Raw genomic sequence first — 41,627 nt, forward strand, 5'->3', positions numbered from 1 at the left:
GGATTGAAACATATTCCTTAGTAAATCTTCGTATTGTCCTAGTTCATGTTTTTACCTACCCTTTCAGGGATTGAAACATATTCCTTAGTAAATCTTCGTATTGTTCTAGTTCATGTTTTTACCTACCCTTTCAGGGATTGAAACTCCTCCAAAAGCCAAAAAGATAGAAAAAATAAATGAAGTTTTTACCTACCCTTTCAGGGATTGAAACATACTCTCTTTGGATTTTTGATTTTAAGTAGGTCTCTCAATTATCATAAAGTCATGGAGGTTTGATTATGAAAGTTAAAGATGTAATACCTTATTTATCTGTAGCATTGGTTTCTTTAGGTTTAGGAGTTGGTTTAACTCTTATAGTCTCCAATCTTCTTATTGCTAAACCACAATCGTCGTCTCACATGCTTAACATGTTTGGATTGACACAGACAAAACCACAATCCTATATCCTAAGAGTAGGAGATTACTATCTATCAACAGCAGATTTTGATAAGGAGTATATGTTTGTAGTTGAAACATTGTCAGGAGGAGACCCTAATAAAAAAAGTTTATATCTAAACGACTTATCAACGAAAAGGAACTATTTGGATACTCTAGTTAATGAGATTGTATTAGTGATTGATGCCTACAATCAAGGGTATTTATCATCACCAGATTGGAATATCATATCAAGGGTTTCATTGAGAAAATCCGTTGTTGATGGTTTCCTACTAAAGAAAATAGATGTAAGCAAGATACAAGTATCGGATAAGGAAGTTGAGGACTTGTACAACAAGAATAGAGACTATTTTAGACAAAACAACATCCCTGCTGAGAGAGCAGAGGAACTGCTAAGAGCGCAACTTAGAAGTCAGAAATTACAGCAAGAGGTAGCAAAGTATATACAAGGAGTAAGAGATAAACTAAATATTGAGAAAGTAGAAGAAAATATAAAATAAATCTGGGGGGGATATGCTTTCAGTCTTGAGTGAAAAACATATCAATAGAACGAAAATAATTGCTAGTCTAGGTCCTTCTTCAAGGAAAAGAGAAGTGGTTGAACCTATGACAGAGATAGGTGTAGATGTTTTTAGGATGAACTTCTCTCATGGAACTTACGACGACCATAAACTCAGTGTTACTCTAGTCAGAGAGGCGGAGAAGAAATATAACAAGGTTTCTGCCCTTATGGGAGATATCCAAGGACCTAAGATAAGGGTAGGACAAGGACTTCAGATAGAGGTATCCGATGGAGAAGAGGTGCTTATAACGAATAAGTCTAACTTTGATAGAGTCTCAAAAAACCTACCGAAGTCTATATGGGTTGATTATGACCCTATTGTCAAGGAGATCAAGAAGGGGGATAAGGTCTTAATAGACGATGGAATGATAGAATTAGAAGTTTCTGATGTGAATGACTCTTACTTTGTTTGTAAAACCATACATGGTGGAATAATTAAAGAGAGAAAGGGGGTTAACTTACCTTACACTACTTTGAGTATCTCTTCAATAACGGAGAAGGATGCAAATGATATAAAGTTTTGTGTAGAACATGATGTTGATCTTCTTGCTCTATCATTCGTCAGGTCATCAAAAGATGTCAAAGCAGCAAGAGATATATTAATAAAACATAAAAAGGTTATACCAGTGATAGCAAAGATAGAGATGGTTGAAGCCATAAGGAACCTGGATGATATAATAGATGCTTCAGACGCTATAATAGTCGCCAGAGGAGACTTAGGAGTAGAATTCGGTTTGAATGAAGTTACACTAGTTCAAAAATTAGTTGTTGAGAAAACTAGACTTGCTGGAAAGCCCGTTATAGTAGCAACACAGATGCTTGAATCAATGACTAAAAACATCAAACCAACACGAGCAGAAGTTGCTGACATAACAAACGCTATACTTGATGGTGTAGATGGACTTATGGTAACTGGGGAGACTGCGGCAGGAGATTATCCAGTTGAGGTTGTTAGAACTCTCAAGAATATAATAACAACTGTTGAAACAAGTGAATTTTACAAGAGCTCATACAAGAATTATGACTATCCTCAAACAAACGACCTAACAGAGTCAATAGCATTCGCAGCAAGTCAGATATCTAGAAAACTTAACACGAAATTTATTGTGAATTTTACTCAGACAGGAGCATCCTCAAAACAAATATCAAAGTTTAGACCATCCTGTGTGATAGTATCACTAAGTCCAGAAGAACAAACATTGAGAAAGCTTAAGCATGTGTGGGGTATCGTTCCTAGTCTAGTTAAAACGGCGAAATCAACAGATGAAATGCTTGAAATGGCTAGAAACCTAGTTAAAGATTATGTGTCTAAGGGCGATAGCATTGTTGTGACATCTGGAGTCCCTGTTGGTGTTTCTGGTAGCACCAATATGCTAAAAGTTATTGAGTTTGAATAATTTTTGGATTGTAAGACACTATTTTCTCAACAATCCTTTTAAAGGTAGGTGCTGATGATGCACCTCCTTGCTTTAGTCTTTGTGGATTTACTAATATAACAACACCAATAAGCTGTGTATTGTTGTATGGAACTAAACCTAGAAACACAGCGTTATACTGGTCTTTGTAGTATCCACCTTGAGGGTTGTATATCTGTCCTGTGCCTGTCTTACCTCCAACTTCTAGTCCAGGAATATTCGCTAATTTTCCTGTTCCGTAAACAACACTATCTCTTGCATACATCTTAACTTTCCGAATAACCTCATAAGGTATTACCGAAGTGCTACTAAACTTACCTACTTCCTTTACACTTCCATCAGGTAGAATAACCTCTTTGACTAGTCTAGGATCAACAACCTTACCATCATTAGCAATAGTGAGACCTAATCTCAGTAGTTGTAGTCCAGTTACTCCTATTTCTTGACCTATAGATAACATATACTTTGATAAGCCACTCCACTCATTAAAGGGTCTCAATATACCTCTCTCCTCACCAGGTAGTCCGACTGATGTCTTATCTCCAAAACCCATCTTTCTGAGAAAGAAATACAACTTCTCATCATCAAGTCTCTCAACAATTTTTAGCATACCGACATTACAAGAGTACGCTATTATCTCCGACAAACTCACATCACCATGAGATTGCTCTCTTATCGTGTGACCAAAAACTGTTATACTACCACCACAGTTGTAAATATTCTTTGATATTTCTGGAAACTCCATAAGAGCGATAGAAACAGTTGATAGTTTCATAACAGAACCCGGCTCTATTATATAACTCGCAACTCTTGAATTGAACGGTATAACCTTAAGATTATTTGGATCAAATGAAGGATAATCAACGATAGATAATATCTCCCCATTCCTCTTTGAGAAAACAGCCATACCTAGTTCTGCTTCAAAATCCCTTACACTTTTGGCAAGTTCTAGATAGGTTATCTCTTGGATATACTTATCTATAGTGAGATAAACTTTTCCATAGCCTCCATTTTTCTCAATCAAAACATCGTCAAGACTATACTCAAAGCCTGAAATACCCCTATTATCAAGATTAACAGCCCCAACAACGGTGCTACTCTTCTCATAAAGAGGATATCTTCTAATGTATTCTTCAGTGATCCTGATACCTTTCTTACCAAACTTTGTCTCAAATTCATTTGTTATCTTTACAACAATCTTTGCTTTATCTTCAGAAACTTTCCTAGCAAGCCATACAAATCTAGAGTTTTTACTCAATCTGTCCATCAGAGATTTTTTATCAACTCCTAGATATTCTGAGACTAGAGATGAGATAAACTTCTTTTCGTAGTCTGATAGAATACTAGCATCTGCCCATAAAGAGAAGGTTTTATAACTTATTGCTAACACATTACCGTTTCTGTCGTAGATAGGACCTCTGTTACCAGTAAAATCAGATTCAGATTTTTCAGCACTAGAACTAACAACAAGAGATGTTATCCTAATTATTACAATTATTACAACAACCATGAATATTCCAAAAACAAACCACGCTCTTGTCTTCATCTTTAAATTCTAGAACTTTTGAGATCTAACCTGAACCAAATTCACTTCCACCTTATAATCCCTTGATATCTTTTCACCATCCCTTTGAGCTTCCAAAAGGACTTTGTAGGGACCTATGTAAATCTTACCATCTAACTCTCTCACTTTGAAATTCTTTGATTCAATAGAACTCCTAACAACAGAGTTATATTTTGATATTATCAAGTAATAACCTTCTTCTAACGAAGCCATAGGATCATTACTTTCATTAGCATTATCTTGCTTCCTAGACGATAACAAAACCTTACCCCAGAAAGTATTTTGATAGTTTGACGTTATATCACTGGATAGGACTCTAGCATCTTCCTCCCTACCAAGGTTCTTAAGTATCAAAGACTCAATGAATTTTGACTTAAGTTGATAAAATTCATCTTTCGTGCTGATAACTAAAGTATCTCTATAGTTTGACATAGAGAAGTATAGTTTGATTGAAAAGTCTATATTCATCCTTCCCGTATTGCTAGCATTGACAAGAGATTTATAAACCTTTCTTTCATCTTTTGTGTTGATGATATCAATCAAGTTTGTAGTATCATATCCTGAATATGCTAGCAGAAATGACAATAACTCTCTCGCTTCAGGTAGATTTGAGTTTGATAATATTTTTATTGCTTCACTTATGTTGGTAAAAAAGGAAAGCCTGTAATTCAGAACATTGGTTTCGTATCCAGAAAGTTTAGTTTGAGACAGTGTAGCATATACACCTAGAGATTTGAGATACTCTCCTGACAGGAATAATTCCTCCCCTATATAAAACCTCTCTCTATCATCCGCGTAAGCATAACCTAACAATACCACTAACAAAAAACAAACTCTTAATAATTTCATACACTTACGAAAAATTATAACCAACATACTTCCACTTATTCACCTTAATTACCTCTTTTTGAAACGTTGCTAAAGAAAAGCACATTTGGATAGTAAGACAAGAACTCCGTGTTTTCAAGCACAACAGTGCCCGATGTTGAGTTAGTATCAATGCTTACTCGTATAGTTGTAAGTTTAGGAATATTTCTTGATATTGTTCTTATCTTCACTTCGTTTGGAAATACATAGTAGTACGGTGAGTTTGCAACCTCAACAGATAGATTTGTCTCAACTAGTTTATCAATATCTACCAAAATCTCCTTTGGAGATGTATATAGTTCTAAGTTTTTCATCTCATCGGGTAGAACAAGCTTTACTTCATATATACTATTAGGACGTTGAACTGATAGATCTACGTAGGCGTATATTGAATGACGGGGTAGCTCAAGTATCTTTGATAACTTCTCCTTACTTCCTGTTATCTTAACTAGGACATAATTAGGAATGTTATTATGATTTACGATAGTAGCGTCAGGGGGCAGCCCGCGATAGTTAATAGGTATGTAGAATTCATAGCTATCTGTTGTAATGTTTTTCAAGTAGAACCATACTATGAACGCAAGCACGAGTGATAACAACTTCAGTGGTAGGTTATGTGTTATCTTATCTAGCGAAGTTCTCAAAATAGTTCTTAAGGACATCTTCAACAACCTCTAGATCAACATCATAGTTAAAGTAAAAATCCATTGCTATTGATATTTTACCTGTTTCTTCTGAGATTATCAAAGCAATAGCATCAGTCTCTCTTGATATTCCATATCCTGCTCTGTGTCTCGTTCCGAGTTTCTTGAATACTTTGTCGGAAGGCAAGCCCGGTGGTAGAGGCCCTATTGGTAGTATGCACGCCGCCGCAACTATTTTAAGACCTCTTACTATTGTTGCTCCATCATGGAATGAGGAACTTTTGTTAAAGATACTGAGTAGTCTGTCTTTGGATATAGTAGCGTTCATCGTAACACCTGTGTTTATATAGTCCCCGAGTGGAACTCTCCTTTCAAAAACCAGAATGGCACCAATCCTTTCTTTTGACATTGTATCAATAGCTTCTAGGATTTCTTTGAGTTCATGTGCGTATGGCTTCGGCTTTGACTCAGCCCTACTCAAAATCCTGAGAGACCCTATATGTAGCAGGATGTCTCTTATCTCTTCCCTGAAGATAAGTATTAAGATTAGTATTGAGTAAGTAACAACGCTATCAAAAAACCAGTTCAGGACCTCAAAGTTTAGCAATCTTGAAACTATACCTATTAGAACGAATATAAGTATTCCATTTATTATCGTTCCTGCTTTGGTTTTTTTTAGGAAGTCAAAAGTTTTGTAGATTACAAACCATATAATTGAAATTTCTATCGCACCGATTATGTATGGCCTTACAAAGCTAATAAATTCCATAGACACGAATCTCTTCAAGATAAAATTGTTTTTTCTACCATCTATGCAAGTACTCCTATCCTGTTTATCCGTTCGTCTGTAGATAATTTGTATAATACGAGTAGTGAAATTTTAATCGTAAGTATCCTTAAAATTCTAGTTGTTTGGCACGATATGTTAATGTTGATTAAAATTAACTTTCTTGGAAAATGGTTATCTCTAACAAATTACTAATCCTGTAATCTCTTGTAATCTTTTGAAATCATTGCTTAGTTCAACTTGGAATGTCATAATCTTATCAAACCTTGGATGTGGGAAGGTAATTTTCCTTGCAACCAGTGGTATAAAGCCATCAGGGAGATTGAAGGCTTTGATGTGTTGTTTGTAACTACTACTGTAAAGTGTATCACCAACTATTGGATGTCCTACGCTCTTGAGATGAACTCTTATCTGGTGTGTTCTCCCTGTTATTGGTCTTGCTATGACTAATGAGAAGTTTTCGCTTGTTTTCACTACTTCAAACTCAGTTATTGCTTCTCTACCTTCTGGTATTATATCCATCTTAAGTCTGTTGTAAGGATTTCTTCCTATCGGCTTATTTACTACGAATTCCTTTTCACTTATTCTTCCATTAACTATAGCCCAGTATTCTTTATGAACTAACCTATTTTTGAAGAAGGATGAAAGTCTGTAATGTGCTTTATCATTTAAAGCGATTACCATCACGCCAGATGTTTCTTTGTCAAGACGATGAACTATGCCAGGTCTTATGTATCCACCTGCCGTTGAAAGTTTGTCCTTAAGGTTGTGTAGTAAAGCGTTAACTAATGTGCCACTCCAGTGTCCTGGAGCAGGATGAACAACCATATTATGAGGCTTATTTATTACTGCTATATCATCATCTTGGTATATTATCTCAAGGTCAAGCGGCTCTGGTAGAACATCAGTCTTCTCCGGTTCAATATCATCAAAAGTTATAACATCACCTTCTTTAACCTTGTATCCAAAATTCCTGACCTTGTCATTCACATAGACTACATTCACCTTACTCTTTACTTGACTTCTAGTGTAAGGTACATACTTTGATATTACAACATCCACTCTATGTCCTTCATCATCTTTTGAGCAAACTATACGCATAGTTTGTATATGCTAAATAGTGTGAGTAATTTTAATAAACTTCTAAAACGAAAGTGAAAATTCTTTACTTAAAGAACCTTAGAAGACTTCATTATAGTCTTGGTAGAGTGCGGAGTCCAAAAAAGTAGTTTTACTTCTTTGAAACATAATCTTGTATCTTCTTAAGTTCTATCTCGTTAGGATATAAGTCAAGTCCTTTTTGAACCACCTCTCTTGCTTTCTTGAAGTTTTCCTCGCTAAATGCAAGATGTCTAGCCCATCCTATATATATGTTTCTTCTTATATTATCAAGCTGCTTTGAATAGTTTAACTCCAAAGCTCTATTTATAAACGACATAGAATTTTCAAAATCTTTCTTGTCAAAAGATATTTGTGAAAGTTTAGCATATGCTATTGAGCAGTTCTGTTTGAGGACATTATCTCTTGGTAGGTCCTTTATACCCTCTTCAAATACTCTTACCGACTCTTCCAGTTTTCCCCCGTTCATAAGTTCTACTCCCCAAACATTGTAGTAATATCCAAGGTTTTGCTCTGCTTCCTTACCTTCAGGAAAGATTCTAATGAACTCTTTATGATAATTAACTGCCTTCTCGTACTCCTTTCTACCAACAAAGATTTTTGAAACCTCAACAAGAAGATTGATCCCCGCATTGTATGTTCTCTTCCTATCAAGGTCCAAACCTTGAGATATTACCTTAAATATATTATCGTAGTTTCCTTTTTGGATTTCACTTTTACCCCAGCTTAGAACGAGATAGTCTGTCAAATCCACAAGCTCATCGTAGTATTCAGGTCTGTTTTTCTTCACATAGTTTATGAACTGGATAGACTTTGCATAATCGCGAGTATTTATAAGGTGAAGTGCATAGTTGTAATAGGTTGCTCTCAAGAATTCTAGTATTTCCTTGTCATTCCTAAAGATTGTAAGAGATTCTTCTGCAAATTCTATTGCTTTTTCATAGTTATTCTTCTTTGAGTAATCGGTGAATAGTCCTATGTAGGCACTCCTCAAGTTTGTGTATGCTAGAAAAAGGTTTGTTTCAAGTATAAGTGCTTTTATTGATGCCTTGAGTATTTCAGCGTAATTACCTACATCTTTATAAACAAGAACCTGATTGGCATACATTGACGCAAGGAGTCCATCATCACCAACTTCAACCCTCTTACCTTTACCTTCAGGAACATAAACATAGGATGTTCTTTCTTTTAGTTCCTTTATAGCATCTGGATTTCTTACAACATCAAACCCCTTCCTCGCAGTAGTTTCAACCTCTACTCTATAGTTATCTAGATAAAAAACGGAAAATATGTGATCTGGTAGTTGTATAACTCTAGGTTCAAATCCAAACTTTTTCAAGATCAGGTTGTAGATCGCTGTAGAATTTACACAGTTATAGTATCCAGTGTCAAAAAGCTGATCAATGTCCGTTGATTGCTCAAGGTAAGACTTAAAGATATTTTGGTGAAGGTAGTCAAAGATAAACTTCGCGGTATCGTATCTTGATAGTTTTCTATCCTTTAGAGAATTACTAATGTCAGTAGATATCCTATCAATCATCTGCTTATAGTATGCTATTTTTGAAGTGTCATAAACACCAGAAGCCATTATCATCCAAGTATCCATATCCTGTATCTTACCAGTCCTTGCGTAGTCTTCAAAAAACTTCCTTTCCAGTTCGCTATTGTAAATACTACCTACTGAAGACTTGAAGTCATTAAAGTTCAAACCAAGTGATACAGATGAAAGTAGAACTAGAAGAACTATAGATAGCAGTCTAACCATAGTTATTCTCCGTACAAACTAACTAAAATATAAGAAAGTCTATTTATCGTTTCAAATACTTTTTGAATCAGACTTTTTTAAACTTGTATAATTGAGGCTCTTATGAATAGCACTTATGTATCACTTGCCATTTTTCTATTCGTTTATATCGTAATATCTGCTAGACAGACAAGGATACTTAACTTGAACAGTGCTTCTGTCGTTTTAGTTGGGTCTGTGTTGATGGTTCTGTTTGGTATTATGACACTAGAGGAGGCGTTCAGGTCAATTGACCCAAACACAATTATACTCTTACTCGGAACTATGATATTCTCTGCTTATCTTGAACGAACGAAGTTTTTTGAATCCACCTCTCTTTGGTTTATAAGGAAAGCAAATACTCCAAGCCTAATACTATTAGTTATAATATTGGTTTCTGCATTCTCATCTGCGTTTTTTGTAAATGATACCATATGTCTTCTAATGACACCACTTGTTATAGCAGTAGTTAGAAGAGCAAATCTAAATCCTGTTCCTTTTCTTCTCGCATTGGTTATGTCTTCTAATATTGGAAGTGCTATGACACTTATAGGAAACCCTCAAAATATGATAATAGCAGTTCATTCTGGTCTTTCATTTTCAAAATACTTTGTATACACTTTGCCTCTAGTAGTTTTGTCTCTAGTGATTGTTTATATCTTTATATACCTTGTTTTCTTCAAAGATATGAGAAGTTATGAATTTACGAAGGATTTCCCAATTTACAGAATACCACAGCCCTACATCAAGATACTTTATAGACTGGGAATTCTTTTTATTGTTTTCGTATTGTTACTCTTCCTACCGATAGAGGAATATTTGAATATAGATAGAAAGACAAAGTTACCTTTGGTTGCAATAACAGTAGGTGCTATATCTATTATGATAGGTAGGTTTAGACCTGATGAGACACTCAAGATGGTAGATTGGACACTAATATTGTTCTTTTCTGGATTATTTGTGGTTGTAGAAGGCGTCAGGGAGAGTAGCACTTTAGAAAAGGTTTATTCACTTCTATCACCTTACTTTGGTGAGACACAGTTTCAACAATATCTATCCTTCTCACTTCTTACACTTTTAGGTTCTAACCTAGTGTCAAATGTTCCATATGTTGTTATTGCTAAATCTTGGGTTTCAAATTTCATCTCCCCCGAGAAGGTTTGGGTTTTACTAGCAGTCATAAGCACATTTGCAGGTAATCTAACGGTAATAGGTTCGGTTGCTAACATAATCGTTCTTGAGAAATCAAAGAAGATTTGTAATATATCATTTTGGACATACTCAAAAGTGGGGATTCCTATAACTGTAATAACATCTCTTATTGCGTTACTCTACATTTTGATAATACCTTTCTGATATCTATCGGTGATGTAAAATCTTTTATACAGACTTTGCAGTTTTTGAGAAAATTTTGTATTTGACAAATCGTAATTAGAATGTTTAACATTATATTTGCTGTTTTGGTTGTGGAGAGATACCCAAGCGGCCAACGGGGGTAGACTGTAAATCTACTGGCTTTACGCCTTCGGAGGTTCAAATCCTCCTCTCTCCACAGTGGGGAGGTAGCTCAGGCGGTAGAGCGAGGGCCTGAAAAGCCCTGCGTCGTCGGTTCGACTCCGACCCTTCCCATACTGGGGCCTGTAGCTCAGCCGGTTAGAGCAGCTGACTCATAATCAGCGGGTCGCAGGTTCGAGTCCTGCCGGGCCCAAATCAAGGTGGTAGAATGAAAATCAAAGAAATCACTTCACAAGAAGTTCTCAATATAATCTCAACTCTCATAGAAGTTCAAAACATCTACTTTGACATAACGCAGCACAAAAAAAACCTTGAAGAGAAATATAAGAAGATAGAAGGATACAAAAGGGAATTAAACAGACTCCAAAGGAATTTACAGAAATATGAGAGTAAGAAAAAGGAGTTATTGGTTCAGAAACAAATAGTTAGCGAGAATCTCTCCTCAAACAAGGAAAGACTTCAGGAGTTAATGCAGAGAGAAGAAGAGATCGCAAGAAACCAGAGAAGTATTGAGTCTTTCAATATAGAAATTACAACAATAAGAGCCACTATAAGCACAATATCAGAAGAATTGAGAGATATTGATGAACAAATAAACGACATTGACGATAGGTATGCTCAAACCAAAGCCAAATATGAAAATATCAAGATAGAGTTTCAAGCGGAAGAGAAGGTTCTAGAAGAAGAAACAAAAGAAGTTGCGAAAGAGATAAAATCACTTGAACAGATCAAGAAAGATAAGTTATCAAAAGTTCCTCTTCACATAGCACAGCACTTCTCAAACATACTTCAAAAAAAGAGTGGTGTTGCTATAGTTCCTATAGACAAACTCGGTGAAACAAAGAAATACAAGGAGGAATATTACTACTGCACAGGATGTAATATTGTCCTACCGTATGTAGTGATTGAAAAAATAAAACACAAGGCAGATATAGTTCAGTGTCCATCGTGCTTTAGATATCTATACGAACCATCTTGGTTTGATACATAGTAAAACTAAGTGATAGTTGAATAGGTGTTTATATCTATACTTATCTCTTTTCTCCCTTCTTTGTTATACTTATCTTTGAATGTGTTTGGGTCTATAACTTTTTCTAGAATTGCTATTGAGACATTCATAGCACTCTCTATCAGGATTCTATTTTCAAACGATAGCATCCTAATCTCTGATATTATGTTTGTTATTTCATCTTTTAGTGCTGTAAGTCTATCCTTGTTTGACGCAAAGAGTACCACTCTTGATAGGTTAATTTCACCTTCTATATTGAACTTTTGAGATATCCTCTTAACTATATCGTTTCTTGTGAATTCATACTTCTCTATCTCTCTAAACAATTTCTCTTCTTCTGCGTTTATCTCTAACAGTCTATCCAAATCTCTACATAAAAGACACTCTTTCTTCTGTTTTTCTTTTTCAACGATATCTAAAAGTATCCTTTTCTCATCCTCAAGAATATCAATTAAATCCTTCTCCCACATACAAACACCTCTGCTAGCACACCACTAAAATTTTCGGAATATTTGAAAACCCGTGAAGTATATATTCCAATCTTAAACACTAGGATTACATCACATTGATTTGTAACCACCTTTTCGCAATAGGAGTATAATCAACGAATACTCAAAAACATCTACTAACAGCCTAACAAAAAATCTGTAAAGTCAGAACTCTCTAGTGTAGAACTACTTTTTTAGGTTCTTTACTCCTCAACCTCATTAACCATCTTCCTATATCTATTTATCAATTCAAGATATTTTTTCCTAATGTGGGAGTCTTTAATATTCACATTCACTCTTGTATCAACGATGTTTGTAACATTGATTGGTTTATACTCTTTAGGTTTCTCGGCTTCTCTCCTCTCCGAAATACCTCTCTCAAACATACCTTTTTCATACTCAAGGATATTGAATTCAACTCTTTGTGTCTTATCGTAAGCAACTTGAAGTTTTCGTTCTTTTACCTTATTCAGTATATCTTCAAGTTCTTCTCTTATTTTGCTTGCTTGCGAGCCTCCAGCACTCTTGTTTTCAAGCTCTCTGGCTTTTCTTATCGCTTCTTCTAGCATCTTCTCAAGTTGTCTTACCTCTTCTTCTCCAAATCCTTCCTCAACCATCTCCTTGAGCATTTTGGATATCTGCCTATACATTTCCATTAACTCACTCGCACTAACACCAGAAGGAGATAAATTAAAACTATCATTAAGTTCATCATAAAGTTCAAGCAGTTTCGCAAGAGTAAATGAAGTTTTATCAATCATATTCAAAACACTCAATGACACCGACATAATCGCACCACTTGATATAGCATCTGTGAATAGATTAAAGTCCTTCTCTATCTCTCTGAAAGCATACTCAATCTCTGAATAAACACCTGCTGTAGAAGGATTGACTGAAAATGTGTCAAGAAAGTCTCTAACAACAAGCCTAAAATCTTTCAACGCTTGTGAAACATTACCAAAGTCTTCCCTCAAAAATTCAGTGTTTATTTTGTTCTCTCTCAATCCAAGTTTGTCAATGTTCTTCCTAGATACCGAAAGCCTGTATTGAGAAGATAAAATACCAAAATAAGTCTCCCAAAACCTATCATTCTGTCTTCTAGTCATCTCAGAGTAGTTCCTCATAATCTCTCTAAACATCTCAAAGTCAATATCTTTAAAGAAATTAGATATTTCACTTTCACTCATCATTTTACGTTCCTTAAGAGATCTCTCAAGTTGCTTTACTTTATCAAGAAAACTGGTCTTGAATTCACTACTCATTCTTGAGAATTCTTCACTCTTTAGAAATTCTTTGAGTTTCTCATCAAACTCGCTTAAATCACGATTCCTAACGCCTTCCTTCAAACTTTCTTCTAACTCTCTCAAGTCAGAAATTGATTTCAAGACATCCCTAAACTCAAGTATCCTGTTTATCTCCATCTCAAGTTCATTAAGTGCTTTTGTAATATCCTCAAGTTTCTTTGAAACTTGCGATGGCTCAAATGTTTTGTCTCTTGACAACTTATCCACAATCTCTCTAAACTCTTTATCATTTAGCAATCTTTCTAACTTCGTGGATATCTGTTCAAGTCTTTCAAACTCCTCCTTAAGCCCACCAGTCCTGTCAAGTTGTTGGTAAATGTCCTTTACATTCCTTGAAAACTCAACGAGATTAGTTGAAAGACTTTTGAGAGACTGTAATTTTTCAGAAATTTTTGATTGAGACACATTCCTCCTACTTAGCTGATACCTAGTGTTTAAAGTATCATCCTTTTGTTTTGATACCTCGTCTTTCAGATCCTGTAGTCCTTGATTTAGCATCCTAGCAATCTGTGAGAAGGTAGGTATGTAAATACTCCTTTTACCAACACCTACTGCACCGAACAAGTCCTTCGCATACACATAAACACTTATGTAATCACCAGGTAGGAACCCAGAGGAATTTAAAGAGAACTTGAAGTTCCCATCGTAGGAGAATGAAATATTTTTGTTGTTTGTATTAAATCGTTTTTCAAGACCTGTAAGTGAGTTACTTACAATTACTTCCATCCAACTTGAGACAATCCGATCACTATCGGTTATCTCACCATATCCATCTAGAACAAACCTTGGTATCAGAGTAAGGTCTCTGTCTGGATACTTTATCTCAACAATAGGTATATCGTTGTCTCTCACTAAAAATGTTACATTCTCAATCTTAAATTGCCTACCAAATACATCGGTAATATTTATGTTCATAACCGAATTAGATTTAGCAACAAACGGTATGATTATTTTATTACTCTTATCGCCATACTTCCATACAGAACCTTTCCCAGAACTAACTTTTGAGACATCGTAAGAGAATTCAAAATTCATAACCACTCTGCTACCTCTCACTACTTCAGTAGAGGGAATATAGTCGTAAGATGCTATTGGTATGTCTCTGTAAAAAATATCAATCCTCTGATTGAGGAGTGTGAATTCTGATAAGTATTTAGGAGTTAGCGTTCTTATATGTCTAATAAGCCCGTATTTTCTTACGAATAGTTGAATATTCGTTGAAGTCGTTGTCATCTCTCCGATGAAGGTGTTATTTGATCTCTCTAATGCTATCGTTCTCTCCGCTGATACGAAGAATTCTCCTGAATAGTTTGGTATGACTTCTACTCTAAATGGTATGGATAGAGATACGAATTTACTATACTCAACCTTAGGATCAGCGAAAGTAAAGTTCAAAAACTCCTTCAGACCTCTGTTTTCAATTAGTAGCAGATTTGATACGAGGATTGTAGCAATTAGAAGACCTATGAAGGTTAGAGTTTGGTTTTTGAGTATCCTAGTTAGGGATAAGTCTAAAGAACTAACTTCACTATTGTTTAAAAGATTAAAACCTTTTTTGTGTGCTTCTACGAGCGAGTCAATTAGAAATCTTCTCCTTGAGAAGATGAGTGTCTCTATCTTTGAGTAAGATAGAAGAAAGAAACTAGAAAGTCTGATTATGACAAATACGAGAGATGATGTTATCAAGATAACTATAAGGAATACAAATACCAGGGTAGGAATAAAGTAGTTGAAGTCAAATATGAGTAGGGTTATTGAGGTTGAAAGAGTTAGTAAAACCAAAGAGAGTATAATTACAACTACAAAATTTACCAAGCCTAAAAGTTGTATTACTCTTATCTTATTGGTTAGTTCCATAAACCTAACTGAATTTTAATATTAATACTCAATGCTTTTGTAAAATAAGCAAAAAATTAGAAACAAGCAAATGAAGGTTCATAGCACTTCTAGGGGGATTAACACCTTTACGATTGAAACCCTGGTGAGAGCATAAGTTTGTGTAGTTAGGGTTTGATATTTTATTTTTTACTTTACCTTTGTAGTATTTTAAAATTGTTTTTATGAAAAAGTTTTCGTTGGAAGATGTAAAATCGCTATCGTCTCTTGAAGAGATATTTTCTTACATTCATAGGAACAACCTGTATCTATCTGACAAGGATGTTAGGGAGTTAGAAGACATAGTTTTGAAGATGGATCAAAGGGGGAAATGGTGTATTCTTCTTGCTGAGAAGTTTCCTGATAAGGTTAATATAAGAAGGATAGAAGATGCCGTTATAAAGAAGGATAAAACTGGTCAATTCTGTTATATACTCGCAAAGAATGTTCCAAATGTTAATATAGATAAAATGAGAGAGGCAGTGTATAAGAAAGATACTAGTGGTATATGGAGGATGAAATTTGATGAGAATGTAAAGAAGTAAATATGGCTAAACCAAAGACTGTTTTTGTCTGTCAAGTCTGTGGGCAAGAAACATCAAAATGGATGGGGAGGTGTCCATCTTGCGGCGAGTGGAACACATTTGCTGAAGAAGAAAAAGATGAAACACCGAGAGGCAAAACTGTAATAATATCTGAAAAAATCTATCCAAAAAGTATAGTTGATATTGAGTTCTCTGATACAAAAAGGATACCTACAAACCTTAAGCAATTTGATAATATTCTTAACGGTGGGCTAGTAGAAGGACAGGTATCTCTGATAGCAGGAGAGCCAGGAATTGGTAAATCTACTCTTGTCTTACAGATAGCAGATAATCTAGCAAAGGTTGGTAAAGTTTTGTATGTGAATAGTGAGGAATCAAACGAGCAGATAAAAATTCGGAGTACGAGACTAAAAATAGATAACCCAAACATCTTCCTGTTTCCTGAAACTAAACTTGAGAACATTGTTGATTTTATCCTTTCTGGAAACTACCGTTTTCTGATTGTTGATTCAATACAGAATATATACTCGGATAGGTTTTTATCATCACCCGGAAGCATAACACAGGTTAGGGAGACAACAGCAAGGATAACCGAAATAGCGAAGTATAAAAACATAACTACCTTCATAATTGGACATATAAACAAAGAGGGAATGATAGCAGGTCCTAAAGCAATTGAACATATTGTGGATACTATTATACTCATAGACAAGGATAGCAAAGGTAGTTATAGGATATTGAGAACTGTGAAGAATAGGTTTGGTCCTACAAACAGCGTGGCTTTGTATAATCTTTCAAGTAGTGGGCTTGAGGATGTTCCAGATTTTACATTCTTTTCAACATATACTCCTTCTTTGGTTGGGAGTGTTTTGTGTTGTGTTGTTGAGGGAGTTAGAGGTATAGTAGTAGAAGTCCAGTCTCTTGTTAATGCTACACAGTTTGGTTTTGCGAAAAGAACAGCGGATGGTATAGACACAAACAGACTATATATGCTATCTGCGATACTTGACAAGTATCTGAATACAAAATTATCAACTTATGACATTTATCTAAACATAACATCTGGTTTTGAAGTAAAGGAAACAGGTACAGACCTTGCGGTAGCACTGTCAATACTTTCAAGTCTTAAAAACAAGGAAGTTCCAAGGGATCTATCTGCGTTTGGTGAGATAGGTCTAGCTGGAGAGGTTAGACCTGTTCCTTACTTTGACATAAGGATACCAGAGCTCAAGCGAGTAGGTGTCAGGAAAGTAATAGTTCCGAAGAATAACAAGCCCAAGAGTTTTCAAGAAGGTATAGATCTGGTTGAAGTTGAAAATATTTACGACTTACTGTCAATTCTTTAGGAATTCTAAAAGAATATCCGAAAATTGTTGAAAAAGGTATGCCAAACTTTGTTGATATAACAAACAGAGTTGACAAAAAGTCTCAGAAGAAATACTCACTGACAGTCGCCTATATAGGAAAGAAGAGCCTATACGCCTTTAAAAACCGTGTTGATGATATAGTCTCTTTCTTCGGAAGTATATCAAACATTGAGATTATGTATGTTGATACTTCAAAGACTGATATAACTGATGTTGGAGATATTCTTGATAAAGCGAGGATTATTATACCTGATGAGGATATAACCATATCAGAAGCTGTTAGCACTGCTATTTCGCTTGCAAGTTCCCAGCTTGTTTTGGTTATGACGGTTAATTACAGACCTTCACTTCTAAACACAAAGAGCATAAGAGACATCTTCAGTGCCGAACCAACTCTTCTATGTATCACACCGACGGTAATATATCAAGCTAAGAGGATAACGGAGACCGTTAAGATCGGAATAAGTGGTAATAAACTTGATTGGGTTGTCTTGGATAATGCTAAAAATCCCGCAAGCTTGACACCAAATAACTTTCTTGGTATCTACAACAGAAACTTATTCACATCCATAGGAGGTTATCTGAAGGAACTTCCAACGAATTTGTCCTTGATTGAGTTTGGAATAAGAGTATGGAGTGGTGGATGTATAATCATCTCAACGAAAGATTTTCTTATTGATAAAATTGCTGACTTTGACGTCCCAACTAGCGTTCTTGAGAAAGACGAAAAATCACCATCATTCAAACACTTTCTGTCAAAGAGACCTTTTATATCAATACTTGAAGATATTCTATCAATACCTATCCTATTGATAACTTTAAGATTTAAGGACATTTCCAAAAACATTAGAGAGTTAGTTGTTTATCTTAAGAATAAGGACAAAATTTCTATTTTCACACCTGACGTTGAGAAGATCGCGTCAATAATAAGCTATTACGAGGAGAGATAAATTCTAATGCTGACTTGAAAATTTTATTCTTGGGTCAGCGATCACATAGAGAATATCAGCTATCAGTAGGCTTACTAGAGTGAGTAATGCTGATATCGCACTTAATCCCATCACTATCGGATAATCTCTTGAAAACACCGCGTTGTAAAAGAGTTGTCCTATCCCGGGAAGAGAGAATATCTTTTCAATTATTATACTTCCTGCTATTAGTGCTGGTAAGACAGTACTGAATATCGTTATCACTGGTATCAGGCTATTTCTTAAGATATAGTGAAATCTAACTTTTCTTTCCAAGATACCTAGAGACCTAGCGAACTTAACATACTCCTGATTTGATACTTCAATTATTGATGTTCTTACTACTTTTGCTACGAATGCTATTCCAGCGTAAGATAGAACTATGACTGGTAGAGTAACGTGGTATGCTACATCCATAAGTTTTTCAAAGAAATTCATCTCGTCAAAGTTTATAGATGTAAAACCACCGATTGGAAAGATACCAAGCCAGATTGCAAGTATAAGAAGCAACATTAGTGCAACCCATGGCTCAAAGAGAGAGTATAATCCAAATAGGACAACACTAGATGTTTTGTCAAACAACTTACCTCTGTGTATTCCAGCTAGGACACCTATCGTTATACCAAATATGAGTATTATGAGTTGGGATAGAATGTTTATCGTTATCGTTACAGGTAATCTTTCAAGTATGAGTTCTGAAACTTTCTTTCCGTATTGAAAAGAATTACCAAAGTCAAACAATATAAAGTTTCTAAACCATATTAGGTATCTCTCAAGTATAGGTTTGTCAAGACCGTAGGAGCGCTTGAAGTTTTCATAAGCTTCTGGGGAGAGTTTATTGCTTAACTCGCCAATCATTCCTTTTATCGGATCTCCAGGAGCGAGATGAACGACTAGGAATATTACTATAGTTATTCCTATAAAGGTTGGGATTATGAGTAGAATTCTTTTGACGATATATAAAAACATATTATCTTTTGGATCTTCTATACATAAACCTATTTATGTATGCGTTGAGGATGAAGACTATACCTATTCCAAGAATGAAAGTGAAAACGAGAAAAGAAAGGTAAGCGATAGGCCAGGAAATACCTAGACTTTCTGTCATCATCGTATATTCGGACATACCACCTATACTCGCTATCAGATTGAGTGGTAGCATAACTACATTTATGATAGTAAGGTTTTTTATAAGGATATTCATATTATTATTCACTATGCTTGCTCTTGCATCCATTACTTCAGCTAAAACCATAGACAGTATCCTTGCCTGCTTGTAACACTGTCTATTATCTATTATGAGGTCTTTAAGCTTTTCAAAGGATTGCTTACTGAAACCTATCTTATCCCTATACTCTTTGATCTTTATCAGAACACCAAGATTTGAGTTTAATGCGTTAAGATAATACACAAGACTTTCACTCAAACTGAACATTTGAAGAAGGTATTTGTTATCAAGAGATGTATTAATTTTTGTTTCTATCTCTGATGAAACAATTTTTATACCTCTAAGATGTCCGTAGAAATGGTTTATAGTAGTTTGAAGAAATGCCAGAAGAATATCTTGTATGCTATTTATGTTTCTAAAGTACTTTGACTCAAATATTCCCATTTCGTCTGGCAAGATGAATACAATTTTATTATTGTCAAAGAATATACCAACCGACGAGACATTGAAAACTAACTGCCCTCCATAAGAGTAATTCTTTGGTATCTTCCAAACAATAAATACACCACCATCGTCGTATATTTCAATACGAGCTATCTCCTCAATGTCAAACGATGATGTTATATCATGTTCGCTTATACCTAGTTGCTTGAGTGTTTCTAACTCATCGTCACTTGGTTCAACGAAAACGATAACTGGAGATTGCTGATCATTAGAAACCCTTGCTATACCATTCATTATCTGGTAATATTTTACCATCTCTTACTCCATGCATTAAGAAATTTTAAACTATTGAAAATTTTGATAACAATTTTTAAGCAAGAGAGGTTGTGAAGAGAAGATTGGTGATAGACATCCACACCTCAAACATACACTACCGTTTGAAGAGATTGGGAGAGTTGATGGATGTGATTAATGAGAAGATACTTGAGATAGGGATGAGTTTTTTGAGGGAGGCTGGTGTGAGGGGAATAGATGTTGATGGAACTGGTGTTGGGGGAATTGGGATTAGGGAAGTCAATAGACATTAAGGTTGTTGTGATAGTGGGGCATAGTAGAGAGGTAAGGCAAGAGTTGTTGGATGTTTGATGGGGATACTCTTGAAGATGGTTCTGGGTGGTAGGTTTTTTGATGAGGGGGTGTTGAATAGGAGAGGATATAGGTGAGAATATGGGGGAGTGTTAAGTTGACAGAGTTTGTGAAAGGTATGGGAGGATGATATGTTCTGTTGCAGAATATACATTTTTTGAAAACCATCAGAAAAAATCTTGATATTATCAAAAGTTATTGTTAATAATTTTTTACTATGTAAAATTTTGAACTCTTGGAGGTCTGGATGGAAAATATATGTAGGCTTAGGAGAATATTCTCTTTGGTTTATAGGCTTGAGAGGAGTATAAAGAAAAGGTTTGGTATAACTGCTAATGAGATAATGGTTTTGTGTCTTCTGAACGTAACAAAATTATCTGCTGGCGAACTTTCAAGGGAGATGGGGATATCGGAATCTAGGATGTCAAAGATAATTGACTCCCTTGAAAAGAATAAATACATTGTTAGGGAAGTAGGTCTCAACGACAAGAGAAAAATGATGTTTTCAATAACTGAAAAGGGTATTGATAAAGTTAGGGAATTTGCAGAGTCTGACTTTGAAGTTCCTGATATTGATATTGATAAACTCTCTAGTTTAATATGCTAGGTTATGGTTAAGGTTAGTTTTTCTATTGAAGAGATTAGATTTGATGATAAAGGGCTTGTGCCTGCTATAATTCAGGATGTATCTAGTGGTGAAGTTTTGATGCTTGGGTATATGAATAGAGATGCCCTTGAAAAAACCATTGAGACTGGTAAAACTTGGTTCTGGAGTAGGTCAAGAGGGAAGTTATGGAACAAGGGTGAGACTTCAGGTAATTACCACGAGGTAGAGAGTATTACTATTGACTGTGATAACGACACTTTGCTTGTTAAAGTTTATCCTAAAGGCCCTACCTGTCATACAGGTAATTATTCTTGCTTCTACAGAGGTGATGACAATTCCGTTTTCTCTTCTAGTGTGATAGACGAAGTTTATCAAGTCATACTGGAAAGAAAGAAAACTATGCCAGAGGGTTCCTATGTTGCTAAAAAGATGAAGGAAGGGATTGATAGGATTCTTAAGAAAGTTTCAGAGGAAGCAGGAGAGTTTGTGATAGCATCAAAAAATGGTGATGAAAAGGAAATTATACACGAACTTGCTGACTTAGTTTTTCACTCGCTCCTGGTTTTAGGTTATCTGGATATTCCTGTTGTAAGGTTATATGAAGAACTTGGTTCAAGAAGAAAATAGTTTATCATTTCCGTCTAAAATACACAAGATAAGGAATTTGAGAGACTTTAGGAAGTTGGTAGAGAGGGGTAGAAAGATAGAATTTAAGTTTGGTTTTGTAAGGGTGTGTTATAATGACATGGATGTTTTAAGAGTTGCTGTATCCGTCTCTAAAAAGTTCAGTAAGAAATCGGTAGTTAGGAATAGAGTGAAAAGAATTATCACTGAAATTCTAAGAAATAAGAAGCATCAACTTAAGAGTTTTGATCTGTGGATACACATAAAGTCATTCGTAGAACCTGAGTTGATAAAGGAAGATATTCTTGTTTTTACCTCTTCGTTAAGAGTAAGAGAGAGTGATTACTAGTGTTATGAAGACTAAGATAATAAGGGTATCTCCTGAAAGTATTGAGACAGATTACGAGGTTTTAATAGAACCTGCCACTGCTTTGAGGAATGGTGAATTAGTCGCTTTTCCAACTGAAACGGTATATGGTATCGGCGCAAATTCACTTCTAGATAATTCTGTCAGAAAGATATTTGAAGTCAAGGGAAGACCACAAGATAATCCTCTAATAGTTCATCTACACTCAAAAGATGTTATAAGAAAATATGCTATTATATCAAACGAAGTTGAAGAAGGTATAATTAGCAAGTTTATGCCAGGACCTATAACTGTTGTTCTTAAGAGTTGTGGTGTTGTGTCTTCAGTTGTAACCGCTGGACTCGATACCGTTGGAATAAGGATACCTTACAACATTATCGCTCAAAAACTTTTAGAACTTGCGTGTGTTCCAGTTTCAGCTCCGAGTGCTAACCTGTCGGGTAAGCCAAGTGCTACCGATCCAGTTTCCGTTATTGAAGAGTTCAGAGGGAAAATACCATATATAATAGATGGCGGTAGGACTCATATAGGAATTGAGTCAACAGTTGTATTGGTTAAGGAAGAGAGTGATAGGTTTAAGATACTTATACTAAGACCTGGTTTCATTACGAAGGAAGACCTTGAGGGTTTTGTCAGTGAAAATAAGTTTTCAAAACCAGTTTTTGTTGAGTATTCTGAGAACTTTTCATCTGAAAGACCAATCTCTCCGGGACAGAAGTATAAACACTACTCTCCAAAGTCAAAAGTAGTTCTTTTGAATGATAAGAGTAAGTTGGATGAATTCTTTAAGGTTGTTGGAAATGGTAGAATAGGAATTTTAGGAAAGTTTGATTTTATAAATGACTTGGAACTTTATCTTATAAATTTGGGTTTTAAGGATATTCTTAAGGTGGAATGGTGCGGGAACGATTTACTTGAGTGCGCTAGAAATCTCTTTCTATACTATAGGTTTTTTGACAGAGAAGGTGTTGAATTCCTATTTGTTGAAAACCTCGGTAATAGTGGGATAGCATATTCAATTATGAATAGGGTGAAAAAGTCTGCTAGTTATGTTCTTTAGACTTTTGTCGTCTTTTTCTTTGGTATGTTTCTTGTTCTACTCTTTTATGTTCTGTAATTGTAATCTTTGAGTTTATAATTGATATTATTTTGTTTGAGTATTCCATCACATCCTGACGGTGTGTTATAAAAACCACTCCAACATTCTGCTCCTGATTTATCTTCTCTAGCAGTGATATTATCTCAAGTGAGTTCTTTTCATCAAGGTTAGCAGTAGGTTCGTCTGCGAATATGTATTTAGGAGACCTTATTAGTGCTCTTGCTAGAGAAATTCTCTGTTTTTGACCACCAGACAAGATCCTAACATCACTGTTTATATACTCTTCCATTCCTACATATCTTAAGATTTCTTTCGCTTTATCAACATACTTACTTTTAGACTCACCTGATATGTATATAGGAAGAAGGATGTTGTCAAGGACAGAAACCTGTTCAACGAGCTCAAATGTTTGGAATACAAAACCAATGTTTTTGCCGCGATAGTTTGAGATGAATAGATCCTTAAAGACTCTAGGCACAACTCCATCATAAACTATATATCCTGAAGATGGTGGTTCAACTCCTGCTATGATCTTAAGAAGTGTTGTTTTACCACAGCCAGACTCACCTGTCAGAGATATGAAATCACCTTCTCTTATCTCAAAGGAGACATTTTCAAAAATGACCTTCTTCTTTTTGTCAACGAAGAAGTGTTTTGACAGGTTTACAACCTCTATCATTACTTCCTTATACCAAGTTCTTTCTCTCTTATGAGGGTTTTTATCAATGCTATTAATCTTCTAGTTCTTCTAATTTTCATCGGGTTATCAGGTTGTTTGGTTGATTTGCTTATGATCATTGATGTATACTCTGATGTAAATTTCTCAAGCTCTTTTTTGAGTTCGTCTATTTTCATATTTTGGTAAAGTTGTTTTGTCTTTTTTGTAAAGGACATTGTTATCCTCCTAGAGTATTTCGCTTCTTTTGATTAATTTAACATTGATACCTATTTTTGCGGAGATTTTTTTTGCAATCTTTTTTGAAAACTCTTCATCTACACCAGACCATTCAAATATCACCTTACCTCTTACTACTGCTGCTTCCCAGTGATCAATATCTGACTTACCTTTACCCATTCTTGTCTCAAGAGGTCTTTTCGTGCGAGACCTGTCGGGGAAAACCCTCAACCAGAATTTACCACCTTTTGGCATCTGTCTTGACAAAAGGACGCGGACTGTTTCTATCTGCTTATCTGTTATGAATGTAGGCTCAAGTGCAATCACACCGTACTCTCCGAAAGCAAGATGTGTATCAGTAGCAACTCCGTTTAACTTTGCGGTGTGTGGCTTTCTCCATTTTGGGTTAGCGGGACTTAACAAAGGCATAACCTACCTCCTATTCATATATCCAGACTTTTACACCGACTATTCCTACGGTGCTGTTTGCTTCAGCAAAGCCGTATTTTACCTTTGCTGTTAATGTACTTAATGGAATAGTTCCAAACTTAAGCTCTTCTGATCTAGCAACATCAACACCACCCAATCTCCCAGAGCATCTTATTCTTATACCTTTTACTCCTAAATCAACTGCTTTCTGTAATGCTCTTCTCATCGCTCGCTTGTAAGGTATCCTCATCTCAATCTGTTTTGCTATGTTTTCTGCAACTATCTGTGCGTCCGTGTCAGGTCTCTTTATCTCAATAACTGATACATTAAGTTCTTTATCTGAACTTTTTAGGACATTATTTCTTATCTCTTCCTCAAGTAGCTTAATTTCCGTTCCTTTTCTACCTATTATCACGCCAGGTTGTGAAGTGTAAATAATTACATCAATCCTAGAAGCAAACCTAGATATTTCAATCTTTGAGATACCTGATAGTCTATACCTTGATGTTATGAATTTTCTTATATTGTTGTCTTCAACTACATTATTAACTTGTTCTTCTCTGCTTGAAGCAATCCAGTTTGAAATCCATTTTTCAGATATTCCTACTCTCAATCCGAATGGATGAACTTTCTGACCCATATACTATGCCTCCTTTTTCTGAATTTCATCTGATACAAGAACATATACACTAGAAAACCTTCTTCTTATTATGTCTGCACTACCTCTTGATCTCGGTATAACTCTTTTTAGTGAGATTGACTGATTTACCTTAATGTCTTTCACATAAACATCCTTCATTTCCGATTTAGAACCTTTGTGTTTCAAGTTCGCATAAGCGGATTTCAAAGCCTTTGAAAGGAGTTTTGCTCCTTTGTGCGGTAGGATGTCTAGATAGGATAATACAACATCCAGTCTTCTTCCTTTTACTACATTAACAAACCTTACCATCTTTTTTTGAGATATTTTCAGATACTTTGCTCTACAAACTGCTTCCATAGCCCCTCCTTACTTCTGTGGTGTTACTTCTGCTTTTTTACCACCGTGTGCTCTGAATATCCTTGTCGGAGCAAATTCACCAAGCTTGTGCCCTATCATCTGATCTGTTATGTATACGGGTATGAATGTTTTGCCGTTATACACTGATATTGTTAATCCTACCATTTCGGGTATTATAGTAGATCTTCTGGACCAAGTTTTTATTGGTGTCTTCTCTTTTCTTTCAGACATTTCCAATACCTTTTCGTATAAGTGCTTATCAATAAACGGACCTTTCTTTACCGACCTAGGCATAACTTTCTCCAAAACTCCGACTAATTCTAAACATTGGTGTAAAATGATTTCAAATTTTTGAAACCGGAGTTTGGATAGCGTAATGTTGAGAATTAACCTAATTTAGAAGTATATAGACAATTTCCAGTAAGGACCTATTTGAACATTTTGAAATCCTATAAACGATGTGCTTAACCCTATATCAAGTTTAGCGAACCCAATCTCTCCTCCTACACCTATTGCTAAACCGAGAGACCTAGATATTTGATTGTTATAATAACTTAAATAGATTTTTGATAAACCTGAAAGTGAGAATATATCTGCACTCCAAAAGTTGTATCTACCACCTACTTCAGTAGAGAATTTTGTAAGAATCGTATCATCTATCGGTAGGATACTTGTACCTACTGCAAATTCACCAATAACTTCTCTTGAAAATTTGTATAATATCCCTATAGATATCATACCAAGACTTCCACTGCCAACCTCAAAGAATAATCTCCTACCGATAAGTTCATCGGCTCCTAGTATTTTTACTTCCTTTGAGTTGTGTATAACTAATGATTTAGTGTTTTCTCTTTCTATACTAACTAATCCGCTTGCTAAACTTTCCTTGGTATCACTGTCGGATATCTTTATATTATAGTCCATTCCACTTATTACTGGAATGCTACCTCTGAATCCATTTCCTACTTTACTATAAACCATCTGATCGTTGAGATGAATATCAACTAGTCTTTCGTTTGTTCCAGTTATCTCAATTGATATCTTACTGAAACCTACTTCTTTGTTCATAAGGATGCTAGAGTATTTCAATGATATGGTATCTGCCACTTCAAACAATGTTTCTTCAATATTATCGTTATCTAAAACTTTCTCAAGTTTGTAAGACCAGATTATATTCCCTTGATTATTATGTATATTGATTGTGTATGATAGTAAGCCTTTGTTTATAGAATATGTACTTGTTAGGTATAGGTCAGCATTTTTGTTGTTATTAACCATTTCAGTGTAGCTATTATAATTGAAGTTAGGGGCTATAGGTTCTGATATACTATAACCTTTAAGAAATCTCATAGTGTTGTAAGAAGACATCAAAACGCCATAGGAATATTTATTCCTTTCGTAAGTATAGTTTGTTTTTTCTTCCTTGAAAGAACTAAAGATAATTACCTTCTTGGTAGGGGTAAAACATCCAAGTAGAATTATTGTTGTAAAAATCCATACTAAAGTTATCCATTTTATATTCACAGGAATATTATAATAAGACCTTCAATACATTTCAAGATTCAATGAGGGTGTTCGAAAAATTGCTGTATGTCTTTAGAGATAGGGTAGGAAGAAGAATGGGTTTGTGAAAGTATATTGAAATCATGTCTCTCGGAGATAGGGTATGGTGTTCTTCTTGTTGGAAGGTATTGAGCAAATACACAGCAAGATAGAAAGAATAATTTGCAAAGCCTATTACAAAGACAGATGCATAAGGAAGAAACACAAGGATACTATGATTGTCATGATGGATGTTCTTATGACCCTGGGGAGGCTTTCATATAGGCAAGCAAGAGGGTTGTGAAGAGAAAACTAGGGGTAGACATACACATCTCAAACATACACTAACCGTTTGAAGAGGTTAGGAGAGTTGAGGAATGTAATTAATGAGAAGATGCTGGAGGTGGATATGAGTTTTTTGAAGAAGGCTGGTGTTAGAGGGATAGTTATTGATGAGAATGGTGTTTAGGGAAGAAAGATTAGGAATGTCAAGGGACACATTAAGGTTGTTGTAATAGTGGGGATTAGCAAGAGGGAAGCAATGGTTATTTGGTTTTTGACGGAGTCGGTATACTCTAATGAGGTAGGGATGGTTTTGGGCGGTAGGGATTTTGTTGAGAAGGTGTTGAAGGAGAGTTAGTTTGACAATAAATAATTCATCACCGTTACTGCCCTAACTAGTTGGAAGTGAAAGGTTCAACCTTCTTATGCTAAATGTTTTACCACTTGTCACATCTACATCTGCTATAACACCATTTATCTGGAATTCTCCCTCTGTTGATGGGTCAAGTCTTTCAGGAACACCTAAAACTATCCTTTTCATAGACTCATCAATCTTGCTGCCTATTACTGATTTTTGAAAGCCACACATACCAATATCTGTTATGTATCCTGTGCCATTTGGTAGTATTTTCTCATCAGCAGTTTGAATATGTGTATGAGTTCCAAAGACGAGAGAAACTTTACCGTCCAAAAACCATCCCATCAAAACCTTTTCAGCAGTAGCTTCTGCGTGAAAATCTACTACAATCAAGTTGGTTTCTTCTCTTAATTTACTTACTTCGTTTTCAACAGAATAGAATGGTGAGACAAATGGTGCATCCATAATAACACTGCCGATCACATTCACAACAGCAACTTTTAAGTTATTTACACTTACAATAGTAGTACCTCTTCCTGGTAATGAAGGATGATAATTTATTGGCCTCAATAATCTATCTGACTCGTTTATGAACTTATAAACATCTTTTTTGTTCCATATATGATTACCAGTAGTTATAACATCAACTCCAGAAGATATGAGAAGTTTGTATTCCTTTTCGGTTATTCCTATACCTCTATCACTTGAATTCTCTCCATTGACAATGATGATATCAGGATGTAGTGTTTCCCTGAGTGTAAGAATATACTTTGAAAGTATCTCAACAGCCCTAGTTCCAACAACATCTCCAAGAGCAAGTATCCTAATACTCTTCATCTACCAATTCCTCTCTTGTCTTTCTACCTTTTATCCTCTGGAGTTGGAATATTACCTCTCTATCCCTGTCTTCAAGAGAGTCAACAATGAACTTAATATCCTCTAATATCTCTGGTATTATAACATTATCAAGTGCATTAACCCTTCGCTGGGTTTTCTTTAGATCCTTTATTAAATTCCACAGCACTGTCTCCTTTTCCGAAACCTCTATCATTTTTTTCAAGAATATTTCAAACTTACCTTTTAGTGATTCTAACCTGTATGAAGAGAAGAACACCGAGTTATTCACAGAAGTATTCATCTTAACATTCATTGACTTGACAACTGGAACGATAACACCTATCACATTCTTGTATATTATATCAAACTCAACCTCTCGTATGTTAGCACATTTAAGTTCGTTATAGATAAACTCATCACCGAGTATGGACTTTATGTATATGAATTCATTGTAGATTTCCCTAGTAAGTTGGTCAAACTCCGCTCTTACCTTCTTAAGTTCCTTAATGACTGAAAGTATGTTAGTTATTAGGATCTCTTTTTTTTCGTCAAGTAGGTTTCTTCCATCTCTTGCAAGCTTCAAGAATTCTCTTGCGTTTATTAGGTTCAACTTTGTAGGAACAACCCTAGCCATGTATTCTACCTATTACTCAAAGATTATATACATACCTCTTAAAACTTTTCAAAATAACCTAAATTCCTCGTTTTTTATTGAAAAACAACTTTTTTACATTTAGGATATAATTTTAGGAGGTAATGGATATGGAGGTCCTGATAGAGGGCAAAGGGTTTGTGATAACCGACGATGTTAGGGAACACATAAACAATAAATTATCAAAAATATCTTTTGCAGAGGATAAGGTCACCAAAATACACTTCTTCATCTCCACAACTCCGACTACTTCAGTACTGTGTGAAATGGATGTATTCGTTGACCATACGAAGGTTTTCGCAAAATATGAGCATACCGATTGGAAGATAGCAATCACTGACACAATAAACATGGCTCATGACCTAATAATAAAGGAGAGAAAGAAGAAGAAAACAACCAGAATGAGAGAGGCAAGAAAGAAGAGACAATGACTGTAGAGGATTTTGTAGAGATCGCCCTTAGAGAGTATAACCTGAACTTAGAAATAATAGGGGGCAAAGAAAACGCTAAGGTAAAAGAAATAACCTCTGTTGTTACAAACAGACCCGGTCTGTCATTAGTTGGTTTTTTTGATAATTTTGCATACGACAGGGTTCAAATAATAGGAAGAGGTGAGCAATCCTATATACACAAAGTCTATCTTGATAGGAATACTGAAGGTATAAAAAACTTTGAGAAGTTTCTATCTTTTGACATACCTTGCTGTATTATATCTGACGGTAAGGAGTTGCCAGAAGACTTTCTTGACCTTGCAGATTCCAAAGGTATTCCAATGATAACTAGTAATATTGATACCTATCAACTTACCTTTTCAGTTGAACTCATCCTAAACAACGAGTTAGCTCCTAGGGTTGTTGTTAATGGGGGGATGTTTGACATCTTCGGATATGGAGTTTTGATTATCGGTAGGAGTGGTATTGGAAAAAGTGAGGTTGGGCTAGAATTACTAAGTAGGAGACATAGGTTTGTTGCCGATGATGTTGTGCTTATAAAGAAAATACGCTATCCTGAAGGATACAGAGCAGTTGCATTCCCATACAACCAGAATCTTTCAAACCTTATTGAAGTGAGAGGTATAGGTATCATAAATGTTGAACAAATGTTCGGAACAGGTTTTACTATCCCTAAGAAAGAAATAGACATCGTAATAGAACTAGTTGATTGGGATAATTCAATGGTTATAGACAGAATAGGTAATAATGTTGAAATCTATGAGATTTTAGAAATAAAATTACCAAAGAAAACGATACCTGTAAGTCCTGGTAGAAATATTTCGTTCTTGATAGAAACTGCTATAATGAATGAAAGAATAAAGAGAAGAAGGTAAAACAATGATAAGAAAAAAATTTACTATAACAGGTAAATATGGTGTCCATCTCAGACCAGCAGTTAGAATTTATGAAACAGTGAAAGATTTTAAGTCAAGAGTTGAGATAAAAAAAGATGATAATGTTGTTGATGCACGAAGCACTCTTGGTATCATCGTTCTTAATATCCTACCAGGTGATACAATTGAAGTAATTGCTAATGGTGTAGATGAAGAGGAAGTTATTCAGAAACTAACTGAATTAATTGAACATAAAAGGCTAGAAGAAGACAAAGATGATTAGAAATCAAATGTAGGATAATATATCATCAACTTTAGTCAATCTTATTAAGTCTCTACCCATAACTATGTAGTCAGCACCACTGGCGAATGCTTCTCTAGGGGTCGTTATCCGTTTTTGGTCGTCAACATTTGAACTTATCCTCACCCCCGGTGTAATTACCGTTATGCCATCAAACCTATTCTTTAAAATCTTAACCTCCATCGGAGAGCAAACAAAATGTGTGATACCACATCCAATACCTAACTCAACTAGTCTCAAAACTTCATCAACAATACTATTACATATACCAATTTCTCTGATAGTATCATCAGTGAAACTCGTTAGCACTGAAACACCAACTGGTATTGTGTTACACTCTTTGGAGACTTCAGCGGCAACCCTAATTGTATCTCTACCCGAGAGTAAGTGAATAGTTATCATATCTGAAAATCTTGACACTACCCTTATGTGTTTCTCCACCGTAGCAGGAATGTCAAAAAACTTAAGGTCAAGAAATATCTTCTTTCCATTTTCCTTCAACTCATCACAAACCCTACTATGTTCCGAAAGAAATATTGAATGTATCTTATACCATGAGAAAAGTTCCCTAGTCCTAGAAAAAACTTTCTCAAATTCTGCGTAATCTACAACATCAACGGCTACTATTACCCTTTCAAGATAACTACTCATCTTTCATACCTCAACTTTTTAATCTCTTCCTCTATGGGGATGTTCTTTATTGGCATTTTCTCAAGAACATCAAAGTAGAATGTATTACCCTTTAAGAGCATATCCAAGTTTTCGCTAGTTATAGGGAAAAACCTAAACCTACCGAAGATACTTGCAAAGAATCTGACTAATGGGACAGGTAGATGAACCTTTGTGTAATTCCTCTTTCCTATGGCGGATGCAAATGTGTCTATAAACTCTTTGTAAGTGTATTCTTTAGGTCCTACTAAATTGAATTCCTTTTTGTTAATAGAAGGTTCGGTAATCAAATATGATATGAAATTTGACAAAGTTGTGATTGATATAGGTCTTATAACATAACTGCCATCTCCTATTATTGGAACTATACCAATTCTAACCATTGAGTAAATAAGTCTTGTGAATTCTCCGTCAGGACCTATTATTATTGAAGGTCTTAAAACTATCCAATTCTCAAACGATTCTATAACATACTTTTCTGCTTTGTATTTAGTAAGGTAATATTGTGATTTTGTTGTCCCAGAAGCACCTAAAGCACTCATCTGTATGAACCTTTTTACACCATATTTTAATGAATTATCTACCAAATTCTTAGTTGCCTCGTAATGATACTTCCAGAATGTTATACCTCTCTTTGGAAACTCTCTTATTATGCCGACAAGATTGAGAACCACATCAACATCTTTGAGGTAATGTGAATAACTTTCGGGAAGAGTTATATCACCGTTTATTATCTCTACATTCTTAAGGTAAGATTTATTAGGAAAACTCTTGAATATCTTTTCTAACTTACGATAATCTCTTATCAAAACCTTTACATTAACATTTTTCTGGAGTATTTTTTCAAGAACATTTCTACCTACAAAACCCGTAGCACCTGTTATAAATACATTCATAACAGTCAAATTTTAATCAAAAAAACCACAGAAAATCCAAGAAATTTTTAATATCTTGGTTTGATTAAGTGAAAGATAGTGTAAAGAGTGATATAAGAACATCTATCAGGACAATTAGAGTATCCTCCTGCCTCTTTCTTCTGCCTCTGTTCTCACACCGATTATCCTTTCTATTTTGCTTAATATTCGTTTGATACCTTCTAACAAGAAGAGCTTCATACTCTACCTTTGAGAGACATAATTACAACATACCACAAACTTACTCCTCTTCCTGCATAAGACATACGGCAAATTTTTTGAATGCTATCTTAATAAAAGTTGACAGATTCACAAAATTTTGATAAATTTTTATTCAAAATATCCATATGGGGAGGATAGGGATATGAGAAGGATAATATTTTCAACTATAGTGCTACTGTGTCTGGTAGCAATTGCTGAGGGACATGGCATCGCGAGAGACATCACTGAAGGTTTCTCGTTTGACATTGGATATATGATAGGCTTCGCACCCGTTGAATATGAATTTAACTTTCTAGGAGGAGTCGGGTTGTTTCACAACCTTGATTTGCTCGTAAATCTGACAACTATCAAAATAGAAGACGATGTAGTCAAATGGAAAGAGTTCTGGTTTATGCCAAGATTTGATGTTGGAGGGATAGGTCCCGTAATGTATAACATATTCGGACTCGGATTAGGTTATTCACTTGAACCACACTATAGCCACAATGGCGATAATCATAGTTCTGAAGCATCAAAGCACACTTTCCCACGCAAGGTTAAAATTCATAACGGCAGTCACCACCATCACTCACGTCACAGTGATCATTATTCAAATCCCTTAACTCAAGGTAAGTTTATTGGTATGCTAAATTATTTCTCTGAAATAGACATAGTAAGCCATCTTTTCGTTACTGGATTGGAATCTAAGTTCAGCTTTGCTCCCGAACTATGGCTTGATGTAGGTCTATCACCTGCATTAATACTTGAAAGCCTAATCGGAATTCATTTGGGCGTATTAGCAGAACTTCATATACATACGCACTTTGATGATGTACACTTTGGAGCTGGACTAGGACTTGATCTAGAACTGGATTGGTTCAGGTTTAGAATTGGTTATGATTTCCTACATAGACACCTAGGGGGAGAAGTAGGTGTTGTATTCCTACCATAATTTTCCTTGGAGGTAGTCTATGAGAGTGGCATATCTTGTCTCATCACCAAGAGCTGCTTCTTACAAGATAGCACAGATGGTTTTACCACAGCTTGAAGTAGGAACTCATGTAGCACAGGTTGTAGCAATGTTCTTCTTTGATGACAACACTATGGTTCTACAGAAGGGTAATCCTATAGGTGAAAGGTTATCAAAAATAGCGAAAGAAAAAGGAATAATACTTATGATGTGCGATGCTTGCGCTCTTGAGAGAGGACTTGCAAAAGGTGAGCCTAAGTGGTGTGATCCTATAACAGGAGAAGGTAGAAAGAATCCCGCCGAGTGCTATGTTGTGAATACTGTTGATGGAGTTGAAGTTGGATGCTTCCCTGACTTGTATTCAAAACTCGCTGGAAAGGTTGATCTCGTAATAACACTTTAATAGTGTATTATAGTTCTGCTTATAGGGAGAGGTCGTATCTCCCTATTTTTACACAACCCGCAATCGTAATTGCTGTTTCCTTAAGTTTAGATTAGTTAGATAGAAAACTAGAGTTTATGGTAAGGGAATGTTTATAATACTATTATAAGTTATGGCGGACGTAGCTCAAGTGGTCAGAGCACTGGACTGTGGCTCCAGTGGTTGCGGGTTCGAGTCCCGTCGTCCGCCCCTAGAAGCTATATATCAACTTCTTCACAACTTCCTTGGCTTTTGGAACTGCTTTTTCTACGTCTTGGGATAGTTTTTCTTCATACATAACAATCTCACTTATCGTGATTCCAACTATCCTAACCTTATTATCAACATTTATACCTAACCTTCTAGCTGTCTCTAAAGCTAACACAACACCAAACCCGTGAGACGATATTGGTTTTAGATGTTTTGGATAATCACCTGATGGTATAATATAAACCTCACCTGCTTTTTCACCTATTACTGCATCAACAACTATCATTAAATCATACTCCTCAAGAAGATAGATTATCCTTGAAGGGTCCATAGTTGTCAAAAATTCAACATTTTTCTCTTTTACCTCATAAGATAATTCCTCAACAACCCTTATACCAACGAAATCATCACCACCTAAAGCATGCCCAACACCTACAACAACTACTTTCATATCTAACTCTGTAATAACTAATTACTCACAACATTTGGAACATATTTAAGGATTTCAATACCAAATTCGTATGCTCATAACCTATTGCAAAAACTTACACGGTTTTCAAAGGAAAGTTTTGTAAAAATGGCAATTCCTTCTAGTTGCTAAGGAGTCTAGTAAGCGTTTCATTTACGAGTTTGGGATTTGCCTTGCCTTGTGTCTTTTTCATAACCTGTCCTACTAGGAAGCCAAGGACATTAGTTTTACCTGACTTATATTTTTCAACTTCCAAAGGATTTTCTTTTATAACATCAATACAAACTTTTTCTATTTCCGAAGTATCTGAAACCTGCACAAGTCCTCGCTCTTCTATTAACTTTGACGGTGGCTTTGGATTTCTCACTATATCAGGGAACACATCTTTTGCGATTTTTATACTTATCTTTCCTTCGTCTACCATATTTAGAAGTTCAGAAATATATTCAGGTGGAACACTAAACAAACTGATGTCTATGCTGTTCTCATTGAGATACCTCATAACTTCACTCATTATCCAGTTTGAAACTTTCTTTGGTTCTCCTCTGTATCCTTTAACGGCACTTTCAAAGTAATCTGCTAGGTTTTTGTCCGATGTCAGTATTTCAGCATCGTATCTAGGTAGAGAGTATTGTTCAATAAACCTTCTAAACCTCTGGTATGGAAGTTCTGGTAGCATAGACCTTATGCTTTCAATAATGTCTCTTTTCAAGACTACTGGTGGCAAATCAGGATCTGGGAAATATCTATAGTCTTCTGCGTATTCCTTGGTCCTCATAGTGTATGTCTTTCCTGTTTCTGCGTCAAACAACCTTGTCTCCTGTATAACATTCTGCCCCTTCTCAAGAACCGAGATTTGTCTATTTATCTCATACTCCAGCGCTTTTCTAAGAAACCCAAACGAGTTCATATTTTTTATCTCAACTTTAGTTCCAAGTTTATCTGACCCCTTTGGCCTTACAGATACATTTGCATCTACCCTCAAAGAACCTTCTTCCATATTCACATCGCTAACGCCAATGTATTTCATCGTGTTCCTAAGTGTTTGAAGATAGTAATATGCCTCATCAATACTAAACATATCTGGATATGAAACAATCTCAACGAGTGGTGTTCCAGCTCTGTTCAGATCCACATAACTCTCATTTCCATTCTCCGAATGTATTAACTTTCCAGCATCTTCCTCAAGGTGTGCTCTTATAATTCTTACTCTCTTCACAGTCCCATCCGGTAGTTCAAAGTCAAGATATCCTTCATAATTAAGAGGGATATCATACTGAGATATTTGGTAGCCTTTAGGTAAGTCAGGGTAGAAGTAACTTTTTCTATCAAACTTAGTGTATTCTGCTATTTTACAGTTCAGTGCAAGTCCAACCATTATCGCTTTTCTAAGTGCTTCGTAATTGAGTCTAGGTAAAACGCCCGGATACCCCATACACACAGGACAAGTATTCTTATTAGGCTCTGCTCCAAACTCTGTAGAGCAAGAACAGAAAAGTTTTGATTTAGTGTTGAGTTGAACATGAACTTCCAAACCTATCACTGGCTCGTATTCCATACATCCTATCTCCCTCTAATACGATTCTAAATAATCACACTTACATAAACCAACTTGTTGATCCACTGATTCATAGAAACTACACAAACACCCTTCTAAACAACCGCTTGACAGTACTAAGTGAAACTTTAGAACTGACAGATTTAGAGACATAAGGTAGTAACTAATCAAAAAGTCCAGGAATCTCACTTACCCTACTCTCCTAATGGAGATTGGAATTTATTACAACTGGATTATGGAACTTGTAAATTGATAGTCCTATACGAATAATATTCTAACTAAACTGCTATGAACATAGACTACTTTCAAGTATCGCAACTCAAGATACCTGAATTATACGATTATATTGAACAAAGGAAACGAGAGTTTGAAATAAGAAACACCTCTAGGTTTGATTTACATAAGATTTTGAAGATCTTTTCTTCTTTAGGACCTGAGTTTCTAATCTTCTTATTCGGAGTTGTAAGTTTAATTCTCTTCAATACGACTGCATTTATCTTAGGTTTAACTTCTACTTTAGTTTTTATTGTTTTCTACTACACTCTATCAAATAGGATCATAAGTTTTGAGATATTTCTTAAGAATTTACATTCAAACAGGGTTAAGGTTTTACGCGATAGAAAGGTTGTTTTGGTTCCAGAAGATGATGTTTCTATTGGTGATGTTGTAGTTGTATCAAAAGGAGAGAAAGTTCCTTTTGATTTAAGAGTTATAGAGTCAAACACACTGGTAGTTGATGAGTCAAAAGTTTTTGGTGAGAATAAGAGTTCTGGTAAAAGTGCAACTACCCTTCCAAAGAAAGAATTTAAGATATACGAACTATCAAATATCATCTTTGCAAACTCCGTTATCCTGAAAGGCAACGGCAAAGGGATTGTAATAAACAAAAAAACTCAAACTCCCTACAAACCTTATTCCATAATTAACTATAGGTTTAAAATTAAAGCGTTTTCATTCAATCTACTAATATCTTCTCTGTTATCCCTTCTTGTATTCTACATACTCAAAGACATTATAACCACAATTGTCTTTTTTTCAAGCATCTTTTTCTTGTTATCCTTGATGAGACTAGAAATTGTGAATCACTATGCTAGATACAACCTGACTAGAAAGCTATTACAAAACGGCATTTTCTTACCAACGATCACCAAGATAGACGAACTTATAGATATAAATAGGTCAGTCATTGCTGTTGACAACTTCTCTTTTGATATCTACCATCCCATATACTACCTACCCTCAACTAACAAGCTTCTTGACGCAAACGACTTAATCTATCACTCCCATGCATTACCAGAGGAGATACTTGAGATTTTTGTGTTGTTCGGACAGATATACCCAAAATTGAAAAGTGTTGATATGAAGATTGTTTTTAGTTCAATTCTAAACAACCTTACATCCATCGGTTTAAGTAAAGATTATATTTCAGAATATAAAATTCTAGATGTCAATCTAAACAACTCTTTCAACTCCCTTTCAACTATTAGGATGTCGGTTAATAAGAAAAGTCCAGATGCTGTTAGTCAGGAAGAAGTAGTATTCGGAATAATAAGCCTCTCTCACTACACTAGTCAGTTTGGTGGTATTTTAGGAATAAAAGACAAGGAAGGAATAGTCGTTATTAAGAAAACATCCGCTACTGGAATGTCAGATTTCTATCCATCTGTTGTCATAACATTCAGAAAATATGATTTTGATATTAGAGATATTGAAAAGTTTGAAAATTTTAGGTTTTTCTTGCTAACCGAATTGAACTTCAACGAGATTAGTAAGTTTCTGAATACGTTAGATGTTGATCCTTCAAGATTTCCCGCTATCGGTTTTCAGGAGTTCTTGAGTTCTTCTGATGAACAGAAGAGTTTCTTCTTGGAAAAGTTTCATATCTTCCATAGCATACCAAGGTCTAAATTTCAAGAATTCGCAAGGATGTTTTATAATGAAAGTTCGGTATTTATTGACAGTTTTGTAGAAGTATCTCAAACTGATGTTGGCTTAATGAAGATACCATATCTTGGTATGTTCTTCAGGTCTACACCTATACTATCATCCACCAAAAGTATCCTCTCACCATTCATCCTCATCAATTATGCTAGAAAACTACCAAAAATTATCGCTAAATCAAAGGTTTTTAATATTTCTATAACAGTTTTTGCTTGTTTGGTTTTATCTCTTCTTCATATCTATGGACTTTGGATTGCATCCATTCTTGTTCCTTTCGTTTTAGTTCCAATGGTAAACAGAACGAAAAATCTAGCAGTTTGAGATAGGCTTACATTTTGATATCAGTGTTATCTTTATGATATGTAGTACAACTATAAATACGATCTAGTTTCCCATTTTCAACAATGAACAATGTAACTGTTCCAGCTGATTGAGTCGTAATTAGCAACCAGAGTAAGATTCGTCTTTACTTTATGATTAAATTAAGAACTTGCTACCTTACCCTATTAGAGTTCGTTACTTGAGTCCTATCTGATTGAAAAGTACGTTAGCAGTTATTGATAATTACTAGAAGTATGAACGACGACAAGAATCTTTGGATAAAGTGCCCAGAATGTGGCACAATGATGTATAAATCAGACTTTGAGGAGAACCTTAATGTCTGTATAAACTGTGGTTATCACTTTAGGATTGATGCAAGAAAGAGAATCAACCTAATTGCTGACAAAGACACATTCAAAGAACAGTTTTCTAATATAGTTTCATCTGACCCACTTGATTTTTATGACGGTAAAGAGTCCTATAGAGATAAGATTTCAAAGATTGCAAGCGAGAAGAACATCAACGAGGCTGTAATAACTGGAACATGCGAGATATATGGTATTCCGATTGAGATTGCAGTTATGGATTTTGAGTTTATGGGTGGGAGTATGGGAAGTGTGGTTGGTGAGAAGATAACAAGGGCTGTAGAATATGCTACCAAACACTCTCTACCTCTTGTGATATTCTCGGCATCAGGCGGAGCAAGGATGCACGAAGGAATACTATCCCTTATGCAGATGGCAAAGACATCTGCCGCGATAAGAGAGTACAAACAGAAAGGAGGTTTTTATATATCGGTTATCACTGACCCAACGACAGGTGGTGTTACCGCTAGCTTCGCTATGCTTGGAGATGTGATAATTTCCGAACCTAAGGCACTGATAGGCTTCGCAGGCCCTAGAGTGATTGAACAGACTATAAAAGAAAAACTACCCGAAGGCTTCCAAAGAGCAGAGTTTGTAAAAGAGCACGGATTTGTTGATATTGTAGCACATAGAAAGGAAATCAAAAATATTCTTTACAAGTTAATATCGCTTATTTATAATAAATCCTAAATAATAGGAGGAGTTGTATGGCCAAGGTAATCCTAAAGCATGTTTCAAAGATTTATGAGAATGGTGTTAGAGCAGTTGATGATTTTAACCTTGAGATAAATGATGGAGAGTTTATAGTTATCGTTGGACCATCAGGTTGTGGAAAGACTACAACCTTGAGGATGGTAGCAGGACTTGAAGACATATCCGAAGGAGAACTATGGATTGATAATGTTCTTGTTAATAACATACCACCAAAGGACAGAGATATAGCGATGGTTTTCCAGAACTATGCCTTGTATCCTCATATGACAGTCTATAAGAATATGGCTTTCGGGCTTAAATTGAGAAAAGTTCCACAAGAAGAGATTGACAAAAGAGTTAAGGAAGCAGCAGAAATACTTGGACTTCAAGCACTCCTTGACAGAAAACCAAAACAGCTTTCAGGTGGTCAGAGGCAGAGAGTCGCTCTCGGTAGAGCAATAGTGAGAAAACCAAAAGTCTTCCTCTTTGACGAGCCATTGTCAAACCTTGACGCTAAACTCAGAGTTCAAATGAGAGCCGAGATAAGCAAACTACACGCAAGACTAGGTGTTACTACTATCTATGTTACTCACGACCAAGTTGAAGCAATGACATTAGGAACAAGAATAGTCGTTATGAAGGATGGTAAAATACAACAGGCTGGAACTCCTCTAGAGGTTTATTCATCACCTGTCAATAAATTCGTTGCTGGTTTCATCGGTAGCCCACCTATGAATTTCATGGAGGTCACAGTAGAACAGTCTGGAGATAATTATTACATTAATGAAGGTTCCTTCAGAATACTCCTACCAAAAGGCAAGTTTAAGAGTATAGGAGAATACACTGGCAGAAAGGTTATAATGGGTATAAGACCAGAATTTATCTACGATAGAGGAACATATACTGGAAGTGTCAATGAGAATGTGATATCCGCGAATGTAGAAATAACAGAGATACTAGGAGCAGAACAGTATGTCTATTTCGCTACAGAAAAACATCCGTTTATCGCTAGATTTGACCCATTCATCCATGTCAAACTAGGAGAGAGAAGAGAAGTAGTAGTTGATCTAGAAAAACTCATACTCTTTGACTCAGAAACAGAGTTCGTTATAAACTAAAAGACTAACCTTAAGCAATAACTAAACACAGACCGTAGAAGACATAGTATAAACGGATGTACTAGAGTCTTCTAGAATACTCCTAAGCAGTGTGACGAGGTGTTTTTAAGAATACCGTCAGATTGTCCAAAGATTTTGGCGAAAATTTATTGTTCAAGATTGTTGATTATGTATTCTTGATTAAGTTAGGTGATGAAAATAATCAAAGTTTTCTAAAACAGCACAAAGACTCACGTTATCATTTTAGAGTTGGAAAGTTCCTGTTTAAGGAAAGGACAAATGGTTGAACTAATTGAAGTTCTAATTATCAAAAATTAGAACACAAGTAGATAAGGTAGTAAATGAAAAAGGGGGCCAAGGCCCCCTGATTTTTTACTGAATCTGGTATTGTATCATAGGAATGATAGAATAATCATTTGTTCCTACGGTCTCGTATTCATAGTTACTTGTGTGGTTTGTATTTACGACACTGAAGCCAACTTTAATATTATCTCCAGTATTCAATCCCAATGCAGATAGTTTAATTCTAAACTCTATCGCTTGAGCATTACTAACGGGTTTTGGTTGAGCCAGCCAGTTTGTTGGGGTGTTTGACCAGTTTTCAATAGGATTGTTATCGTATGTGTTTAAGACACCCCAAGCTTCACCTGGAGTTGAAGATTTACTATTATACAACAGGAAGAAATCAAATGGAGCTTCATTAGTCTGATTAGCGTTAATCCAAGAGTATACATCTTTCAATACATTCGTTCCTGTCATATCGTTAGTTGAGATGAATAGTATGTTTATAAGACCATCGTCTGAGATTCCTGGATACCAGGATGAGTCACGGAACAAAACGGCGACATATAAGAAAGTACCGTCATTTGTGATCAGCATATTGGTAATGTCTGCTCCTGCTCCACCTTGAGTATCATTAGTAGGGTCATCTACGCTTAGCGCATCGCTCCATCCTG

45 protein-coding genes and 4 tRNA genes are annotated in these 41,627 nt (G+C 35.5%); 25 read left to right on the forward strand and 24 right to left on the reverse strand.

Features of this window, described 5'->3' with window-relative positions; translation table 11 throughout:
* The first annotated feature begins 278 nt into the window (after positions 1 to 278).
* A complete protein-coding gene (locus tag NZ579_05695) occupies positions 279 to 935 on the forward strand; it encodes a hypothetical protein (protein MCS7299433.1) in 657 nt (218 codons plus the stop codon).
* Positions 936 to 948: 13 nt separating this feature from the next.
* On the forward strand, positions 949 to 2,394 hold the full coding sequence (gene pyk / locus NZ579_05700) for a pyruvate kinase (GenBank protein ID MCS7299434.1): 1,446 nt from the start codon (positions 949 to 951) through the stop codon (positions 2,392 to 2,394).
* Here pyk and NZ579_05705 read toward each other — a convergent pair.
* The 6 genes from NZ579_05705 to NZ579_05730 form a co-directional block, all read right to left on the reverse strand.
* Entirely contained in the window at positions 2,378 to 3,958 is a 1,581-nt protein-coding gene (locus NZ579_05705; GenBank protein ID MCS7299435.1) for a penicillin-binding protein 2, read from the reverse strand. The two genes, pyk and NZ579_05705, sit on opposite strands and share 17 nt — an antisense overlap.
* A gap of 9 nt (positions 3,959 to 3,967) precedes the next feature.
* Complete coding sequence (locus tag NZ579_05710; GenBank protein ID MCS7299436.1) at positions 3,968 to 4,825, reverse strand: hypothetical protein; 858 nt, start codon at positions 4,823 to 4,825, stop codon at positions 3,968 to 3,970.
* Between the two features lie 44 nt (positions 4,826 to 4,869).
* A complete protein-coding gene (locus tag NZ579_05715; protein ID MCS7299437.1) occupies positions 4,870 to 5,505 on the reverse strand; it encodes a hypothetical protein in 636 nt (211 codons plus the stop codon).
* Complete coding sequence (gene cdaA / locus NZ579_05720; protein ID MCS7299438.1) at positions 5,468 to 6,256, reverse strand: diadenylate cyclase CdaA; 789 nt, start codon at positions 6,254 to 6,256, stop codon at positions 5,468 to 5,470. Before cdaA ends, NZ579_05715 begins: the two co-directional genes overlap by 38 nt.
* Before the next feature lie 198 nt (positions 6,257 to 6,454).
* On the reverse strand, positions 6,455 to 7,375 hold the full coding sequence (locus tag NZ579_05725; GenBank protein MCS7299439.1) for an RluA family pseudouridine synthase: 921 nt from the start codon (positions 7,373 to 7,375) through the stop codon (positions 6,455 to 6,457).
* Positions 7,376 to 7,505: 130 nt separating this feature from the next.
* A complete protein-coding gene (locus NZ579_05730; protein ID MCS7299440.1) occupies positions 7,506 to 9,158 on the reverse strand; it encodes a tetratricopeptide repeat protein in 1,653 nt (550 codons plus the stop codon).
* Between the two features lie 102 nt (positions 9,159 to 9,260).
* On the opposite strand from NZ579_05730, the gene NZ579_05735 reads away from it, so the two are divergent.
* From NZ579_05735 to NZ579_05755, 5 genes are all read left to right on the forward strand, one after another.
* Positions 9,261 to 10,532 (forward strand): SLC13 family permease, encoded by a 1,272-nt coding sequence (locus tag NZ579_05735; protein MCS7299441.1) that lies wholly within the window; start codon positions 9,261 to 9,263, stop codon positions 10,530 to 10,532.
* Between the two features lie 112 nt (positions 10,533 to 10,644).
* Positions 10,645 to 10,728 (forward strand) — tRNA-Tyr (locus NZ579_05740).
* Positions 10,729 to 10,732: 4 nt separating this feature from the next.
* Positions 10,733 to 10,805, forward strand: a tRNA-Phe gene (locus NZ579_05745).
* A 5-nt stretch (positions 10,806 to 10,810) separates the two neighbouring features.
* Positions 10,811 to 10,884 (forward strand) — tRNA-Ile (locus NZ579_05750).
* A 15-nt stretch (positions 10,885 to 10,899) separates the two neighbouring features.
* Positions 10,900 to 11,682, forward strand: a complete 783-nt coding sequence (locus NZ579_05755) for a hypothetical protein (protein MCS7299442.1) — start codon at positions 10,900 to 10,902, stop codon at positions 11,680 to 11,682.
* Between the two features lie 5 nt (positions 11,683 to 11,687).
* On the opposite strand, the gene NZ579_05760 is transcribed toward NZ579_05755, so the two are convergent.
* On the reverse strand, positions 11,688 to 12,170 hold the full coding sequence (locus NZ579_05760; protein ID MCS7299443.1) for a flagellar protein FlgN: 483 nt from the start codon (positions 12,168 to 12,170) through the stop codon (positions 11,688 to 11,690).
* A 221-nt stretch (positions 12,171 to 12,391) separates the two neighbouring features.
* Positions 12,392 to 15,349: a hypothetical protein gene (locus tag NZ579_05765; GenBank protein ID MCS7299444.1), complete on the reverse strand. Its 2,958-nt coding sequence runs from the start codon at positions 15,347 to 15,349 to the stop codon at positions 12,392 to 12,394.
* A gap of 203 nt (positions 15,350 to 15,552) precedes the next feature.
* Here NZ579_05765 and NZ579_05770 point away from each other — a divergent pair, with 203 nt between their 5' ends.
* The 3 genes from NZ579_05770 to NZ579_05780 are packed head-to-tail and all read left to right on the forward strand — an operon-like array spanning position 15,553 to position 18,229.
* Positions 15,553 to 15,912, forward strand: coding sequence for a hypothetical protein (locus NZ579_05770; protein ID MCS7299445.1), 360 nt, complete (start codon positions 15,553 to 15,555; stop codon positions 15,910 to 15,912).
* 2 nt (positions 15,913 to 15,914) lie between these two features.
* On the forward strand, positions 15,915 to 17,258 hold the full coding sequence (gene radA, locus NZ579_05775) for a DNA repair protein RadA (protein ID MCS7299446.1): 1,344 nt from the start codon (positions 15,915 to 15,917) through the stop codon (positions 17,256 to 17,258).
* Between the two features lie 38 nt (positions 17,259 to 17,296).
* Entirely contained in the window at positions 17,297 to 18,229 is a 933-nt protein-coding gene (locus NZ579_05780) for a hypothetical protein (GenBank protein ID MCS7299447.1), read from the forward strand.
* A 3-nt stretch (positions 18,230 to 18,232) separates the two neighbouring features.
* Here the strand turns inward: NZ579_05780 and NZ579_05785 are convergent, their stop codons facing one another.
* Both NZ579_05785 and NZ579_05790 read right to left on the reverse strand, forming a co-directional pair.
* Positions 18,233 to 19,216 (reverse strand): ABC transporter permease, encoded by a 984-nt coding sequence (locus NZ579_05785; GenBank protein ID MCS7299448.1) that lies wholly within the window; start codon positions 19,214 to 19,216, stop codon positions 18,233 to 18,235.
* 1 nt (position 19,217) lies between these two features.
* Positions 19,218 to 20,174 carry a magnesium transporter CorA family protein gene (locus tag NZ579_05790; GenBank protein MCS7299449.1) on the reverse strand — a complete coding sequence of 319 codons (957 nt, stop codon included), beginning with the start codon at positions 20,172 to 20,174 and terminating at the stop codon, positions 19,218 to 19,220.
* 71 nt (positions 20,175 to 20,245) lie between these two features.
* Here NZ579_05790 and NZ579_05795 point away from each other — a divergent pair, with 71 nt between their 5' ends.
* From NZ579_05795 to NZ579_05815, 5 genes are all read left to right on the forward strand, one after another.
* Complete coding sequence (locus NZ579_05795) at positions 20,246 to 20,446, forward strand: hypothetical protein (protein ID MCS7299450.1); 201 nt, start codon at positions 20,246 to 20,248, stop codon at positions 20,444 to 20,446.
* Between the two features lie 305 nt (positions 20,447 to 20,751).
* On the forward strand, positions 20,752 to 21,111 hold the full coding sequence (locus NZ579_05800; protein MCS7299451.1) for a MarR family transcriptional regulator: 360 nt from the start codon (positions 20,752 to 20,754) through the stop codon (positions 21,109 to 21,111).
* 3 nt (positions 21,112 to 21,114) lie between these two features.
* The gene (hisIE, locus tag NZ579_05805) at positions 21,115 to 21,738 is read left to right on the forward strand and encodes a bifunctional phosphoribosyl-AMP cyclohydrolase/phosphoribosyl-ATP diphosphatase HisIE (protein MCS7299452.1); all 624 of its coding nucleotides are present in this window, start codon (positions 21,115 to 21,117) and stop codon (positions 21,736 to 21,738) included.
* Positions 21,710 to 22,084, forward strand: a complete 375-nt coding sequence (gene rnpA / locus NZ579_05810; protein ID MCS7299453.1) for a ribonuclease P protein component — start codon at positions 21,710 to 21,712, stop codon at positions 22,082 to 22,084. The genes hisIE and rnpA overlap by 29 nt, the downstream gene beginning before the upstream one ends.
* Positions 22,085 to 22,088: 4 nt before the next feature.
* Positions 22,089 to 23,162 carry an L-threonylcarbamoyladenylate synthase gene (locus tag NZ579_05815; GenBank protein MCS7299454.1) on the forward strand — a complete coding sequence of 358 codons (1,074 nt, stop codon included), beginning with the start codon at positions 22,089 to 22,091 and terminating at the stop codon, positions 23,160 to 23,162.
* Here NZ579_05815 and NZ579_05820 read toward each other — a convergent pair.
* From NZ579_05820 to NZ579_05850, 7 genes are all read right to left on the reverse strand, one after another.
* The gene (locus NZ579_05820; GenBank protein MCS7299455.1) at positions 23,146 to 23,880 is read right to left on the reverse strand and encodes an ABC transporter ATP-binding protein; all 735 of its coding nucleotides are present in this window, start codon (positions 23,878 to 23,880) and stop codon (positions 23,146 to 23,148) included. The two genes, NZ579_05815 and NZ579_05820, sit on opposite strands and share 17 nt — an antisense overlap.
* Complete coding sequence (gene rpmC / locus NZ579_05825) at positions 23,880 to 24,095, reverse strand: 50S ribosomal protein L29 (protein MCS7299456.1); 216 nt, start codon at positions 24,093 to 24,095, stop codon at positions 23,880 to 23,882. Before rpmC ends, NZ579_05820 begins: the two co-directional genes overlap by 1 nt.
* Positions 24,096 to 24,105: 10 nt before the next feature.
* Complete coding sequence (rplP, locus tag NZ579_05830; protein ID MCS7299457.1) at positions 24,106 to 24,525, reverse strand: 50S ribosomal protein L16; 420 nt, start codon at positions 24,523 to 24,525, stop codon at positions 24,106 to 24,108.
* Between the two features lie 10 nt (positions 24,526 to 24,535).
* Positions 24,536 to 25,165 carry a 30S ribosomal protein S3 gene (gene rpsC / locus NZ579_05835; GenBank protein ID MCS7299458.1) on the reverse strand — a complete coding sequence of 210 codons (630 nt, stop codon included), beginning with the start codon at positions 25,163 to 25,165 and terminating at the stop codon, positions 24,536 to 24,538.
* A gap of 3 nt (positions 25,166 to 25,168) precedes the next feature.
* The gene (locus NZ579_05840) at positions 25,169 to 25,522 is read right to left on the reverse strand and encodes a 50S ribosomal protein L22 (GenBank protein MCS7299459.1); all 354 of its coding nucleotides are present in this window, start codon (positions 25,520 to 25,522) and stop codon (positions 25,169 to 25,171) included.
* Between the two features lie 9 nt (positions 25,523 to 25,531).
* Complete coding sequence (gene rpsS / locus NZ579_05845) at positions 25,532 to 25,816, reverse strand: 30S ribosomal protein S19 (protein MCS7299460.1); 285 nt, start codon at positions 25,814 to 25,816, stop codon at positions 25,532 to 25,534.
* Between the two features lie 102 nt (positions 25,817 to 25,918).
* Complete coding sequence (locus NZ579_05850) at positions 25,919 to 27,046, reverse strand: hypothetical protein (GenBank protein ID MCS7299461.1); 1,128 nt, start codon at positions 27,044 to 27,046, stop codon at positions 25,919 to 25,921.
* A gap of 142 nt (positions 27,047 to 27,188) precedes the next feature.
* Here NZ579_05850 and NZ579_05855 point away from each other — a divergent pair, with 142 nt between their 5' ends.
* Positions 27,189 to 27,368, forward strand: coding sequence for a hypothetical protein (locus NZ579_05855; protein ID MCS7299462.1), 180 nt, complete (start codon positions 27,189 to 27,191; stop codon positions 27,366 to 27,368).
* Between the two features lie 369 nt (positions 27,369 to 27,737).
* Here NZ579_05855 and NZ579_05860 read toward each other — a convergent pair whose 3' ends face one another.
* Together NZ579_05860 and NZ579_05865 are read right to left on the reverse strand one after the other, a co-directional pair.
* Positions 27,738 to 28,541 (reverse strand): TIGR00282 family metallophosphoesterase, encoded by an 804-nt coding sequence (locus tag NZ579_05860; protein ID MCS7299463.1) that lies wholly within the window; start codon positions 28,539 to 28,541, stop codon positions 27,738 to 27,740.
* Positions 28,528 to 29,175 (reverse strand): V-type ATP synthase subunit D, encoded by a 648-nt coding sequence (locus NZ579_05865; GenBank protein MCS7299464.1) that lies wholly within the window; start codon positions 29,173 to 29,175, stop codon positions 28,528 to 28,530. The genes NZ579_05860 and NZ579_05865 overlap by 14 nt, the downstream gene beginning before the upstream one ends.
* Positions 29,176 to 29,303: 128 nt before the next feature.
* Between NZ579_05865 and NZ579_05870 the strand changes: the two genes are divergently transcribed.
* Genes NZ579_05870 through NZ579_05880 form a run of 3 tightly spaced genes read left to right on the forward strand, consistent with a single transcriptional unit; the run spans position 29,304 to position 30,803 of the window.
* Positions 29,304 to 29,624 (forward strand): HPF/RaiA family ribosome-associated protein, encoded by a 321-nt coding sequence (locus NZ579_05870; protein MCS7299465.1) that lies wholly within the window; start codon positions 29,304 to 29,306, stop codon positions 29,622 to 29,624.
* Positions 29,621 to 30,520, forward strand: coding sequence for an HPr(Ser) kinase/phosphatase (gene hprK, locus NZ579_05875; protein MCS7299466.1), 900 nt, complete (start codon positions 29,621 to 29,623; stop codon positions 30,518 to 30,520). The genes NZ579_05870 and hprK overlap by 4 nt, the downstream gene beginning before the upstream one ends.
* A 4-nt stretch (positions 30,521 to 30,524) precedes the next feature.
* Positions 30,525 to 30,803, forward strand: coding sequence for an HPr family phosphocarrier protein (locus NZ579_05880; protein ID MCS7299467.1), 279 nt, complete (start codon positions 30,525 to 30,527; stop codon positions 30,801 to 30,803).
* A 3-nt stretch (positions 30,804 to 30,806) separates the two neighbouring features.
* On the opposite strand, the gene pyrF is transcribed toward NZ579_05880, so the two are convergent.
* Together pyrF and NZ579_05890 are read right to left on the reverse strand one after the other, a co-directional pair.
* Positions 30,807 to 31,472 (reverse strand): orotidine-5'-phosphate decarboxylase, encoded by a 666-nt coding sequence (gene pyrF / locus NZ579_05885; GenBank protein MCS7299468.1) that lies wholly within the window; start codon positions 31,470 to 31,472, stop codon positions 30,807 to 30,809.
* The gene (locus tag NZ579_05890; GenBank protein MCS7299469.1) at positions 31,469 to 32,386 is read right to left on the reverse strand and encodes an NAD(P)H-binding protein; all 918 of its coding nucleotides are present in this window, start codon (positions 32,384 to 32,386) and stop codon (positions 31,469 to 31,471) included. Before NZ579_05890 ends, pyrF begins: the two co-directional genes overlap by 4 nt.
* 382 nt (positions 32,387 to 32,768) lie before the next feature.
* Between NZ579_05890 and NZ579_05895 the strand changes: the two genes are divergently transcribed.
* The 3 genes from NZ579_05895 (at position 32,769) to NZ579_05905 (ending at position 34,206) form a co-directional block, all read left to right on the forward strand.
* Complete coding sequence (locus NZ579_05895) at positions 32,769 to 33,557, forward strand: hypothetical protein (protein MCS7299470.1); 789 nt, start codon at positions 32,769 to 32,771, stop codon at positions 33,555 to 33,557.
* Between the two features lie 19 nt (positions 33,558 to 33,576).
* The gene (locus tag NZ579_05900; protein ID MCS7299471.1) at positions 33,577 to 33,978 is read left to right on the forward strand and encodes a SaoD/DsrE family protein; all 402 of its coding nucleotides are present in this window, start codon (positions 33,577 to 33,579) and stop codon (positions 33,976 to 33,978) included.
* Positions 33,979 to 34,132: 154 nt separating this feature from the next.
* Positions 34,133 to 34,206 (forward strand) — tRNA-His (locus NZ579_05905).
* A 1-nt stretch (position 34,207) separates the two neighbouring features.
* On the opposite strand, the gene NZ579_05910 is transcribed toward NZ579_05905, so the two are convergent.
* Together NZ579_05910 and gatB are read right to left on the reverse strand one after the other, a co-directional pair.
* Positions 34,208 to 34,657: a hydrogenase maturation protease gene (locus NZ579_05910; GenBank protein MCS7299472.1), complete on the reverse strand. Its 450-nt coding sequence runs from the start codon at positions 34,655 to 34,657 to the stop codon at positions 34,208 to 34,210.
* A gap of 139 nt (positions 34,658 to 34,796) precedes the next feature.
* Positions 34,797 to 36,233, reverse strand: coding sequence for an Asp-tRNA(Asn)/Glu-tRNA(Gln) amidotransferase subunit GatB (gene gatB, locus NZ579_05915; GenBank protein ID MCS7299473.1), 1,437 nt, complete (start codon positions 36,231 to 36,233; stop codon positions 34,797 to 34,799).
* 288 nt (positions 36,234 to 36,521) lie between these two features.
* On the opposite strand from gatB, the gene NZ579_05920 reads away from it, so the two are divergent.
* The 3 genes from NZ579_05920 (at position 36,522) to ugpC (ending at position 40,671) form a co-directional block, all read left to right on the forward strand.
* Positions 36,522 to 38,495, forward strand: coding sequence for a hypothetical protein (locus NZ579_05920; protein MCS7299474.1), 1,974 nt, complete (start codon positions 36,522 to 36,524; stop codon positions 38,493 to 38,495).
* Between the two features lie 236 nt (positions 38,496 to 38,731).
* On the forward strand, positions 38,732 to 39,550 hold the full coding sequence (gene accD / locus NZ579_05925) for an acetyl-CoA carboxylase, carboxyltransferase subunit beta (GenBank protein MCS7299475.1): 819 nt from the start codon (positions 38,732 to 38,734) through the stop codon (positions 39,548 to 39,550).
* Positions 39,551 to 39,567: 17 nt separating this feature from the next.
* Complete coding sequence (gene ugpC, locus NZ579_05930) at positions 39,568 to 40,671, forward strand: sn-glycerol-3-phosphate ABC transporter ATP-binding protein UgpC (GenBank protein ID MCS7299476.1); 1,104 nt, start codon at positions 39,568 to 39,570, stop codon at positions 40,669 to 40,671.
* Between the two features lie 372 nt (positions 40,672 to 41,043).
* Here ugpC and NZ579_05935 read toward each other — a convergent pair.
* A partial coding sequence (locus NZ579_05935; GenBank protein ID MCS7299477.1) for a hypothetical protein occupies positions 41,044 to 41,627 on the reverse strand: 584 nt, incomplete at its 5' end.

It is taken from the genome of Spirochaetota bacterium, assembly GCA_025061835.1.
In the GTDB taxonomy this organism is placed as follows: Bacteria; Spirochaetota; Brevinematia; order DTOW01; family DTOW01; genus SKYB106.

Excerpts from the sequence above, each read along its gene's own strand:
- NZ579_05695 (MCS7299433.1), top strand. The coding sequence starts at position 279 with ATGAAAGTTAAAGATGTAATACCTTATTTATCTGTAGCATTGGTTTCT.
- pyk (MCS7299434.1), top strand. The coding sequence starts at position 949 with ATGCTTTCAGTCTTGAGTGAAAAACATATCAATAGAACGAAAATAATT.
- NZ579_05705 (MCS7299435.1), bottom strand. The coding sequence starts at position 3,958 with ATGAAGACAAGAGCGTGGTTTGTTTTTGGAATATTCATGGTTGTTGTA.
- NZ579_05710 (MCS7299436.1), bottom strand. The coding sequence starts at position 4,825 with ATGAAATTATTAAGAGTTTGTTTTTTGTTAGTGGTATTGTTAGGTTAT.
- NZ579_05715 (MCS7299437.1), bottom strand. The coding sequence starts at position 5,505 with ATGTCCTTAAGAACTATTTTGAGAACTTCGCTAGATAAGATAACACAT.
- cdaA (MCS7299438.1), bottom strand. The coding sequence starts at position 6,256 with ATGGAATTTATTAGCTTTGTAAGGCCATACATAATCGGTGCGATAGAA.
- NZ579_05725 (MCS7299439.1), bottom strand. The coding sequence starts at position 7,375 with ATGCGTATAGTTTGCTCAAAAGATGATGAAGGACATAGAGTGGATGTT.
- NZ579_05730 (MCS7299440.1), bottom strand. The coding sequence starts at position 9,158 with ATGGTTAGACTGCTATCTATAGTTCTTCTAGTTCTACTTTCATCTGTA.
- NZ579_05735 (MCS7299441.1), top strand. The coding sequence starts at position 9,261 with ATGAATAGCACTTATGTATCACTTGCCATTTTTCTATTCGTTTATATC.
- NZ579_05755 (MCS7299442.1), top strand. The coding sequence starts at position 10,900 with ATGAAAATCAAAGAAATCACTTCACAAGAAGTTCTCAATATAATCTCA.
- NZ579_05760 (MCS7299443.1), bottom strand. The coding sequence starts at position 12,170 with ATGTGGGAGAAGGATTTAATTGATATTCTTGAGGATGAGAAAAGGATA.
- NZ579_05765 (MCS7299444.1), bottom strand. The coding sequence starts at position 15,349 with ATGGAACTAACCAATAAGATAAGAGTAATACAACTTTTAGGCTTGGTA.
- NZ579_05770 (MCS7299445.1), top strand. The coding sequence starts at position 15,553 with ATGAAAAAGTTTTCGTTGGAAGATGTAAAATCGCTATCGTCTCTTGAA.
- radA (MCS7299446.1), top strand. The coding sequence starts at position 15,915 with ATGGCTAAACCAAAGACTGTTTTTGTCTGTCAAGTCTGTGGGCAAGAA.
- NZ579_05780 (MCS7299447.1), top strand. The coding sequence starts at position 17,297 with ATGCCAAACTTTGTTGATATAACAAACAGAGTTGACAAAAAGTCTCAG.
- NZ579_05785 (MCS7299448.1), bottom strand. The coding sequence starts at position 19,216 with ATGTTTTTATATATCGTCAAAAGAATTCTACTCATAATCCCAACCTTT.
- NZ579_05790 (MCS7299449.1), bottom strand. The coding sequence starts at position 20,174 with ATGGTAAAATATTACCAGATAATGAATGGTATAGCAAGGGTTTCTAAT.
- NZ579_05800 (MCS7299451.1), top strand. The coding sequence starts at position 20,752 with ATGGAAAATATATGTAGGCTTAGGAGAATATTCTCTTTGGTTTATAGG.
- hisIE (MCS7299452.1), top strand. The coding sequence starts at position 21,115 with ATGGTTAAGGTTAGTTTTTCTATTGAAGAGATTAGATTTGATGATAAA.
- rnpA (MCS7299453.1), top strand. The coding sequence starts at position 21,710 with ATGAAGAACTTGGTTCAAGAAGAAAATAGTTTATCATTTCCGTCTAAA.
- NZ579_05815 (MCS7299454.1), top strand. The coding sequence starts at position 22,089 with ATGAAGACTAAGATAATAAGGGTATCTCCTGAAAGTATTGAGACAGAT.
- NZ579_05820 (MCS7299455.1), bottom strand. The coding sequence starts at position 23,880 with ATGATAGAGGTTGTAAACCTGTCAAAACACTTCTTCGTTGACAAAAAG.
- rpmC (MCS7299456.1), bottom strand. The coding sequence starts at position 24,095 with ATGTCCTTTACAAAAAAGACAAAACAACTTTACCAAAATATGAAAATA.
- rplP (MCS7299457.1), bottom strand. The coding sequence starts at position 24,525 with ATGCCTTTGTTAAGTCCCGCTAACCCAAAATGGAGAAAGCCACACACC.
- rpsC (MCS7299458.1), bottom strand. The coding sequence starts at position 25,165 with ATGGGTCAGAAAGTTCATCCATTCGGATTGAGAGTAGGAATATCTGAA.
- NZ579_05840 (MCS7299459.1), bottom strand. The coding sequence starts at position 25,522 with ATGGAAGCAGTTTGTAGAGCAAAGTATCTGAAAATATCTCAAAAAAAG.
- rpsS (MCS7299460.1), bottom strand. The coding sequence starts at position 25,816 with ATGCCTAGGTCGGTAAAGAAAGGTCCGTTTATTGATAAGCACTTATAC.
- NZ579_05855 (MCS7299462.1), top strand. The coding sequence starts at position 27,189 with ATGGTGTTCTTCTTGTTGGAAGGTATTGAGCAAATACACAGCAAGATA.
- NZ579_05860 (MCS7299463.1), bottom strand. The coding sequence starts at position 28,541 with ATGAAGAGTATTAGGATACTTGCTCTTGGAGATGTTGTTGGAACTAGG.
- NZ579_05865 (MCS7299464.1), bottom strand. The coding sequence starts at position 29,175 with ATGGCTAGGGTTGTTCCTACAAAGTTGAACCTAATAAACGCAAGAGAA.
- NZ579_05870 (MCS7299465.1), top strand. The coding sequence starts at position 29,304 with ATGGAGGTCCTGATAGAGGGCAAAGGGTTTGTGATAACCGACGATGTT.
- hprK (MCS7299466.1), top strand. The coding sequence starts at position 29,621 with ATGACTGTAGAGGATTTTGTAGAGATCGCCCTTAGAGAGTATAACCTG.
- NZ579_05880 (MCS7299467.1), top strand. The coding sequence starts at position 30,525 with ATGATAAGAAAAAAATTTACTATAACAGGTAAATATGGTGTCCATCTC.
- pyrF (MCS7299468.1), bottom strand. The coding sequence starts at position 31,472 with ATGAGTAGTTATCTTGAAAGGGTAATAGTAGCCGTTGATGTTGTAGAT.
- NZ579_05890 (MCS7299469.1), bottom strand. The coding sequence starts at position 32,386 with ATGAATGTATTTATAACAGGTGCTACGGGTTTTGTAGGTAGAAATGTT.
- NZ579_05895 (MCS7299470.1), top strand. The coding sequence starts at position 32,769 with ATGAGAAGGATAATATTTTCAACTATAGTGCTACTGTGTCTGGTAGCA.
- NZ579_05900 (MCS7299471.1), top strand. The coding sequence starts at position 33,577 with ATGAGAGTGGCATATCTTGTCTCATCACCAAGAGCTGCTTCTTACAAG.
- NZ579_05910 (MCS7299472.1), bottom strand. The coding sequence starts at position 34,657 with ATGAAAGTAGTTGTTGTAGGTGTTGGGCATGCTTTAGGTGGTGATGAT.
- gatB (MCS7299473.1), bottom strand. The coding sequence starts at position 36,233 with ATGGAATACGAGCCAGTGATAGGTTTGGAAGTTCATGTTCAACTCAAC.
- NZ579_05920 (MCS7299474.1), top strand. The coding sequence starts at position 36,522 with ATGAACATAGACTACTTTCAAGTATCGCAACTCAAGATACCTGAATTA.
- ugpC (MCS7299476.1), top strand. The coding sequence starts at position 39,568 with ATGGCCAAGGTAATCCTAAAGCATGTTTCAAAGATTTATGAGAATGGT.